Consider the following 57,671-nt stretch of genomic DNA (forward strand, 5'->3'; position numbering starts at 1 on the left):
GATGGTATTGGAAGTGCTATGGCAGGTGTATTAGGTACTTTCCCTAATACAACATTCAGTCAAAATGTAGGGCTTATACCTCTTACAAGAAATGCTAGTCGCTCGGTGGCAATAATGGCTGGTATACTATTAGTAGGCTTAGGATTCTTCCCTAAATTTGCAGCATTAATTAATATTATGCCTCAACCTGTATTAGGGGGAGTTGGTATAGTAATGTTTGGTACAATAGCAGCTGCTGGTATAAGAACATTAAGCACAGTTGAAATAAATAATAGAAATTTATTAATTATTGCTACATCAATTGGATTAGGATTGGGTGTAACATTCCGTCCTGATTTTATAGCTAATTTACCAGAAGGATTAAGAATGATATTTGCATCAGGAATATCTACTGGAACAATAGTAGCACTTGTTTTAAATAAGGTATTAAAAGAGGATAAAAAAGTTATAGAGGAGAATATAGAAGATGGAGAAGTTGCATAATAAGATTTTATCAGAAGGTAGAGCTTTAAATGAAAGTGTACTAAAGGTTGATTCATTTTTAAATCATGGAGTTGACGCTAAATTAATGTACGAAATAGGTACATGCTTTAGAGAATATTTTAATAGCAAAGGAATTACAAAGATATTTACTATTGAAAGCTCTGGAATTGCACCAGCAGTTATGACTGCATTGCAAATGAATTTACCAATGGTAACCCTAAAAAAACAAACATCTAAAATATTAAATGGAGAAGTTTATCAAACAACAGTACATTCATTTACAAAGGGGAGTGACTATGAGTTAACTCTTTCAAAGAAGTACATAAGTGAAAATGATAATGTCCTTATAATAGATGATTTTTTGGCTAATGGTGAGGCAGCTTTAGGGGCTATAAGATTAGTAGAGGAAGCGGGAGCTAAAGTTGGTGGAATTGGTATTGTAATAGAAAAGTCTTTCCAACCAGGAAGAAAAATGCTTGATGATAAAGGGTATGATGTGTATTCTTTAGCTAGAATCAAGAAATTAGGAAAAGACTTAATAGAATTCTTATAGGGTAGAAAAAGATAATAAATATAAGATAGAAGCTCTGCTAATTGATAGAGCTTCTTTTTTGTAATCAAGATTATAAATATAAATAGGAGGCAAGGTGTATCACCTAACTATATTATCAATTATATGTAAATTACTTTTGTTACCATAATCTTGTTGTACATAATATAAATTAAGAGATATAATAAAAGTGAATATTTTGGAAATCTTATAGGGAGGTAATATAGGTGAATATTAAAGTATTAAAGGACAGATATGCTATATGCAGATTAGAATCTGAGGATATGGTTCCTTTATGGGTAGACACAAAGAATTTTATTTCTATTACAAGAACAGAGGATGAGCTTAGTATTGTATGTATAGATAAGAATATTCCAAATGAGATAAAGAGTGAAAAAGGGTGGAGGGTGTTAAAAGTAGAAGGACCTTTAGATTTTTCACTAATAGGTATACTATCAGAGATAAGTGGTATATTAGCTAAAGAAAAAATAAGTATATTTGTGGTATCTACATTTGATACAGATTATATACTAGTAAAAGAAGAAAACTTTGAAAAGAGTATAAAAGTTTTATCGGATAATAATATAAATATTATTTAAATGAAGATCACAGAAATGTGATTTTTATTTTTGAGGATATGTTTATAGATAATTAAAATAATAATTATTGTAAATAATTAAGAAAATAACTATAATATTATATGAATTAAAATTCAGAAAAAGAGGGATATGTATGAAGAAAACAAATGATTTAGGAAAAGGTAATATTGGTAAGCTGCTAATATCCTTAGCTGCTCCAGCTATAGTTGCCCAATTAGTTAATGTTCTATATAACATTGTAGATAGAATATTCATTGGTAGAATGGATAATGGAGAATTAGCTATGGCAGGTGTAGGGGTAGCATTTCCAATTCTTATGCTTATTTCAGCATTTAGTGCTTTAATTGGGATGGGAGGAGCACCACTTTGTGCTATAAAAATGGGAGAAAAAAATAATGACGAAGCAGAAAAGATTATGAGTAATAGTTTTTCTATGCTTCTTATCATAGCAGTTATATTGACTACAGGATTCCTTATATTTAAAGAACCTATTTTATGGGCATTTGGTGCAAGCGAAGCCACTATAGGATATGCATTAGATTACTTATCTATTTATGTTCTTGGAACAATTTTTGTACAAATTGCTTTAGGTATGAACTCATATATTAATACACAAGGATTTGCTAAAATTGGTATGATGACTGTAGTAATAGGTGCAGTAATAAATATTGTTCTTGATCCTATATTCATATTTGTATTTGATCTTGGAGTTAAGGGGGCTGAATTAGCAACCGTTGCAGGGCAAATGGTATCTGCTTTATGGGTATTAAAGTTCCTGTTTGGAAAGCAAAGTATATTAAAAATAAGAAAAAAGTACATGGTTCCAGATTTAAAAGTTGTAGGAGCTACTATGGCATTAGGAGTATCTCCATTTATAATGCAATCAACTGAAAGTTTAGTGCTTATATCGTTAAATACAAGGCTATCTATGTTTGGTGGAGACCTTGCAGTAGGTGCAATGACTATTATGAGTAGTATAATGCAAATAGTTGTTATGCCACTTCAAGGGTTAGCTCAAGGGGCTCAACCAATAATAAGTTACAATTATGGAGCTAAGCAGATGGATAGGGTTAAGAAAACTTTTAAATTAACACTAATAAGTTGTTTAAGTTTTACAGTAATTATGTGTTCATTATTAATGTTATTCCCTAACCTTTTTGTATCTATATTTAACAATGAGCCAGAGCTTGTAGCAATTACTACATGGGCAATAAGAATTTATTTCTTGGGAATATTTGTATTTGGTGCACAAATAGCTTGTCAACAAACATTCTTAGCCTTAGGGCAAGCAAAGATATCTTTATTCTTAGCTTTATTAAGAAAGGTAGTTTTATTAGTTCCTTTAATATATATACTACCAAACTTATTCCAAGATAAGTTAATGGGAGTACTTGTTGCGGAACCTATAGCGGATATAATAGCAACATTAACTACAGTTACTTGTTTTATGGTATTTTATAAAAAGAAATTTAAAGACGTTGATAAAACAGAATAAGAAATTTATAAAAAATATTTAATAAAAAAAGAGCAGAGAAATATATTTCCTGCTCTTTTTGCTATCCTTAAAAAAGGGGTGATACGTATAACATAATATCATTAATAAAGTTTAATTGCAATGTTTAAGTAGGTATGTATAATAATGTAATAATTAAAGAAAAGAGTAGAATTAACACTAATAAACTCAGATTGTATTCAAGTAAAATTTACACTGTAATTACTTTATGCAATAATATGAAAATGTGATTTCTGAGAAAAAATTATTTTAGTGAGGTAAGGTATGAAAATAGGATTTGATCATGTAAAATATTTAGAAGAACAATCAAAGTATATTTTAGAGAGAGTTAATAATTATGATAAGCTTTATTTAGAGTTTGGTGGAAAACTTATGTTTGATAAACATGCTGCAAGAGTTTTACCAGGCTTTGATGAAAATGCAAAAATAAAGTTATTACATAAATTAAGAGAAAAAGTTGAAGTTGTAATATGTGTATATGCTGGAGATATTGAAAGAAATAAGATAAGAGGGGACTTTGGTATAACATATGACATGGATGTTCTTAGACTTATTGATGACTTAAGAGCATATGATTTAGATGTAAATAGTGTTGTTATTACTAGATTTAATGACCAACCTGCAACTACAGTATTTATAAACAAGCTTGAAAGAAGAGGAATTAAGGTTTATAAACATAGAGCAACTAAAGGGTATCCAACAGATGTAGATACTATAGTAAGTGATGAAGGATATGGTAAGAATCCATATATTGAAACTACAAAACCAATAGTTGTAGTAACAGCACCAGGACCAGGAAGTGGAAAACTTGCTACATGTTTAAGTCAGCTATATCACGAGTTTAAAAGAGGCAATACAGCAGGATACTCTAAATTTGAAACATTCCCAGTATGGAATGTTCCTTTAAAACATCCTTTAAATATAGCATATGAAGCTGCTACAGTTGATTTAAAAGACGTAAATATGATTGATTCATTCCACATGGATGCATATGGTGAAGTAGCTGTTAACTATAATAGAGATATAGAAACATTCCCAGTATTAAAGAGAATAATTGAAAAGATAACAGGTAAAGAGTCGATTTATAAATCACCAACAGATATGGGTGTTAATAGAGTTGGATTTGGTATTATTGATGATGAAGTAGTTAAAGAAGCTTCAAATCAAGAAATTATAAGCAGATACTTTAAAACTGGCTGTGAATATAAGAAAGGTTATGTTGATAAGGAAACTTACGATAGAGCTAAACTTATAATGGAAGAAGTTAATCTTAAGGAAACTGATAGAAGAGTTGTTGTTCCTGCAAGAGAAAAGTCAGCTAAATTGAAGCTTATGGCTGGAGAAAATGAGATTTGCCCAGCAGTAGCTTTAGAATTACACGATGGAACTATAGTAACAGGTAAGAGTTCATCATTGATGGATGCAGCAGCAGCAGCAACTATAAATGCTATTAAACATTTAGCTAAGATTGCTGATGATATATTCTTAATTTCACCAGTTATATTAGAGCCTATTAAAAATTTAAAGGGAAATACTTTGAAGGAAAGAAATGTTGCGTTAAGTTGCCAAGAGGTACTTATGGCGTTAAGTATATCAGCAGCAACAAATCCTACAGCACAAGTTGCAATGAGTAAGCTTAGTGAATTAAGAGGGTGTCAAGCTCACTCTACAACAATACTTTCAAGAAGTGATGACCAAACATTTGGTAAGTTAGGTATAGATGTTACATGTGATGCTGAATATCCAAGTGCAAATTTATTTGATAATAACTAAGAAGCTGCCAATGGCAGCTTCTATTATTATAAATACATAAATATAAATTTTTATATTTATATATTTATATATTTATATGTTTATATATTTTGGAATTAAATATTGTGAATAGAAGAGGGCCTGTATTACAAATAATATCATTGAGTAAAGTTGTTAAGAATAATAGAGGAGAGTGATATTATGGCTAAGGCAGGTATGAGAAGACCAGACGTTAATGAGCCTCATGGAACAGAAAGTAATCATAAACAAAGATACGGTAAAGGAGATCCTGTTGTTCCAGAGATACAAGGAAAAGCTAAGACAGGAAATAAAAAAGCAGGACCTATTTAATAATTAGAAAATACCAGGTTATAAACCTGGTATTTGAATTTTGTAAGTATTTTTTCTATCTTCTAATTTAAATTCATAAGTTAAAACTAAATCATTAATATTAGTAACTGGAAAGAAAATTATATCAGAGGTATAGGGACCATTAGTATAATTTTCTTTAGTGAAGTAAGAAAAAAATAATTCATCTGTTCCAGGTGCTATTGAAAATGCGGAATTACATTCTGCTATTATCTTTAAGTTAGAATTATTTATTATTTTTCTTTTAATATTAGAGGTATCTACAGCTTTAGAATTATTCAATGAAATTTGATATTTATCAAATTTTATAGGATTATGAATCCAAAGGTAGGAGAAAAATATATTATATTTTTCTTGGCTCACCATCTCTTTAGATATTACTAAAACTATATCTCTATCTTCTTGTGAAGCTTCAACTATATTTTTGTTTTTAATTTTATAATTATAATATTTTGTTTCTATATTTTTATTATTAGTATTTTCAGATACATAATTAAGATAGTTTATGTTCCAATCATGGAATGAAATATTATAAAATGGTTTAGATTTAAAAAATATAAATACTAAAATGAAAATAATAGGAATTAATAAAATAAAATATTTTCTTTTATTCTTAGGCTCAATAATAATTGATTTATTATAATCTTTTTTCATGTAATTCTCCCAAATAAAATATGTTAATTAGATTTTAACAGAAAAGCCATAATATAAAAAGTCTTATGTATTTTGATTGTCAAACAAAAATGATATAATGTTATTATATTACTTTTTGGGAGGTTACATATGAAATACAAAGTTTTAAAGAAACAAAATGTAGGAAAAATGTGTTTTGTTTGTGGAACAGAGAATAATTTAGGATTAAAAACAGACTTTTATGAATTAGAGAATGGAGAATTAGTAGGTATATGTAAATTTAAAGAGGGGCACCAAAGCTTCCCGGGAAGAGGACATGGAGGTGTGTCAGCTGCTTTATTAGATGAAACTATAGGAAGGGCAGCTGCAATTAATAATCCTGATTTATGGGGAGTAACAATAGAACTATCAACAAAGTATAGAAAACCAGTACCGTTAGAAGGAGAAATAAAGATAGTTGGAAGAATAACCAAAGAAACTAATAGAATGTTTGAAGGAACAGGAGAAATTATATTACCTAATGGAGATGTTGCAGTAACTGCAAAGGGAAGGTATATAAAAATGCCTATTGAAAAAATAGCTAATTTTGATACAAACGAGGAGACTAGTGAAGAATGGTTTCCTAATTTAAAAGATAACGATCCAACTGAAATTGAATTATAAATTAAAGAGAGGGTAATACCTCTCTTCCTTACCTTAAGTGTAAATATCCACCACTTTTTTATTCAAATTTATATAACCCAATAGAGTCTAGAAAACTTTTATCTATTATTGGAGTATCATCCATTTGATGATCTTCCTTATATTTTCTGACTGATAATTCTAAAGGATATCCATAAATACCATCTACAGTACCAGAATAATAATTCAAATATTTTAAAGTCCTTTGAACATAGTAAACATCAGTACCTTTATCATTTGGTTTTATATCTCTAGCATAAGGTGAAAATAGCCAACTAGGACCGCTATAAATAATAACAGGTGTGTCATAGTTAACTGCATAGAAAACCTCCTTTATATTTTCATTAAACATTCTTATGCAGCCATTAGATGCTAAGCTACCAATTGATCCTGGATTGCTAGTGCCATGTATTCCAAAAGTATCCCAAGGAGCATTTAGGCCTAACCAGTATCCACCAAAGGGACCATCCTTTAAAGCTTTACTAGTTATTCTCCAATTACCTATTGGAGATGGAGTTTCTTTTTTTCCTATAGCAACTGGATATTTTTTTACTAATATCTTTGTTTCTTTATCAAGTAGTGAAAGTGATAACTCATTAATGTCTATAAAGATTATATAGTCTTTATTTTCTAGAGTAGTATCGTAGGCATAAATGTAAGATGGCATAAATAAAGTTATAAAAATAATTACTAAACAACAAAATATTTTAAATTTCATATAATCACCTTTTTATATTTATATATATATAAGATTAGAAAAAATGTAAAAAAATATACAGTGGAAAATAATTGTTAACGTAAACATATTGTGTTATTCTAAAAGAGAGATATAACTAAGGAGGATTAGCCGTTGCAAAAAATAGCTTTAGTAACTGATAGCAGTTGTGATTTAGGGGAAAAGACAAGAAGAGATAATAATGTAGAAATGCTACCTTTTAGAATTATTTACAAAGATAAAGAGTTTTTGGATCAAGTAAATATTACACATGATGAGTTATATAAGTCATTAAGTGAGGAAATTCCAACAACTTCTCTACCTGATTTAGAATATACGGAAAACTTAGTATGCAGGTTAAAAGAAGAGGGGTATACAGATGTTATAGTAATTACAGTCTCAAGCAGGTTATCTGGTACTCTAAATAGTATAAAGTTATTGGTGGAAGATCACAAAGAATTAAACTTTCATTTTTATGACAGTAAGACCTTAGGGTTCCCGGTTGGAGCATTGGTGTTAGAAGCATCCTTGATGATAAGAGCAGGACTAACTCCTAAAGAAATAATAGACAAGCTACATGAAGTAAAAACAAAACTACATGCATATGTTACTTTAAACACTTTAGAATTTTTAAGAAAAGGTGGAAGAATAGGTAGAGTAGCAGGAGCAGTAGGTGAAATATTACATTTAAAGCCAATAATTTCCGCAAATGAAGAAGGGGAATTATATTCATGGGGTAAGTGTAGAGGTAGAAAACAAGCAATATCCAAGTTAAGATCAATTATCCATGAGCGTTTAGAGAATGCTAGATGCAAGGTTTGGATATTAAGTGGTGCTTCACACGATGAAGCTGTGGCCTTATATGAAAGTGTAAAAAGTCATACAAATATATCTCATATATCATTAGAGATGATAGGAGCCACTATGGGAGTACATACTGGACCAGGAGCGCTGGGAGTTTGCATATTAGAAGAATAAATTATAAGAAGGAAAGATTGCTTTGCAATTTTCCTTCTTTTTTCTTACCTTAAGTACGAAGGGAATAAATACCTACCCTGCCTTTTAATTATCTAGAAAAGTATGAAATTTAATGATAATTATATTGAAGTTTTGATAGTGTTGTTATATATTATATATAACAGATAAGTGGAGGGGTAATTATGTTAGAGATAAATAATTTTTCTAAAATATACAAAGGTAATAAAAGAGCAGTAGATACTATTTCATTAGAGGTTAAAGAGGGAGAAATATTTGGCTTTATTGGACACAATGGGGCAGGTAAAACTACAACTATAAAATCAATTGTTGGAATAAACGAATTTGATGAGGGTGATATATTAATAAATGGAATGTCTATAAAGGATAATCCAATTGAATGTAAAAAGATTATGGCATATATACCTGATAATCCAGATTTATATGAATCATTAACAGCAATACAGTATTTAAATTTTGTGGCAGATGTTTATGGAGTGTCAGAAACTCAAAGAGAAGAGTTGATAAAAAAGTATGGAGATGCCTTTGAGATAACTAATAATTTGGGAAGTTTAATATCATCATACTCACATGGTATGAAGCAAAAGTTAGCAATAATATCTGCATTAATTCATAAGCCTAAATTATTAGTACTTGATGAACCTTTTGTTGGGTTAGACCCAAAGGCTTCTCATACTTTAAAAGGAATAATGAAGGAGATATGTGAAGAGGGAGCATCTATATTTTTCTCAAGTCATGTATTAGAGGTGGTGGAAAAACTATGTAGTAGAATAGCCATTATAAAGGATGGGAAGATAGCTGCATATGGTACTGTTGATGAAGTTAAGGGTACAAGTTCCTTAGAAGATGTGTTTATGGAGTTGATTGATAATGAATAGTTTGTTTAGATTATTAAAAATAAATTATATAAATAACTTTGGATTAAATGCAGTAATTAATAAAAAAATAGCAAAAGAAGATAAAAGCAAAAGTATTAAGAGTTTTGGAATGATGCTAGTTATAGCTATATCAGTAATAATCATGGCAACAGTTTATGCAGAAATAATAGGAGAGGCTTTAGCTCAAATTAACTTAGTACATTTATTACCAATGATAGCTTCCCTAATAACTGTATTGATTATATTTATGCTTTCAATATTCAAAGCGGATGGCACAATCTTTGGCAGTAAGGACCTAGATTTTTTATTATCATTACCATTAAGCTCAAGGACTATTTTAGCAAGTAAGCTAATAGAATTACTATCATTGAATATTGGTATAAGTGCATTGGTTATGATACCTTCTACAATTGTTTATTATATAAAAAGTACAGCTAGTATAAGTTGCTTCTTATATATGATAGTAGGAATAGTCATTTTGCCTCTAATACCTATAATACTAGCGTCTATAGTAGCTTTTATTCTTAATATTATGTCTTCAAAGTTTAGATTTAGCAAGATTATATATAGCGTAGGTATGATTGGTGTAATAATAGTAATCTTTATAGGTTCATTGAAGGCTCAAGATTTTATGTCTTATTTAATGATGAATGCAAGTAGTATAGAAAATATTTTTGAAAAGGCATATATTCCATCTGCTTGGTTTGCATCTTCATTAATTAATGGAGATGTAGGTAATTTATTAAAGTTTATAGCTATTTCTATAGTTCCATTTATTTTATTTGTATTTATATTTAGTAGAAGCTTTAAGAAAATAAATTCTAACCTAGGAGAAAGTTATCAAAAATCTAATTATAAGATATCAAAATTAAAGCAAAAAGGTATGTATCAGACTTTACTAAATAAAGAGTTTAAGAGATACTTTGCTTCAACTTCATATGTTTTTAATACTTTGGGAATAACAGCTATGCTAGTAATAATGAGTGTAGTATCAGTATTTTCAGGGGATGAAGTATTAGGCATGATATCTAAGGGCGCTGGAAGAGTAATAGTTCTAGCGGTAGCAGCAATGTTTGGTGCAATGTCTGGAATGGCATCTACAACTCCATCCTCTATATCAATAGAAGGTAAAAATCTTTGGATATTAAAAAGTTTACCTATAGATATAAAGGATATATTTAAAGCAAAGGTATCAATGAGCTTAATATTAAGCATACCTGCTATAGTAATAAGCACTCTAATTATTTCATTTGGATTGAGTTTATCAATTATAGATACTATTTTTATAATTGTATTTGCAAGTGTTTATAATGCATTTATAGCTATTTCAGGGCTTTTCATAAACATTCTTTATCCAAAGTTTGATTGGAAACAAGAAATACAAGCAGTTAAAAATACTATTAGTGTAACTATAACATTATTTTTATCAATCATCCCTGTAGGAATAGGATTTGGAGTATATAAGTTATTACCATCAGTTAATATCATGATGTTTATGATAATATCATTAGTAATAGAGAGTATATTGGTAGCATTAGCAGTACGTATTTTAAATACTAAAGGACAGGAATATTTTAAAAAGTTATAAGATAAAGTGTAAGGAATAAATTTATTGAAATTTATTCCTTTTCTTTATAAGCTGGTGTACAATTTAGTAAATGGGAATAAATACAACATTAAGAGGTGGGGAATATGGGATGTATAAAGTTTTCACTAAGGATGCTTTTTAAAAGTATTAAACAATGTATTTTTTATATTGTTTCAATGGTATTTGCAATTATGGTGATTTTTAATATTTTTAACTTGTTGTATAACAGCGATTTTGTTAGTAAAGATCATTATGGAACATTTTCTTTGTTAACAGTAATAATTTTATTGGTATCTCTATTTTTGATAGCCTTTGCTAATATGTATTTTATATCAGGAAAAGCTAAGGAACTGTCAATAACAATACTTAGTGGTAGGTCTGTTTACAACGTTGGATTCATATTAACTATACAAAATATGATTATATGCATTATAGGTATAATACTTGGATTACTAGCTGGAGTAGGCATAATGCCTCTTATAAACACAATTGTTTATAAGAGTGCTGGGTTAGAGGTAAATCCATATGCATTTAGTAGTTTGGGTTTTCTTTTAACATCACTAATAATTATTATTCAATTTGTATTTATGATACTAGTAGATATGGGGTATGCCTATAGGAAAGAAATAATAGATTTAATTAAAGAAGAGTCAAATACAATAGATATTCCAATAACAAGAACAAAGGATTTAGAAGAAAGCATTAAGCTTGCAGGCGGTTTTTCTGGTTGGTATGGATTTCCTAAGAAAAAGGATAATGAGAAGAGAAAAAGAAGAAAAAATTATATCGTTACTTTTATCTATATATTACCTATGTTAGCACTTTTATTACCAATAAATATTGATAATAAATCACAAATTGTAATAACAACATCATTCTTATCTATAATTGGAATATTATATATACTCAAAGATTTTATTCCAGAAAAGGTTAGAAACATAAAAGAGGAAAAATATTTATATAAAGAGATTCAACTACAATCATTAAGCAACTTACTGTATTCCTTAAGAAAAGTGAAATTTTTAATTATTGTATCTATAATTTCAAGTGTTATTTTAATTAATTTCATGGCTGATAAAGATTTAATGGAATATGAAAAAATTATTACTTTAATTACATTTGTTATAACAGTATCCATAATGGCCTTAGCTACTAATTATAAGGTTTTTATTGAGGGGGTAAATAGGAAAAGGATATTTAAGCAATTGTTTTTAATTGGGTATACAGGAGATAAAATAAAAAGGATAGTAGATGAAGAAGTAATATTTTTGTATGGACTATTATTAATAATTCCTATACCACAAATATTAGGGGTACTAATATGTAATATGTTAAGTGGCGGAATAGGAGTGTTCTTTGGAATACTTATTATTCTCATTTACTTCGGAGTTTTTGTTTTAAGTGGATTAATTTCTATTTGGGGATATAAAAATATTATCTTTAAAGCTATTAGGGAGGTATAAATATGTTAGTATCTGAGATTATAGAGGTAAAAAATTTAGTTAAGGTATATGGCAGTAAAGGGCAAATAAAAGCATTGGATGGAGTAAGTTTAAGTGTAAAGGAAGGAGATTTTGTTGGTATAATGGGACCATCAGGCTCTGGAAAATCAACGCTGTTAAATATGATAGGAACAGTAGATACTCCAAGTAAAGGAGCGGTTTACTTGGATGGAGAGAATATAAGAGAATTAAGAGAAGGAAAGATAGCAGAATATAGATATAAAAATATAGGATTCATATTTCAAGAATTTAATTTACTTGATAATTTAACCTTAAGAGAAAATATATCTGTTCCATTAGTTTTAGATGGAATATCTAAAGAGGTAATTAAAGATAAAGTAGACAAGATATCCAAGAAGTTAGGTATTGAAGATCAGATGGATAAATATCCTCAAGAATGTTCTGGAGGGCAAAGACAAAGAGCAGCAGCTTCAAGGGCATTGGTTACAGAACCTAAAGTTATTATTGCAGATGAACCTACTGGAAATCTAGATACTAAAACATCCCATGAATTATTACAATTTTTAAAGGACCTAAATGAAACAGAAGGAAAGACAATTGTAATGGTAACACATGATGCTATGATTGCAAGCTATACAAAGAAATTGGTGTTTTTGAGAGATGGTAAAATAGAAGAAATAATAGAAAAAGGTAACAAAAGTCAGATGGATTTTTTCTATGATATAGTTGAAGTAACAACTAAAGAAAATAAGAATTTATTTATGGGAATGGGTAGAAAGTGATATTAAGCCTCATTTATTCAAAAGTTTACAATAGCAATTAAAGGAATAATACTTAATTGTTATTGAAATACTAAGGATAAATGAGGTGTTTTTTATGGAATTGAAAGATACTAAAACAAAAGAAATGAGCTAATAAAATGGATGTGTACAAATTGTGGTTATATATATGAAGGTAAAGAATATCATCTAATATGTCTCGTTTGTTCATATCTTCAAGAATATTATATGGATTTTAGTACAAAAGAATATGAGTAATTATGATAGGAGGATAAAAATGGGAGAATCATATTGGATAGATTCATCTGAAGGAAGAACTTATGGACCATTATCAGGCAGTGAAGACTGTCAGTGTGGCATTATAGGAGGAGGAATTGTTGGGTTAACTACAGCTTATTTATTAACTAAAAAAGGTAAGACAGTAGTTTTGGTTGATGCAAATAAGGTTGCACAAGGATGTACAGGAAGAAATACAGGTAAGGTAACAACACAACATAATATTATATATTCTAAAATTAAGAAAAAATACGATTTAGAAAGAGCAAAAAGTTATTATGAGGGGAATAAAGAAGCTATAGAATTTGTAGAAAAAATAGTGAAAGAAAATAATATAGAATGTGAGTTTGAGAAGGGAACCTCCTATGTTTTTGCAGAAACAGATGAAGGGCTAAAGGAACTGAAAGAAGAGTATGAAGTTTGTAAGGAACTTGGGATAGATTGTGATTTTGTAGATGAGCTACCTATTCCAATAGAAAGTAAAGGGGCAGTTGCCTTTAATAACGTTGCAAGTATAAATCCAAAAATGTATTGCGATAGATTAGGAGATTTAGTAGTAAAGCAAGGTGGAAAAATATATGAAAATAGCCCTGTTACTCAAGTAGAAAGTGGAGAAAAGTGTTCTTTCCAAACTAGAGAAGGAAAATGGGTACAGTGTGAACAATTGGTTTTAGCATCACATTTCCCTTTTTATGATGGAGAAGGCTTCTTTTTTTCTAGGTTAGAGCCTAAGAAAACATATGCTGTAGCTGGAGATGTTCCAGAAGGATTTGTTGAAGGAATGTATGTAAATGTAGAAGACCCTAGTAGAAGTTTACATTATATGAATAAGGAAAACGAACATTTATTACTTATTGTTGGTGATACTCATAAAATGGGAGATGATAAAAATATTAATCATTATGAAGTATTAAAGGAGTATGGTAGAGAGAAGTTTGGAATAAAAAATTATAGATATGAGTGGTCCGCAGAGGATTATTTTACACCAGATTATATACCTTATATAGGACATTTAAATAGCAAAAATGAAAATATATATGTAGCAACTGGCTTCAGAAAGTGGGGAAATACAAATGGAACTCTTGCTGGAATTATTATATCAGACTTAATAGTTTCAAGTGAGTCTAAGTATAAAGACACATTTAATCCTTCAAGAGGAAAAGCTTTTTTATCAAAGGATTTTGTAAAGTTTAATATGGAAGTTGCCTATAATTATGTAAAAGGAAAGCTGAAAATAGGTGATATGGAAATTCATCTAGAAGAGGGAGAAGGTAAGATAATAAATTTAAATGGAAGAAGATATGGTGCATATAAAGAAGGTAAACATAACGTCTACATAGTTGATATTACATGTACTCATTTAGGTTGTGAATTAACATGGAATAATACTGATAAAACTTGGGATTGTCCTTGCCATGGATCAAGATTTAATTATAAAGGGGAAGTGTTAGAAGGACCTGCAACAGAAGCTTTAAAACCATATAAATGTGGAGAAAATAAAATTAATCCTAAGATAAAATAGATTTATTTGCCATAAGAGGATATAATATTAGAATAAATATGTAAAGGGGCGTTAAATATGGTTACTTTAGAAAATGAAAAACTAGAGGGATTTTTTAATGATGAAAATAATCCTATAAAAGATATTAGTGAAGAAACTATTATTAATATGATAAAAGATAGAAATGTTGATTTTGAAAAAGCATATTATTCTTTAAGTTGTGAAAGCTGTGGTGGTGAAAAAGTTGAAAATGAAAGAGCTTATAAGTTCTTAGAATATCATTTTTACATATATACTAAAGATGGCAAATATGTAACCAATAGTTTAGCTGTTGAGGAAGAAGGAAAATCTTTTAATAGACTTGAAAGAGAAGGTTTAGTAGATAATAGTTACATAGTAAGTATTATTGTATGTGCAGGATGTGGAGCTTTTAATATTGAAATAGAAGAGTTTGAAATATAGGAGAATAACTATGAGAAAGAGTAGATTAGGGAAAGTATTAATAATATTAATGACAATATCATTTATGTTAGTTGGTTGCGGTGTAAAAGAATGGGGAGAAGAGGTAGCAGCTCCGAAGGACTTGCCAATAGCAACAATTAAAGTGAAAGATTATGGTACTATAGTAGCTGAATTATATCCTCAATATGCTCCTAATACAGTAAATAATTTTATTTCTCTTGCAAACAATGGATTTTATGATGGTATTACCTTTCATAGGATAGTTAAAGATTTTGTTATACAAGGTGGAGATCCTGATGGCAATGGTACTGGAGGTCCAGGTTATTCAATAAGAGGAGAGTTTAAGGGAAATGGATATAAGTATAATACACTTGAACACGATGAGGGTGTATTATCTATGGCTAGAGCAAAAGATAAGGATAGTGGAGGAAGTCAGTTCTTTATAGTTACTAAAAAGGCTAGTAATTTAGATGGAAGTTATGCAGGTTTTGGTAAGGTTATAGAAGGATTAGACATAGTTCACAAAATAGAAGGTGCTGAAGTATCAGGTGAAACTCCTAAAAAAGAAATAGTTATAGAAGAAATAAGAGTTGATACTAAAGGGGCTAATTATCCAGAGCCAGAAAAGTTATAATATTCACCTCATAAATTTTATGGATATTTGAAATAATATTTATGAGGAGTGTGATATTTATGAAGGCTGATAAGAGAACAAATAATGGTCCACAAAAAGGACAAAGAAGACAAAAGCTACATGAAAATCAAAACAATGTAGGAAATGAAAATGAACCATCATTTTTTGAAAATCATAATGGTGAACAATTGAAATAATTTATAAAGAAGCTGTTGTAAAGTAAATAACTATTTTACAATAGCTTCTTTGTTTTAGATAATTTTACTTATAGCTAAAACCATAAGTATTACCCCTGAAAGCCAGGATAAATTGATATTTGATTTTTCAACTAATTTTTTACCAATAAAACTACCTACTATAACAGCAAGAAAACCTATTAAGAAACATAATAAAATGGTTTGTATATATGCACTACCTGCTAAACTACTACCGAATCCAACAGCTAAGCTATCAAATGAAAGGGCAATAGCAAGATAAAGGGATTCTTTAACTGATAGTTCTTTTGATTTATCAAGGTCAGCCTTTGTTTCATCAGCATAAACTTGTAATATAAAATTAAAATCAAATAATCTAAAAGAAAAGGATTTTTCTTTATTTAAGTGTTTTTGAATATAGGTTTTAAATAAGCTTTCGAATAATCTATATATACCTAAAACCATTAGTATAGAGAAGCTTAAGGTTATAGGAAGTGTTCCTGGTAAAAAGTCTTTTATTAATCCACCAATAAATAATGATATTCCTAAAATTACAGAGCCAACAATACTAATGACTATAGAGGAAATGATAGGGATTTTTATTTTATTGCTTCCATATGCCATGCTAGCCACAAAAGCATCTATACAAATTGAAGAAACTAATAATAATGATTCTATCATAGATATACCTCGACAAATTTCTAGTTATTAGTATATATATGATTAAAATATTACTTTAGTTACAAGAAGAACTCCCTAATTTTTAGGGAGTTCTGTAGTTGATGTATATGGAGTTATGTTATTTTGCTTAATCCAATCGCTCCAAGTTGTTTTGAAATTATCATTATTTTCTTTGGTATATTTATAGAAGTTTCTTAGGAATAAAACTCTTTTATTTTCATCTCCTGGTTTAAATAAGTTAAAACCACCTAATAGAAACTGTCTTTTTATAATATCATCTAAACTTACATTTTTAGAATTTTTCATCATATCAAAGAGTGACATAAAAGTTGTTGTTCTACCAATGCCTTCTTTACAATGAAAGTGAAGCCAGTAATTATTAGGTAAATGCGTAACGAACTTTACAAATTGATCTACTGATTCATCAGTAGGTCTATCACCGTCAGTTACCGCTATTCTTAAATATTTTACATTATTTGATGAAACTAGTTTACTTTCATTTTCAACAACTGTTGGTATTAATGTATGCTTTCCATTGTCCAAAGTAATAGATTTACCAAAAGGAATTTCTGACAATTGCTTAGCTTCCTTAGCGATAACTTCTTTATAATTAAGACCAGCATTAGCTTTATCCCCAGGACCATACCAGCTTACAGCATTACCATTAATAAACCCATGTGATTCTTGTCTTAAATCTATATCCCAAAATTCATTTTTTGTATTGATATTCTTTTTTAAATTTAAGAATGAGAGTGAAGTGAATTGATAACTACCTGATATATTTAGGTTTTCAAGTCCTGTAGTGTTTCCACCACCTTTTATAACATTAGATAAATCAGCAGTTTTCCTAAAATTATGTGGAAGTGAGTCTGTATTTTCATAATCAAGTGATAAATAGACTTGTTCTACTTCCTTAGCAGAAATAGATAATGGTGATAATAAAGAAAATATTAGAATTGAAGATATAATCTTTAAATATTTTTTCATATAATTACCTACTTTCTCTTTATAAAATCTATAGTTAGTATTCCATAACATGTGAAAAATTATGATATAATTACATAGAATGTTAAGCTTAATGAATAAACGGAGGATGGAAATTGATGTACAAGATTATAGCATTAGATATGGATGGAACTTTATTAAATGATGATAAGATTATTACAGAGGTGACTAAAAAAGCACTTCAATCAGTAAGGAAAAAAGGGGTAAAGGTTGTACTAGCTTCTGGAAGACCTATAGATGGATTAAGAAGATATTTAGATGAATTAGGATTAGTAGATGATAATGAATATGTATTAAGCTACAATGGGTGTTTAGTTCAAGAAACTAAGAGTGAAAAAATAATTTCGGAAAAAGGACTAAAGGGAAGTGATCTTCACTATATTTATAATTTTGCAAGGGAGTTTGGAGTTAATATACATGCTTTTTCTCCAACAAGAGGGCTAATAACTCCTAAAAATAGTAAGTATACTGAAGTAGAAGCTGAGATTAATAAAATAGATATAAATATATGTGACTTTAATGAAATATCAGAAGATGAAAGCATTATAAAAATAATGCTTATAGATGAACCAGATGTATTAGATAAGGCAATAGAGAAACTTCCAAAGGAAGTTGGAGAAAAATATAATTTAGCAAAGAGCACTCCATATTTCTTTGAAATAATAAATAAAGAGTCTAATAAAGGGTTAGGCTTAAAAGCATTAGCAGATTATTTAAATGTTGATAAAGATGAAATAATAGCTGTAGGGGATGCTGGAAATGATTTAGATATGATTGAGTTCGCAGGACTTGGAGTGGCTATGGAAAATGGGCATAGTAATGTAAAGGAAGCAGCAAACTATATAACAAAGAGCAATAACGAAGACGGTGTTGCTGAAGTTGTTAAAAAATTTATTCTAAAATAGAATAGTAAGAGGTGAGAAGGTGCCTAATAAATATGGTAATCTACAAAAGATTTATAATGGGAAAAGAAAATATGGTATAACACCACATATTCCTGGAGGATTTATTCTGCCTGAAACTTTAGAGAAAATAGCAAGGGTTGTTAAAAAATACAACGGAGTAATAAAGATAACATCAGGTCAAAGAATATTAATAACAAACCTTGAAGAAAAAGATTTAGAAAATATATGGAATGAACTAGAAATGGAGCCAGCAGTTAAGGAACAGAATTCTGTTAAAAATGTAGAGATATGTCCAGCTGGATTCTGTAAAAGATCTAAGTTTAATACTATAGGAACTGGAATGAAGCTATTAAATAAATATCAATGGATGAGTATGCCTTGTAGAAGTAAGATAGGTGTAGCAGGTTGTAGAAATGCCTGCGGAAGTGTCTATAGTAAAGATGTAGGGGTAATAGCTGATAAGGATGGATTCATAGTTACAGCAGGAGGTTCGGCAGGTTATAATCCTAGGATAGCGGATATAATAGTAGATAAAGTTGATGAGAAGATGGCTTTAGAAATAATAGACAATATCTTTAACTATTATATAGAAAATGCAGAAATGGGAGAGAAGTTAGGCTTTTTTATTGATAGAATAGGAATAGAAGAATTTAAGAAAAGTGTTTTGAAATAGAGTTGGAGAGAAATATGATTAAGAAAATTAATTTAAAGAGGAAAGATGGTAAGATAATACAAGGAATATTAAAGAAGCTTGATGAATCATATATTAATAGGATTATGAGGTTTCAAGATGAAATTGTTGAAGGACTTGAGAATAAAGAGTTATATTTTCCAAGTAAGGAGGAAGAATTCTTACAATTTATATCTAATAAAGGAAATATAATTGGATGTGTTACTGAAGATGACGATCTTATAGCTATAGGTGTATATTGCAAATTAGGCTATGATGAAGATAACTACGGCTATGATATTGGAATTAATGGAGAGGAACTATTAAAGGTAGGACAAATTGAATCAACATTAGTAAAAGAAAGCTTTAGAGGCAACAAGCTACAAAAGATAATATGTGAGTTATTAGAAGATATTGCAAAAGAAAATGGCACCTTAATTATGAGTGCCACTGCTTCACCGTATAATCCTTATAGTGTAAATACATTTTTAGATTTAGGCTATGAAATAGCTAAAGATAAAATTAAGTATGGTGGATTAAGAAGGTATGTATTGGTGAAGAGATTTAGTTAGATGGAGATGATAAAGTGAGTAATATGAAAGATCCAAAATTTAAATCTAATTTGTTATTAGCTACCTATGTAGTTGTACTAGCCTTTATATTCATAAATATTAAATCTGTAGGAAACATATTTGGTTCTACAATGGGAATGTTAAAGCCATTTTTAATAGCTATATGTATAGCTTTTGTACTTAATATACCAATGAAATTTTATGAAGAGAAGGTTTTAGATAAGGTTATAAAGCAACCTAAAAAGCGTAGACCTTTGGCAATAATATTAACTATTATTACAATAATAGCAATTGTTGTTGGGCTAGTACTATTTATAATTCCTCAACTTGTAGAAAGTGGATCAACTTTGGTAAAGAACATACCTGATTACGTTAAAACACTAGAAATGTTTATGGCAGAACATTTCAGTAAAACTGAAGTTTTTGATGAACTTTGGAATCAGGTTTTATCTATGGGAGAAAATATAATAAAAGTTGTTGGACAGGTTACAGGAAGTCTTGTTAGCCAAGTAGTAGATATAACTGTTGGGGTTACATCAACAATAATTAATTTCTTTATGGGAATATTAATAGCTATATATATTCTTTTAAGTAAAGAGAAGTTAGGAATACAAGCAAAGAAAATTCTTTATGCATTTTTTGATAGAATTAAAGCAAATAAGGTTATGGAAGTAGCTAGAATATCACATGATAAGTTTTCTAAGTTTATAACAGGTCAATGTATTGAAGCTGTTATATTGGGTGGATTATGTTTTATTGGTATGACTATCTTTAGTATGCCATATGCCTTACTTGTAAGTACAATAATAGGTGTAACAGCATTAGTGCCTATATTTGGGGCATTAATAGGTACAATACCTGCTGCATTTATAATTTTCATGGTTGAACCAATGACAGCAGTATGGTTTGTAATTCTTATAGTTGTAATTCAACAGATAGAAGGAAACTTAATTTATCCTATGGTTGTTGGAAATTCTATTGGATTATCTGCAATTTGGGTATTACTTGCTATTACAGTAGGTGGAAGTACATTTGGTATTTTAGGTATATTAATAGGAATTCCTTTATTTGGAGTGTTGTATACTTTACTTTCAACTATAACTAATAGTAAGTTAAAGGAAAAAAACATAAAGGTGGAAGACATAGATTAGGTAAAAGTTACTAGTTATGAGGTACGAGGTAAGAATGGAAATAAAGAGACTCTGCAGTTTTTGTAGAGTTTCTTTTTGAATAAGAAAGGATAAGCGTTTTACTTTCTTGGAGCGTAGCTATGTAACAAGCAAAATAAATATCCACTCCACTTTTTTCTTAATTAATTATTTATTTCTGGAAACAATAGTATTGAAGTGTTTTTAGGAGTGATGTTATGAAAAAAGACAGGTATATGTTTAAGTTTATATTAGCACTAATAGTTGCATCTTTAATATTATATTTAATTAATTATGCTATTTTTAAAGATTTACACCATATAGGAATGTTTTTTACAGAGGATTTGGCTTTTATTCCAATTGAAGTATTAGTAACTGTATTAATTATTGAAAGAGCATTAGAAAAAAGAGAAAAGAAGCATAAATTACAAAAGATAAACCTTTTAATTGAGATTTTTTTCGAAGAGGTTGGTAATCAACTGTTAAGGACAATTGCAAAAAGAGACAATGGTTGTGATGAATTGTGCTCTGTTATACCTAAAATAGGGGATAGTATTATAAAGGATTTTAATGAGATAAAGGAAAGAATTGAAAGATATAGTTGTAAATTAAATTTTAATAAAGAAGATATAGAGGATATTTATACTAATCTAAATGAGAATAAAGAGACATTATTTAGATTTATAGAGAATCCATACTTAGATGAACATGATATTTTTACAGATTTATTACAAGCAGCAGTACACTTACATAGTGAGATAAAGCTTAGAAAAAGCAAGGTGGATTTAACAAGTGAAGATATATCTCATTTAAACAGCGATATTTTAAGGTTATATAAATATTTAACTAAGGAATGGATAGTTTATATGAAATATATTGAAAAAGAATATCCATTCCTATATAGTTTTGCTTTAAAGAATATTCCCTTTAAGCAATGTTAGTTAAATAATTCTTTAATTTTATCAAGATTTTCTATAGCCATTTTATAGCCGTTATTATAACCCTCTCTTAATTTGTTAACATCTTTTTCGAAGCTTTCAATAGATTGTTCTAAAGTGGGTCTTATAATTACGGCTTTTCCTTGAGCTTCTAATTCCTCACAAAAACGAATAGTTTCATTATAATGATTATGTCTAGTTAATAAAGGTTCTTTTAAATTTGGATATTTCTTTCTAAATAGCTTTGAAACTATAATATTTCCTTTGCTAAGTTTTTTTCTGTATTCTTTTGGTCTTGTAAGCACTATTAAATGTTTTTCATTACCATCATCAATAGCTTTCTTTATTGGAACAGGGTCACATATCCCCCCATCATAGTAATAACTATTATTAATTTTAATTGCAGGAAAGAATAGTGGAATAGCACAAGTAGCTCTTAAAATTGAACATTTATCATCTAATTCTTTTCCATCAAAGTATTCAGTCTTACCAGTTATAGCATTGGTAACGCCAACTAATACTTTTCCTTCATATTTTTGATAAGTTTCCATATCAAAAGGAGATAGTTTACTTGGAATTTCTCCATAAACAAAATCTAATCCAAAAAGGCTTTTACATTTTAGAAAATTTCTTAGTCCCAAATATCGTTTATCATTTCTATATGTTATAAGTATATCAAGGTTTCTTTTCCTTTGTTTTGATATATATGATACCCCATTTGTAATACCAGCAGAAACTCCTATACAATAAGGAAACATAATATTATTATCTAATAAAGCATCCATTACTCCGGCACTAAATATAGGTCTAAAGGTACCACCTTCCAAAATTAAACTTGGCATAACTCCTCCTTAAGTGTAAAAAAAATTCAATACAGGAATTATATACTTTTTTTAACAGTAAATCAATGCACGAACAAAATAAAAGCTATCTAGGTAAACTAGATAGCTTTAAAATTATTCAAAAACTATTTCCTTAAAGAATTGAGGTACATGGAATGCAGGTTCTGGAACTGTGATATCTGCCCATGTTCCAAAGTGAGGAGTAGTTGTTTTGTCTCCACACTTAGTAAAGTTTCCTTTTATAATTTTACCTGATTTAGCTTCAAAACTTGGGAAAAAGGCCTTTATAAAGTCAAAAGGTATTTTATATTCTATAGTCCAAGGTTTAAAGTTATCAAAGTCGTTAATATTTTTATCATTAACATCTGCTTTTATTTCAAAATAATTAGGGGTTATATAATCCATACAATGTCTTACTGGCGGTTTGTCATCTAATTGAAGTAAAAGGTTCCCCCTAGCAGTTATTTCAAAGTTAAAATATCTTTTATCTTTTTCAGGTTCAGGTAAGAAAAAGAATTCTACACAGCTATCATACCATGAAGGTCCATTAAATTCTTTAACTTCAATTCTAACTTTTTCTTCACAAGAGGTAAATTTAACTCTTATTTCTTCATTTGTGTAGCAAAGTTGAACTTTGGTTTTAGGCATATATCCAGTAGTGTCCCATGGATAGTTATTAATATTGATAGCTTCAATATTATCCCAAGTGCTTGAATCAAAATTTTCTGAATTAACCTTTTTTATAACGTACATAAAAACAATCCCCCTAAAATCACCAAAATAAAATTGTATTATAAGGAAATTATACCAATAAAATAAATATAATAATAGTGTTTATGTAAAGGTAAGTCAATTAATTGGTTAATAGTGAAAAGTTGAATGGATATTTAGTAACAAGATATTGAAACCCTTATAACAATTCACTATTAACACAAATCTTATTCTGCTGTATCTATAAAATTAAATTTCTTAACATCAAATATTCCTCTATCAGTAATCTTTATATCTGGAATTACAGGTAAAGATAAAAATGAAAGAGTTAAGAATGGGTTAAAGTTTATTGTTGGAGCAATCTTTTTTATAGAATTATGAAGTCTTTCTAAATCATTCATTATTGAATCAATAGAGCGGTTAGTAATTAACCCGCCAATTTCTAGCTTTATAGAAGAAAGTACTTTACCATCTTCAACAACAATAATTCCTCCACCAATTTCTTTTAGTTTTTCAATTGCAAATAGCATGTCTGAATTATTTGTTCCAACTACTATTAGATTATGGGAATCATGAGCTATAGTAGTTGCAATAGCTCCGCTTTTTAATTTCATTCCATTAATAACTCCAAGCCCTATATTTCCAGTTCCTTTATGACGCTCTATAACAGCAACTTTAAGTAGATCTTTTTCTATATCAGGAATAAATTTATCACTTAGAGAAGAAATAGGTTCTCTTAAATGTATTGTTTCTAGCTTGTTTGGAATTACTTTAATTACATTAATAATGGATTTGTTACATAGTGTAATATCTAGCTTATCCTTTGAAAGAACCTTTATATTTAAACTATTTGTTGTTTCAATTTTAGGGGTAGGTATATTATTTTCAACAAGGATACCATTATCCACAACAAGTTGTCCATCTTTGTAAACTGATTGAATCTGGAAGTTTTCTAAATTATTTAGAATAATAAAATCTGCTCTATAGCCAGGAGCAATAGCGCCTAAGTCATTCAGTTTATAACATTCAGCAGAATTTAGTGATGCCATTTGAATAGCTGTTTCTGGATTTAAACCTGTCTTTATTGCATATCTAATAGAACTATCAATAGAACCATTTAATATTAAGTCATCTATGTGTCTATCATCAGTACAGAAGCAAAGTCTTCGGCTATTTTTTATTGAAGCAATCTTTATTAATTCCTTCAAATTTTTAGCTACAGTACCTTCACGAATTAGTACATACATTCCACGTCTAATTCTATCAGTTACTTCCTTTTCCAGATGACATTCATGGTCAGTTCTTATATTTGCAGTACAATAAGCATTAAGAGTTTCTATATTTAATCCAGCACCGTGTCCATCTATTCTAAGATTAAGAATTTTAGCATCATATAATTTATTAATCATATCTTCTTCACAATTAACTACAGAAGGGAAGTCCATAACTTCTGCTAACCCTAATACTCCATCACTAGAATAGAGTTTAGATAGATCTTTACTTGTTAAAATTGCACCTGAATTCTCAAAAGAAGTTGCAGGTACGCAAGAAGGAAGCATAAAGAAAAAGTTAAAGGGTAGTCCTTCACTTAGTTTTAGCATAAGTTTTATACCATCTAATCCAAGAACGTTTGCTATTTCATGGGGATCGGCAATTAATGAAGTTACACCATGAAGAAGGGCAGCTTTGCAATATTCAACTGGAGTGGTTAGGGAAGATTCAATATGAGCATGAGCATCTATTAAACCAGGGCATATATACTTGCCAGTACCATCGATAATTTCATTTCCATGGTATTTTCCAATTCCAACAATATACCCATTTTTAATCCCTACATCTGAAATGAAGGTTTCTTGTCCAAAGACATCAATTATAGATATGTTTTTTATTACTAAATCACAAGGGATACTTTTATTTGCCCCTTTTATTTGTTCAATAAAATTAAATTTGTTCATATAATCCACCTCTATTAATTTTATTCAACCCATGAGGCATATATACTTAATTAGCCTAGTAATACTATTTACGGTAGTATTGTAGATACGCTCAAACCATATTATTGAGCTTATAGGTTGATATTGTTTCTGATTATAACTACAGAGATGGATTATGTCAAAGGTAAAATTATACTTATATTAATTTAATGCAAACAGGGGATGGGACCTCTATACTTCCAACATGATTAATTAATCTACCAGTGTCTTCAGAAATTTCGAAAATAACCAAAGAGGAGGAATCTTGATTAGTAATAAGTATATATTTGCCGTCCTCGCTTATAGCAAAATCTCTAGGGCATGATCCAAAGGTAGGCTTATGCTCTACTAATGATAAGGATCCAGTTGCATTATCTATTTTAAAGCAAGCTATTGAGTTATTTCCTCTATCTGAAGTATAAATAAATTTGCCATTTGGATGAATATGTATAGCAGCTCCAGATTTTACCCCAGTATATTTGTTTGGCAGTGTTGAAAGTATATTTATTAGCTTTAAATACCCCTTATTATATTGAAATGAGGCTATTTCAGAAGATAATTCAGTTAAAACATAGATAAATTTACCATTTGGGTGAAATGCTAAATGTCTAGGTCCACAACCTTTACTAAATTTTACTCTTAAATCTTCTCTTTCAATAAAATCATTTTCTTTAATCTCATAGAGATTAATATAATCTTGTCCTAGGTCTACTGTTAAAAGAAAGTTTTCATCTAGGTCAAGGTTGGCATAATGAATATGAGGGGTATTATTGGTGTGGGTTAATGTCTTTATGGGTTTACCTATTCTGTGATCATCTTCAATAGGATAGACATTAATTTTATTATGGTGATAGTTTGCAGTAAAAATTAAGCCCTGTTTATTAGAAAAATTAATATAGCAAGGTGGATTTTCTGTTTCAAGAACAGAATTTATTTTTTCAAGAGATAGGTTTTCTTTTATTTTGAAAGAAGTTACTCCTCCTAAATCATTATCTTTAGAAACTGAATATAAAATATTATTTTCCTTATCTACAGCTAGATAAGATGGTTTTTCGATTTCATAAGCTAAAGCATGTGTTTTAAAAACTTTGTTTTCACAATCAAATTCAAAATTATAGATTCCTCTACTGTCCGTATTTGTATAAGTTCCAATAAAACCTTTTAAAATAGTTTTATTCATGCAATCACCTCCAAATATTTCCATATAATTATATCATAAAAGGAAATGATTTGTATAACCACTTCTTGGAAGATATAATAGTTTTATTATGGTAGTAATTATATCAAAGAAATAAAAAGGGGGATGACATTATGCCATTAAAAATTAATAGGGAGTTACCAGCATACAAAGTATTAAGTGGGGAAAATATATTTGTAATGAATGATGAAAGGGCAGAAACACAAGATATAAGACCATTAAAAATAGCAATTTTAAATTTAATGCCTAAGAAAATTCAAGCTGAGAATCAATTATTAAGATATTTGTCCAATACTCCATTGCAAGTGGAAATTAAGTTACTACAAACTAAAAGTTATACATCTCACAACACGCCATTAGAGCATTTAAATAAGTTTTATAGCTATTTTGATGAGGTTGTAAATGAGAAGTTTGATGGATTAATAATTACAGGTGCACCTGTTGAGCAGATGGAATTTCAAGATGTTGCATATTGGAATGAATTAAAGGAAATAATGGAGTGGAGTAAAAGCAACGTTTATTCAACTTTACACATATGTTGGGGAGCTCAAGCAGGGTTATATTACCATTATGGAGTGCCAAAGTATCCATTAGAAAATAAGATGTTTGGGGTTTTTGCTCATAGGGTGTTAAAGGAAAATGTTGAATTAACAAGGGGGCTTGATGATACCTTTTTTGCACCACATTCAAGACATACAGAAATAAAGAGTAAGGATATAGAAAAGGTTAAGGAATTAGAAATACTTTCAGAATCTGATGATGCGGGAGTATTTATTGTTTCTACAAGTGACTATAGAAAGGTATTTATTACAGGACATTTAGAGTATGATAGAGAAACCCTAAAAGATGAATATTTTAGGGATAAAGAAAAGGGATTGGAAATTTGTATTCCTGAAAATTATTTTCCAAATGATGATACAACTTTAGAGCCAGCGATGTCTTGGAGGGGCAGTGCCCATATAGTATTTGCAAATTGGTTAAATTATTGTGTATATCAAAATACACCATTTAATATTAATGATATTAGAAATGATTAAAGAGGAATAATTATGAAGTATTTTGAAGAAGCAAAGTGCATACGATTAGCTAATAATAAATTGAAAATAACATGGGAGGAACCTAAAAATTCCCTTGTAAAAATATATTTAGAAAATGATGATGAGGAACTATTAATAGAAAGAATTGAGAATAGTAATGAGGTTATATTTACAGATCCAGATAATAAAAGAAGATTATTATTTCTTTTAAAATCTGAGGGGTACAATTCTGAATTAGTTGGAGAAAAAATACTTCCCTTTGTAGGAGTACATCATTTTAGGGATATAGGTGGATATAGAACTATAGATGGCAGAAGAGTTAAATGGAACACATTTTATAGGTCAGATAAATTATCAGATTTAACAGAAGAAGATATTGAATATTTTAAAGCTTTAGGTATAAAAACAATCTTGGATTTAAGGTCTAAGGGCGAGGTGTTATCTTCACCTGATCCTTATATTGAAGGGCTTAAATATATAAATATTTCTGGTATGTCCGAGTTAGATAATAATAATGGAAACTTTGATATGATATCTATTTTTAATCAAAATTATTTAGAGCATTTTGATGGAAAGAAGTTTCTTATGAATGGATATAGAAGTGCTGTTTTTAATAATCTTGCTTATAAAGAATTAATAGATTGTATGGAAAATGAAGAAAGAATGCCTATTTTATTTCATTGTACTGCTGGAAAGGATAGAACTGGGTTTGCTTCTGCACTTATCTTATTAATTCTTGGAGTTCCAGAAGAAACTGTAATTAAGGATTATTTATTAAGTAATGAATATAGAAAGAGTAAAAATGAAGAAATAGTTAAATCCATAAAAAAGTTATCTAATAATCCTAAACATTTTGAGCTATTAAATATGATGCTAGAAGTAAGAAGAGAATATATAGAAGCGTCATTTAAAGAAATACGGGATAAATATGAAAACATAGATAAGTACTTAGAGGTAGAGTATGGATTAAGTAAGACAAAGAGAAGAGAATTAAAGAAAAGATATCTTTATTAGAATATTGTTACAATAAAGAATAAAATTTGACAAAATTAAATAAAAATATTATAATTACTCCAATTTTTAATATATAATTTGAATTATACTAAAGAAAATGGAGTGGATTACGTGGAACAGAAGAGAGAAAAATTTTCATCTAGTCTTACTGTGTTTTTTGCTACCTTAAGTTCAGCTGTAGGTTTAGGTAATATATGGATGTTTCCGTATGTTGTAGGTCAAAATGGAGGAGCAGCTTTTATAATTGTTTACTTAGGGTGTGTATTATTGATTGGTTTACCAACATTAATAAGCGAATTTATAGTAGGTAGAGGAACAAGAAAAAATGTATGTGGAGCTATATCAAAAGTTACAGATAAGAGAAGGTTTAAATCAATAGGATATATAGCGGTATTATCAACATTTTGTATGCTATTTTTTTATACAGTAGTTGCAGGATGGGTGTATTCATATGTTTTTAAAGCCTTATTTGGTGTACTTAAAGGAGTTACAGCAGAAGAGGCTGCACAAATTTTTAACAGTACAAGCTTAGGACCTATTTCGCCGATTATATGGCAGGTTATAGTTTTAGTAGTTGCAGGCTCTATATTAGGTATGGGAGTTAAAAGTGGTATAGAAAAGTTAACCAAAGTACTTATGCCAATATTAATGGGACTATTAATACTATGCGTATTAAGAAGTTTAACTCTTCCAGGTGCATATAGTGGTATAGAATTTTTATTAAAGCCAGATTTTTCTAAGGTAACAGTAAGTGTAATTTTATCAGCCTTAGGATTAGCTTTCTTTAAGTTGTCTGTAGGAACAGGTACTATGGTAACATACGGCAGTTATTTTACTGAAGATAATAATTTAATCGGAACAGCAGGAAAGGTTGCTATAGCTGATACTGGGGTATCATTGCTTGCAGGACTTGCTATTTTTCCAGCAGTTTTTTCTTTTGGACTAGCTCCAACTGAAGGACCAGGATTATTATTTAATACCGTGCCATTAATATTTGCAAAAATGCCAGGAGGAAGTATTTTATCAATAATCTTCTTTGGATTAGCCGCTATGGCAGCAACTATGGCAACTATATCTTTATTAGAGGTTCTTATAGCTTTATTTACTGAAGAACTGAAAATTTCAAGAAAAAAATCTATAATAATAAATATTTTAATTATTGTTTTAATTGGTTCACTAGCTGCATTATCAGCTAATCCAGATGGAGTTTTAGCAAATATAAAGATTTTTGGGTTTACAATATTTGATTCATTAGACAAGTTTGTTTCTAACATATTATTGCCTATTAATGGGTTGCTAGTGATACTTCTTTTAGGATATGGGGTATCAAAAGATTTTATAATAGAGCAATTAACTAATAAAGGAAGATTAAAAAATCAAAAAGTAGTTAGTTTGTTGACGTTTGTAATAAAGTATGTTACACCTATTCTAATATTAATAGTATTTGTTAAAAGTTTCGTTTAACAAATGTGTAAGATATTGTATAATAAAGAAAAGTCCATAGTAGGACTTTTCTTTATTTATGCTTTATCGTGGAAGTAGGGGAGATAAAATGGATTATAAGATATTAATTTGTGATGACGAAAAAGAAATATTAGAGTTAATAGAGCTATACTTAGGAAAAGAAGGGTATAGTGTGGTAAAAGCAAGTGATGGACAAGAAGCCATTGAAAAAGTAAAAAACGATACTAATTTTGATTTGGCAATTGTAGATATAATGATGCCTCGTGTAGATGGGTATAAGGTGATTAAAGAGATAAGAAAACTATACAATATACCAATAATAATGCTATCAGCCAAGAATCAAGATTCTGATAAAATATTGGGCCTAGATTTAGGTGCAGATGATTATATTACAAAACCATTTAATCCTTTAGAATTAGTAGCTAGAGTTAATGCTCAGATAAGAAGGGTATATAAATTAAGCGCTAAACAGAATGCTTCTCCTAAGATAGTTATAGGAGATATAGAATTAGATACATATAATGTAAAACTTATAGTTAGAGGAAAAGAAGTAGAAGTAACATCTATAGAGTATGGAATATTAAAGTACTTGATGGAGAACGCAGGTAGAATATTAACAAAGAATCAAATTTTTGAAGCAGTGTGGAATGAAGCGTTCTTAAGTGGTGACAATACTATAATGGTGCATATTAGTAGACTTAGGGATAAGATAGAGGAGGACTCTAGAAATCCTGTATATTTAAAGACTGTTAGGGGTCTTGGATATAAGTTCGAAAAAAGGTAGAGTACTATGAGAAAAAGAAATGATAAACTCTTAATCTCTTTATTTAAAAATTATATTACATTTGTAATAATATTAGCTAGTATATTTTTCTTAGCATACACCTATTTAGGATATAAAATGTCCAAGTCTATGGAGGACAGAGGGGCGCCAGTATTAGATTTGCTTCATGGTAAATATGATGATTACTCTAAGTTAAATGAAGATGTATTAATAAAACTTGAAGGTTTTATTGAAGTTTTAGATAGTAAAAGAAATGTTATTCATAGGATGGGGAAAGTACCCAAATATGAATTGTTAAAGGATTCTTACTCTGAATTTGAGTTGTTGCAGGCAATTAGTATGAGTGATGAAGATGAAAGATATTTTGTGTTAGTTGACACAGTAGAAGAGGATAATGATTTTAAAACTATATTGATTAGAGTACCAGAAGATAAAGTTTCTTTAGCTATTAATATATTTTCTGTACCCTATAGTTTAGGAAAGCCATTATTTAAACTTTATATAAAGGTTATAAGTATAGCACTAGTATTTTTTATAATTAGTATTGTAGCCTACAGTATTTGGACGGCTAAGAAGTTTAAGAAGCCATTAAGTAAAATAGATAATGCATTAGGAAAAGTTATAGAAGGTGATTATGAAGAAAAGTTAGTTTTAGATGGGGAGAAAGAGTTTATAGTAATAAGTGATACAATTAATTATTTAATTGATAAGCTTAAAGCAAGTAGAGAAGAAAACAAAAAACTTGAAGAAAGCAAAACAAGAATGTTAATAGACTTATCTCATGATATTAAAACACCTATTACTACAATAAGAGGATTTTCAGCAGCATTATATGAAAATCTTATAGAAGAAGAGGAACAAAGAAAGAGATACTATAAAACTATATACAACAAATCAGAAAAGGTTGGGGAATTAGTAGATGACCTTTTTGAGTTTGTAAAGTTAGAGAGTGTTCAGTATAAGCTAAAATTAGAAGTTGTAGATATTTGTGAGTTTTTAAGGCAGTTAATTGCTGAATACTTTGATGAAATAAGTGAAAGAGAATTTGATCTGGTAGTAAATATTCCAGAAATAGTAATAGAGTTAAAGATAGATAAGAGATTGTTTAAGAGAGTTATTAGTAATCTAATAGATAATTCTTTAAAGTATAATCCATCAGGAACTAGGTTAAAAATAGAGCTTAGGGATTTGGGGAGATCTATTGTTATAGAAGTTTCAGATAATGGAGTAGGAATACCGGATGATATAAAAGATACACTTTTTGATCCTTTTGTAAGAGGAGATTCTAGCAGAAAAAGCGATGGTGGTTCTGGATTAGGATTATCTATTGCTAAGAAAATAGTAGAAAACCATAATGGTGAAATTTCTATAGTAAAAAGAAAAAATGATGACAAAACTATATTTTATATTAGAATGAATAAATACTAAAAAGGTCCTGGGTACAGGACCTTTTTAACGTTTAGACCAGTATAAAATTTTAATTTCATTACCTTAAGTATAGAGGAAATAAATATCTCCTACCTTTTTTATTTTTATCCTCCTAAGGTTACATCCTGTTCATTGTACCAATTTAAAGCTTCCTCCAAGTGTTCTGGTTTAAAGTCTGGCCAAAAGTCATCAACTACATAAAAATCAGAGTACACAGATTGAACAGGAAGGAACCCACTCAATCTTCTCCTACCGCCCCAACGTATAATTAAATCAATTCTAGAAATATCATTTGAGTGAATATTATTATATATATTCTTCTTTTTTTCATCAGCAGATTTTAATTCGTTTAGGTCCCATTCCCAGCCATAATTAATTAAGAAGTTTACCTTCATACCACCTTTTCCGAAGGTTCTACGTTTAGTAAAAGGGATAAGGCCTTTAGGGAATGAAGTAGATTTTGTATTTCCCATTACTAATATTTCACAGTCTTCTTTAGTTAAAAGTTGTACTGAATTTATACATGCTTCTGTAAATGCTAACTTTTGTTCATTAGGTCTCTTTGTATTATCAACAGTGAATCCATAGAATGTTATTTCTTCTATACCATATTTTTTACACTGTTTAAATAGAATAAGACCTGGGTTTATGCCTAGAGCGTACCCCTTATCTTTAGTCATCCCATTTTTTACTGCCCATCTTCGATTACCATCTGGAATAATACCTATATGTTTTGGAATTCTCATTATATATCACCTCAACAAATTTATAATCATATTATTTCCATTAGTTAAAAAAATATCCTATATAACTAGTTGCTTATAACATATATAAGGTATTATTATTGGAACTATTATGAAAAATCTACTAAAATATTGTTATATATTTATCAAGGGGGATAGATGGTATGGCAGTAAATCAAAAAAGACAAAAAGAATTAAAAGCATTGGGATTTTTATTACAAAATGATAAAGAACATTTTGCTGTAAGGTTTTTAAGTAGAGCGGGGAATTTTACTACTGAAGAATTAGCAAATATAAATTATATAGCAGATAAATATGGAAAAGGATATAGTGGTGTTACAACTAGACTTCAAATTGAAGTTCCATGGATTAAAAATGAAGATGTTGAAAATGTAATTGAAGAATCTCAAAAACTGAGATTGAGACATGGTGGTACTGGAATGAAGGTTAGACCACTTGTTTCTTGTAAGGGCACTGTATGCTTACATGGAAATATTGATACCCAAGGAATTTGTAGGGAACTAGAAGAAAAATATTTTGGAACTGATACTCACGCAAAATGTAAAATTGGTATTGTGGGATGTGCCAATAACTGTGCAAAAGCGAGTTTAAATGACATTGGAATAATGGGAAGAACTGTGCCAGAATATGTAGAGGAAAATTGTGTCGGATGCTCACTTTGTGTAAAAGCATGTAGACAAAAGGCTTTAGAATTAGTGGATAAAAAAATTGTCTTCAATGAGGAATTATGTGTGAAATGTGGTGGATGTGTAAGAGCTTGTAGAACAGGTGGATTTATTGCTAGGGAAAAAGGAGCAGAAATTTTTGTTGGTGGAAGATTTGGAAGAGGAATGAGTCTTGGAACATCTTTAGGAAGAATTTTTAGCGAAGATGATATTGTTGGCGTAGTTGATAATATTATGGATTATTATAAAGAAAATGGTGTGGCTGGAGAAAGAATCTGTAAGACTATGGATAGAATAGGACAAGAAAAATTTATTAATGACATTTTACATAGTATATAAAATGTGCATTAATATATAAAATAGGATAATAGAGATGAAAAAACAAGAGGTCATCTTTATTATCTTTTATTTTTATATCATTTTAAATAGCTGTATGTTAATATACAATAAAGAAAATAGGATAAAATAATAATATTATTTGAAAAATTTTGGAGTGAAATCATGATTAGTTTAATGGGAATAAGGCGAGATATACCAATTCAAATTAGAGAAGCCTTTACTATAAAAAAGAAGAGAAAAAATGAAATATTAAATGAATTAATGAAATATTTTGATGAAGTAATAATATTAACAACATGTAATAGAACAGAAATATATGTAGATAGTAAGCTAAATAAAGAAGAAGTGATAGACGTAATCTTTAAAACAATAGGGTGGAATGATGAATTAAAGCTCTTTATATTTTATGTGGAAGAGGAAAAAGCATATAGACATTTATTTAGGCTTGCTTGTGGCTATCATTCAAGAATAGTAGGTGAGGATCAAATTTTAGGGCAAATTAAAAATGTCTATATTGAATCCTTAGAAGAAGGTACATGTAGTGGAGAGTTAGGAAGATTATTTCAAGAAGGAATAACCTGTGGTAAAAAGTTTAGAACAGAAGCAAAATTGTTTGAGATACCAGTTTCATCTATTTCAGTTGCAATTTCTATTATGTTAAAAGAAAAATGTAAAAAAGTTATGGTTATTGGTTATGGAGAAATAGGAAGACTTGCTGTTAAATATCTTTTATCACATAAGGTGGAAAATATATATTTAGTAGTTAGAGAGCCGGGAAAAATTAAGGATTTACATGAGGAAAATGTAAAAATTATAAATTTCAAAGAAAAAAATCAATTTATTCAAGAAGTAGATTCTATAATATCCTGCACTAATGCTCCACATGCTGTTGTTTTAAAAGATGATATTGTAGAAAGAAGAGAGACATTATCTATATTTGATATGGCGGTACCAAGAGATGTTGAAGTAGAAGTTGGATTATTAAATAAAGTAAAAGTATATAATATTGATGAAATAAGTGAAGTTGATGACGAAAATAAAGCATTAAGAGTTCAAAGAATGTCAGAATATAAGTATATTTATGAAGAATATTTAAAGGAATATATGGAATGGAAGGCTCTTCGAGAGATTTCGCCAATTATAAAAGAATTAAAGATGAAAGGCGAAGAGGTATACTCAAAAAGATTAAATACTTATCAAAATAAAAGTAGGGATCTAAAAGATGAAGGGCTTGTAAAAATGTTATTAAAAAGTACCTCAGATGCTTATATTAATAGAGCTATTGAAGTCATAAAAAATGAGACCCTTGAAGGAAGTGAAGAAGAATGTTTAAGAATAGTGAGGAAGATATTCTTAACAGAGGAATAGAGTTTTCTTTAATATCAGTATTTTCAAAAAAACTAAGAGTAGGCATTATTGGAGCAGGACGAGGTGGCTTTATTAAAGCAAAGCATTTTTTTAATCAAGGATGCTTAGTGGAGGTCTTAGCAAAAGAAATAGGGGAAGAATTTAAACAGTTTAAGGGAGAAAATATACAAATATATAAAAAAGAATATGATAAAAACTTTATAAAAAATAAGCATTTGGTTATTATAGCTATAGATGATAAGAATAAAAAAGAAGAAATAAAGAGAGATTGCGAAGAAGAAAGTAGGATATACATAGATTCAACAGAATTTATGGAAGGAATGGGGTCAATACCAATGCAAAAAGATTTGAAAAATATTGTTGTTGGTGTTAATACAAGAAGAGGAAATCCTAAAGGAAGTAGATTTATAGCGCAAAAGGTAGAAGAAGAACTATTAAAATATGATGATTTTATTGGTTATACTACTATATTAAGAAATAGGTGTAAAGATAGTAGTATTAAAAAAGTTTTAACAGATTTTATTTCTACAGAAGATTTCTTTTTCTTTTATAAAATAAAAAAATCTAATATAATATTAAAAATGTTTTTTAAGGAAAAGGATTTTAATAATGAGTAAAAAATTAAGTGATTTAGAATTATTCTCTGGATTAAAGCAAGAAACAATAGATTCTCTTACTTCCTTATGTATAGAAAAGCAGTATAAAAAAGGTGAACATATATTTTTTGATAAAGATAAGGTAACCACAATATTTATTGTCTTAAAAGGAAAGGTTACATTATATAAGATAGGTGAAAAAGCCCATAAAAGAATTATTTTTATACTAGGAGAAGGAAAAATAATAAATGATGTTGTATTAGATGATTTACCAGCATCGATAAGTTGTGAGGCTTTTGAATATAGTGAAATCTTATGTTTTGATAGAGATGAATTTGTAAAAATTATGTCAAAGGACTTTGAACTAACTACTGTAGTAATTAATTCATTATCTAAAAAAGTAAGAAGATTATATAGACAGATAAAAAATGCTACTCCTATTAAGATTGAAAAGAGAGTTGCTGCAAAGCTATGGAAACTTGCTAAAGACCATGGAGTGGAGGTTGAAGATGGAGTTTAGATAGGGCTTAATATAAGTATTACTTATCTTGCAGATATGTTTGGAACTCCAAGAGAAACTATTTCTAGAGCGTTAAAAGTATTGCAAAAAGAAGAACTTATAGTATTAAATGGTAAAAAAATCATTGTAAAAGATAAAAATAAACTAGCTAAATATTTTAAAAATAATTAAACTTTGTGAGAATTATCACAGAGTTTTTTTTATATTGTTATTATAATAACGATATAAGAACAAAGACAAGTTTTCTGTAAGGAGATGTGGATATGGGATATAGATTAACTCTAGAAAATATGAATAAGCTTATAGTTCAATTACAAAAGAATAGTGAAGTATATGCTCCTAAAGTTTTTGAAGGAGAAGGGACTTTTTCAGATACAGATAGAATTAGATATGGAAAGATAAATAAAATAGAAGAAATAGAATTTGATAAAAAATCAGATTTTTCATATAAGGAAGTACTTTTACCAATAACACAAGTTTTATTCTTCTTTACAGAAGATAAGGTGAAAGAAGCAGAGGTAGAAGAAAGGAATTTAGTAGTATTCTTAAGAAGCTGTGATTTACATGGAGTTAAAAGAATAGATGATATCTACCTTAGAAATGGATTTGTTGACCCTTATTATAAAAAGATGAGAGAAAAGGCAAAGTTTATAGTGTTTGGATGCGAAAAAAGCTTTGAAAATTGTTTTTGTGTAGATATGGGAACTAATAAAACTGATGAATATGATTGTTATATAAAAGTAGATGGAAATGAAGTTTTATTAGATGTTAAAGATAAAGAAATTGAAGAATTAGTAAAAATATTTGCTAAAGAAGATATTGCTGTTATACCTGAATTTGTAGAAAAAAATGAAGTAAAGGTTAATATCCCTGAAAACTTGGATTTATCAGTAATGGATTCTAAGATGTGGGATGAATATTCTCAAAGATGTATAGCTTGTGGAAGATGTAACTTTGTATGTCCAACATGTACGTGCTTTACAATGCAAGATGTTATTTATAGAGATAATGGCAAGGCAGGAGAAAGAAGAAGAGTATGGGCATCATGTCAAGTTGACGGGTATACAGATATGGCAGGTGGCCACAGCTTTAGAAGAGCTAAGGGTGAAAGAATGAGATATAAAGTTCTTCACAAAGTATATGATTATAAGAAGAAATGGGGATATCACATGTGTGTTGGATGTGGTAGATGTGATGATATCTGTCCAGAATATATATCATTCTCAAATTGTATTAATAAGTTAGAAAAAGCTATGGATGAGGTGAAGTAATATGCATAATGAATATTTGCCATTTGTTTCAGAAGTTTTAGATGTTATTAAGCATACAGATATAGAATACACTTTTAGAATGTCATTTAAAGGTGATGTAAAGCCTGGACAATTTTTTGAAGTTTCTATTCCTAAGTTTGGAGAAGCTCCAATATCAGTTAGTGGAATAGGAGAGGATTATGTTGACTTAACTATTAGAAAAGTAGGTAAGGTGACAAATGAAGTTTTCACTAAATATAAGGGAGATAAGCTATTTTTAAGAGGACCTTATGGAAATGGATTTGATGTAGAAAACTATAAAGGAAGAGAAGTTGTTATAGTTGCTGGTGGTACAGGACTTTCACCAGTTAAGGGAATAGTAGATTACTTCTCAAATAATCCTCAAGATGCAACAAGTACAAGAGTTATTGCAGGATTTAAGTCTCCTAAGGATATATTATTTAAAGAAGATATGAAAGAATGGGAAAAGAATATAAACTTCATTTTAACAGTAGATTCTGCTGAAGAAGGATACCAAGGAAATGTTGGATTAGTTACAAAGTATGTTCCAGAACTTAAGTTTGAAGATATGGATACTGCACAAGTTATTGTAGTTGGACCTCCAATGATGATGAAATTTACTGTTGCTGAGTTCTTAAAGCTTGGAATGAAGGAAGAAAACATTTGGATATCACATGAAAGAAAGATGTGTTGTGGACTTGGAAAATGCGGACACTGTAGAATAGATGATACATATGTATGTCTAGATGGACCAGTATTTAATTATTCCAAAGGCAAACTTTTAAGAGATTAGGGGTGTAGTTAATATGGATATAAATACTAAAAAGTTAAAAAAGAACGCTTTTAGAATAACAAAAACTAGAGGAATTACTGCTTCAAGAGTAAGAGTTCCAGGTGGACACTTAAAAGCAGAGTATCTTGGATTAATTCAAGAAATAGCTGATACTTATGGAAATGGTACTGTTCATTTAACAACTAGACAAGGGTTTGAAATACCAGGAATTAAGTTTTCAGATATAGACAAGGTTAATGAATTATTACAACCTATTATAGAGGGATTAGATATAAATCAAGAAATCCCAGGTAAGGGATATACAGCAGCAGGAACAAGAAATGTATCTGCATGTATAGGAAATAATGTTTGTCCATATGCAAACTATAATACTACTAATTTTGCTAAGAGAATTGAAAAAGAAATTTTCCCTAATGATCTTCATTTTAAGATAGCATTAACAGGATGTCCAAATGATTGTATTAAAGCTAGAATGCATGATTTTGGTATTATAGGTATGACAATGCCACAATATGACTCAGAAAAGTGTGTATCTTGTGGTGCTTGTGTAAGAGCTTGTAAGAAGAAGTCTACAGAAGCTTTACATGCAGAAAACTATAGGGTTATTAGAGATCACAGAAGATGTATCGGATGTGGGGAATGTGTAATTAATTGTCCTACAGGTGCTTGGACTAGAAGCAAGAAGAAATATTATAGACTTACTATCATGGGAAGGACAGGTAAGAAAAATCCAAGACTTGGAGAAGATTTTATTATATGGGCTGATGAAGATAGTATAGTTAAGATTATAAACAATTGTTACAAATATGTTGAACAATATATAGATAGAAATGCTCCAGGTGGAAAAGAGCATGTAGGTTATATTGTTGATAGAACTGGATTTATGGAATTTAAGAAATGGGTTCTTGAAGGAGTAGAATTACCGGAGGATGCTATAGTAAAAGACAATGTTTATTGGAGCGGAGTTAAATATAGAGAGTAGTTTTAAAGAGAGGGATTGCTATGCAGTCCCTCTCTTTGATAAAAGTTTATTTATTGTTTTCTACAGGGAATAGCTTCATTCCATCCCCTTCTAGTTTATAGTAGTTACTTACAATAGTAATGGATTCCCCTCCTATTACTGTATAGTTATAATATTTTAATTCAGGAGATTTAGTATCATATTCTTTCACTTTAAATGCTTTAATGTCAAATTCAACATCTCTCATTTTATCTAGTAAGCCTTCATAATATTGAGTGTATCTAACTTTAGCAGGTTTATTATTTTTTACATTATCTAAGAAGTTTTTAAGAGGAGTACTATCTACATATTTTTCTTCTTTAGCGTCATAAACTAAATCATTATTTTTTATAGATTGTTCTTTGGTATATGGGGTAGCAATGTTAGATTCTATTAGGTTTTCTTCAGGTTGTTCTTGTAATCCACTGGTAACTTCTTCTTTTGGAGAAGGATTAGATTGAATAACTTCATTTTTTGAGGTATTACAGGATATTAACGCAATTGGTAAAGCTAACAAAAGACAAAAAGATATAAATTTATTCTTCATAAAGTTTTCTCACCCTTTTTATTTATTTTCTATAATTTAAGAGTAGCAGTTTACATAAGGATAGTGTTTACAAATAAATTACAAGAAATGTATTTAAAACTACATATAATTAAACGCCTTTTGAAAAGATAAAAAATACCTATTGGACTTGGTAAATGATAGAATATAATATAGAAATATGAGGCAATATAAATTAATGAGGTGAAATAAATGAGTTTAATTATAGCAACAAGAAAAAGTAAGCTTGCTCAGGTTCAAACTGAGAGAGTTATGGAGTTATTAAAAGAACAACAAAATATAGATTCTGAAAAGTTATTAGTTGTTACAGAAGGTGATAAAAGATTAGATGTAACTTTAGATAAGATAGGTGGAAAAGGACTTTTTACAAAGGAAATAGAAATAGCATTAATAGAAGGAAAAGCAGATGGTGCAGTACATAGCATGAAAGATGTTCCTTTTCAATTAGCTGAAGAATTTGAACTTGTTGCAATGCCTGAAAGGGAAGATGTTAGAGATGCATTTATTTCACGAAAAGGTATTAATTTTAGTGAATTAAGGCAAGGTGCAAAGATAGGAACAAGTAGTAATAGAAGAGCTGCACTTTTAAAAGAGATAAGAAGTGACTTAGAGATTGTACCTATTAGAGGTAATGTTCAAACTAGGCTTAAAAAGATGGAAGAACAAGAGTTAGATGGTATAATTTTAGCCTCTGCAGGATTAAAAAGATTAGGGATGGAGGAAATAATAACAGACTATTTTGACCCTAATATATTCATCCCAGCAATAGGTCAAGGTGCTCTTGGAATAGAGTGTTTAAAAAATAGTAAAAATAAAGAGTATTTTAAGGCTTTAGATAATAAGATGGTACGTTTAGAAGTAGAAGCAGAAAGAAGCTTCATGAAAGCTCTAAATGGAGATTGTCATAGCCTTATAGGAGCTTATTCAATTATAGAGGGAAGTAAAATATATATGATTGGAACTTATATGGTGAATGGAAAAATAATAAAGAAAGATATAGATGGTTCCATAGAAGAAAACATAGAGCTAGGAAAAAGATTAGCAGAAAAAGTATTAAGTTGTGGAAGGTAGTAAAATGAGTAAGGCGTATATAATAGGAACAGGTCCTGGAGATGAGGAATTATTAACTTTAAAGGCTATAAAGGCATTAGGAGAATGTACTGCAGTTCTTTATGACAGATTAGTATCCAATAATGTTTTAAATTATTTAAGTGAGGACTGTGAAGTTTATTATTGTGGTAAAGAACCTGGTGCTCATTATAAAACTCAAGACGAAATAAATGAAATGATAGTAAAGCTTGCTAATGAAGGTCATTTAGTAGGAAGAGTTAAAGGGGGAGACCCTTATGTATTTGGTAGAGGTGGCGAAGAGGTTCTAGCTTTAGAAAAAGAGGGAATAGACTTTGAGGTTATTCCTGGAGTTACTTCACCTATAGCTGTATTAAACTATGCGGGTATTCCTATAACTCATAGAGGTATTGCACAAAGTTTTCATATAGTAACGGGAATGACAGCTGTTGAAGAAAAAATAAACTTTGAAGCTTTAGCAAATGAAACTGGAACCCTTGTATTTATGATGGGCCTTAGTAATTTAGAAAAAATAGTAGAAAATTTAACGAAGTATGGAAAGAATATTAATACCCCTGCAGCTGTAGTAATGAGGGGAACATCATCCAAGCAAAAAAAGGTTGTTGGAACTTTGGATAATATTGTAGATAAAGTTAAAGAAGCAGGACTACAATCACCTTGCATTATTGTAGTGGGAGATGTGGTTAATTTAAGCAATAAGCTATCTTGGTATGAAAAAAAGCCCCTATTTGGGTGGAATATTTGTGTAACACGCTCTAGAGAGCAAGCATCAAGCTTAAAGGATAAGCTAACTAAGTTAGGTGCAGAGGTTACAAGTATAAGTTCTATTAAGATTGAGAAAACCTTAGAAAACCTAGATGAATATGTAGAAAAGTTAGATAAATACCATCACATAATTTTTACTTCAGTAAATGGGGTTAATATTTTCTTTGACTATTTAATAGAAAAAAATTACGATATAAGAAGGTTAAAAGCTAAATTTTCTGTAGTTGGAAAGGCTACTAAGAAAGCTTTAGCACAAAGAGGAATACAAGCTTATAAAATGGCTAGAGAATTTGTTGGTGAGGGGCTTTTTGAAGCTATTAAGGAAGATTTAAAACCTGGAGAAAAGGTGTTAATTCCATGTTCATCAAAGAGTAGAACTTTCTTAAAGGATGAAATTGAAGCTTTAGCATTAGAAGTGGATAGAGTTCATACCTATAATACAGTTCCAGGGAAGGTTCAAAATAAAAGAAGTTTTGATGAAGTAGATATAGTATTATTTACTAGCCCAAGTACAGTGAATAATATGGTAGATATGGTTGGAATTGAAGAAGTTAAGAAAAAGAAATGTATTGCAATAGGTCCTATTACTTTCAAGGCTTTAAAGGAACGTGGAATAGATGGGCTTATGTGTAAGCAACATTCAGAGGATGGATTTTTAAGGGAAATTGTTGAGATTGTGAATAAGGAAGTGTAGTAAATGATTAATAGAGGAAGAAGACTTAGAAGAGATGAAAATATTAGAGCATTAGTTAGGGAAACAACTCTTTCACCAGATGATTTTATTTTACCTATTTTTGTTGTTGAAGGTGAAAATATAAAAAGGGAAATAAGCTCTTTACCAGGATGTTATCATTATTCATTAGATAGACTTCATGAAATCATTGAAGAAGTAAGAGATGCTAAAGTAAGAGGAGTTATTCTTTTTGGTATACCTAAAACTAAAGATTGTTGTGGTTCAGAGGGCTTTGCTAAGGATGGAATAGTGCAAAAAGCTGTTAGAAAAATTAAGGAAATTGATTCTAATATATTTGTAATTACAGATGTTTGTATGTGCGAGTATACAGATCATGGACATTGTGGTATCTTAGATGGGGAATATGTAGATAATGATAAAACATTAAAATATTTGTGTAAAATTGCAGTATCTCATGCAGAAGCAGGAGCAGATATGGTAGCACCATCTGACATGATGGATGGTAGAGTAGGTTATATAAGAGAAGCCTTAGATGATAATGGGTACAAAAACGTATCAATAATGAGTTATTCAGCTAAGTATTGTTCTGCATTCTATGGCCCATTTAGGGAAGCAGCGGATTCTGCACCTAAGTTTGGTGATAGAAAGACTTATCAAATGGACCCAGCTAATAGAAGAGAAGCTTTAAAAGAAGTAGAGATGGACCTTGAAGAGGGAGCAGATATAGTTATGGTAAAGCCAGCTCTTTCTTATTTAGATATAATAAGAGAAGTTAAGGATAATACCATAGTTCCAGTTGCAGCTTATAGCGTAAGTGGTGAGTATGCAATGGTAAAGGCAGCAGCTAAAGCAGGGCTAATTGATGAGGAAAGAATAGTTATGGAAATGCTTACTTCCATAAAGAGGGCTGGAGCTGATATAATAATAACCTATTATGCAATTTATGCAGCAAAGAAGATAAGAGGTTAATGCTAACCTTTTACTCTTCATTTTTGTTAGGAAAGGAAAGTAATTTATATGAGTAATGAAAGCATTTTTAATGAAAGTAAGAAATATATGCCTGGTGGAGTAAATAGTCCAGTTAGAGCTTATAGAAATATGGGGATGAATCCTCCTGTAATTAAGAAGGGAAAAGGTGTAATTATAACTGATGAGGATGGAAAGGAATATATAGATTTCGTTTTAGCTTGGGGACCTTTAATATTAGGCCACTGCAATGATGGAGTTATAAAAGCTATTAAAGAAACATCAGAAAATGCATTAGCCTTTGGAGCACCTACTAAGTTAGAACTAGAAATGGCTCAGTTCCTTTGTGAAACTATGCCTAATGTAGAGATGGTAAGAATGGTTAACTCAGGTACAGAAGCTACTATGAGCGCTATAAAGCTTGCAAGAGGATATACAAAAAGAGATAAAATAATTAAATTTGCTGGATGTTATCATGGACATTTTGATGGATTTTTAGTAGAAGCAGGCTCAGGGGTTTTAACTGAAGGAATCCCGGGATCTCTTGGAGTACCAGAAGAAAGTGTTAAGAACACATTAATTGGTGTTTATAATGATGAAAATCAAGTTAGAGAATTATTCAAAAATTATGGTAAAGAAATAGCAGCAGTAATTATAGAGCCTGTAGCAGGTAATATGGGTGTTGTTAAGGCGCAAGAAAAGTTTATTAAAAAGCTAAGGATGTATTGTGATAGATTTGGAGCCTTACTTATATTTGATGAAGTTATGTCAGGATTTAGAGTATCATTTACAGGAGCTCAAAGTCTTTTTGATGTAAAACCAGACTTAGTAACATATGCAAAAATAATGGGAGGAGGACTTCCATGTGGTGCATATGGTGGTAGAAAAGAGATTATGGAACATCTTTCACCATTAGGTGGAGTATATCAAGCTGGAACAATGTCAGGAAATCCAATAGTAATGGCAGCAGGGCTTGCAACATTAAGACAACTATACGATCATCCAGAATACTATAATCACATTGAAAATGTAGGAAAGAAGCTTGAGGATGGTATTAATAAGATTAAAGAAAAGTATAGTTTCCCAGTTACTATAAATAGAGCAGGTGGAATGTTTACTATATTCTTCAAAGATGGGGAAGTAACATCTTATGACCAAGTTAAGGAATGTGATGAAGAAAGATTTAAGAGATACTTTACTCATATGATAAACAGTGGCTTTAATATAGCACCATCACAATATGAGGCATCATTCCTATCAACAACACATAATATTACACATGTTTTTAAATTCTTAAAAGCATTTGAAGAATTTATTAAAAAGGAAGTAGAGTAAAATGAAAAAGGTCATATTATTAACCTCTTTTGGAACATCTGAAAGAAAAGGGATAGAAAATAGTATTGACCCAATAGAAAGAGATATAAATAAAGCTTTTCCAGATTATAGAGTAATTAAAGTCTTTACTTCTAGACATATAAGAGAAAAGTTACTTTTAAAGCATGATATACAAGTTCATAGTTTAGAGGGAGCTTTAAAAAGAATATATAAAGAGGGTGTGGAGGAAGTAATAATACTTCCTCTTCATCTTATTAGAGGTAAGGAACAAGATAATATTGAAGAGATTGCTGAGAGCTATAAAGATAAATTTAAATCTATGACCATAGCAGAGCCATTGCTATCCTTAGAGGAGCATGGTGGTCTTAGTAAAATGGATGATATTATTGAAAAAGTTATATCTATAAAGCCGAAGGATGAACCTATACTTTTTATTGGGCATGGTATTAAAAATACTTGTGACGTACCATTTATATTAGTTAGAAAGGAACTTAAAAAGAGAAATATAAAAGGAATATACTTTGCAACTTTAGCAGGAAATCCAACTTTTGATGAAATAGTAGAAGAGCTTAAAAAAGACAATGTAAACTCCTTAACAGTAACCTCTTTTTTAATAGTGTCAGGGTACCATGCTAAGGTGGATATATTTGGAGAGAATAAAGAGTCTTGGTGTTCGAAATTAGAATTAAATGGATTTAAAGTAAATAAGCAGGATACCTCTTTAGGAGAAAGATATGAATTTAGAGAAATATACCTAAAAAGCCTAATTAAGATACTTGATAAATAGCTTGTCTTATTATAAAATTTTTAAGGATATTTTAAGGGAATTATTTTTACTAAGGAGTGTACGTATGTATATCAATGAACTAAAGACAATATCGCATTCTGCGAGAAAGAAAATGGATATGTTAGAAGATAGCTTTGCAAAATATGGTTTATCTTCAATGCTTGGTGGATTATATGTTTGTTTTGGTACAATGTTGGCCTATGTTATAGGTGGACTTTTAGGTACTGCAGATTCACCATGGACAAAAATAGTAATGGGATTATCATTTGGTATTGCATTATGTTTAATAGTTTTTGCTGGAGCTGATTTATTTACAAGTAATACAATGACAATGGTAATTGGTGCAAACCAAAAAGAAACTAAGTGGATTGATGTAGCTAAGATATGTGGATTTAGCTGGCTTGGAAATTTCTTAGGTTCAATTATTGCAGCAGTTTTATTTGTAGAAGGTGGATTAATAAATGAATCTACTGCTTACTATATGGTTAAAACTGTTGAGAGCAAGATATCTCTTACTGCACCTGAGATGATTATCAGAGGAATATTCTGTAACATTCTTGTTTGCTTAGCTTCTTGGATGTTTTATAAGATGAAGAGTGAATCAGGAAAGATAATGATGATTCTTTGGTGTGTATTTGCATTTATGACAGCTGGATATGAACACAGTATTGCTAATATGGGATTGTTTGCAATAGTTAAATTAATTCCAGCAGGAAGTGGACTAGCTTTAAGTGCTATGGCTAAGAATCTTATATTTGTTACCATTGGTAACTTTATAGGTGGAGCTGGAGTAATAGCTGGATCATATATTTTCTTAACAGGAAAGAAGAAATAATTTTTAGAGAGAAGAGGAACTGAGTGAAGTTCTTCTTTTTTTATTTCCTTAACTTTAATATCAACCCAACTTTTATATTAAAAATAAAAATAATATTATTAATATAAATAATAAATTTTAGAGAAATTCTTTTAAAATAAAAATTCTTATAAATATAACAATATATAAATATAAAAACATAACAATATATAAATATATTAGAGGTGTAAGGGGGAAGAAGTCTTTATTCCTTACAGCCTTTGGTTGATGATATAAAAAAACAACTTTATAATGAAGGTGTTGGAGAATTTTGTGAAGAGGGTTGATTGGTAAATGAATTTTTTTGATTTAGTTAGTAAAAGACAAAGCGATAGAGGATATTTAGATAAAAAGGTTGATAGGGAATTAATAGAAAAAATAATTGAAGGGGCAAGGCTTGCTCCATCTGCATGTAATGCTCAACCTTGGAAATTCATAGTTGTTGATGATGAGAATAAAAAACAAAGTCTAGTTAAGGGATTGTATGATCCATTAGTAGGACTAAATAAATTTGCCATTGAAGCACCTGTTTTTATTGTGGTGGTAGGAGAGAAGAGAAATTTAGTATCGGGAATTGGACAAAAGATTAAGGGGATGGATTATACCTCTTTAGATATAGGTATAGCTTGTGAACATATTTGTTTAGGAGCTGCTGAGCTTGGTCTTGGAACTTGTATGATGGGATGGTTTAAGGAAAAGTTAATAAAGGAACTTTTAAGTATTCCTAAAAACAGAGAAATTAAGTTAGTTATATCCTTAGGATATCCATCAAGTGATGTTACAAGAAGGAAAGTTAGAAAAAATGTAAAGGATATAATTAATTATAATGAATATTGATTTATAACTTGTTGACAGATAAATAAATATGATATGATTATATTTATACAAAAGTATGGGAGGGTTTATAATGGACGAAACAACATCGTTAATGGGATTAATGGCAGTAGTAAATATGTTATTTGGAGTTGTAAATTATGTTTTATCATCCTTAGCAATTTATAAGATAGCAAAGGTAGAAAAAGTAAAATGTCCATGGCTTGCTTGGATACCTTTTGCAAATTCATATATGGTAATTAAAGTGGCTGGCGGTAATATGATAATGATAGTACTAGCTATCGTAAGTTTTATTACAGGTGCGGTATCAACTGCTATAGTGGATAATATAGCATTTACTATAATTGGTGCAATTGTTTCTGTAGCTTGGTCTATTTATGCAATTACACTATATAATAAACTTTGTGACAGATATAATGTGAACGTAGTGCTTTTTATAGCTTCGTTTTTAGCTCCAGTAGCATTATATATTAGAGTTCTTTCAACATTCTACATTCCATTATTATTAATAGGATTCTATGCACATTATAAGTTATATAAGAATGCAGCAAAGGGACCTTCTACAAAGGTAAAGGTTCAAAGTAGAATGGTATTATCTAACAAAAAGAAAAAGAAAAAATAGTTATTTATATGGACTGTTACAAAAGGTTAACTCCTTTGTAACAGTCTTTTAATTTTTGTGAAGTAATAATAAATATTACTTATCTATTGAACATATACTTGAAATAATGATATAATGCCAAAAGAATATTGAAAGTTTAAATAATGATGAAAGGAAGTACAAAATGAAAAGATTGTTTAAATTATTAAGTTTATCAATTTGTATGGTTATAATGGGTACCTTCTTTATAGGATGTAATAAAGATTCTTCAAAGGAAATTAATTTTCTTAACTATGGAGAAAATATAGATGAAGAAACTATAAAAGAATTCCAAGATAAGTTCGGTATCAAGGTCAACATAACTACTTTTGATGATATGGAAACAATGTATCAAAAAATTAAAGATGGAGGAGTAAAATACGATGTTATTTTAGTATCTGACGCTTTAATGCCAAGAATGATTAAAGAAAATCTTGTTCAAGAGTTAAATAAGGATAATATTCCTAATATTTCTCAAATGGATGAGGCATATTTAAATCTTGATATTGATCAAGGTAACAAGTACTCAGTTCCTTATATGTTTGGAACAGTAGGGTTAATTTATAATAAGGATGTAGTAACAGAACCTGTTGACAGTTGGGATATACTTTGGAATGAAAAGTACAAAGGAAAAATCTTTATGTTTGATACATATAGAGATACAATGGGAGCTGCTTTAAAGAAGTTAAATTACTCTTTAAATACAACCAATCCAAAAGAAATTGAAGAGGCAAAACAATTATTACTAGATCAAAGAAAGTTAGTTAGCCCATTATATGGGGTTGATAATGGAACAACAATGATTCCAGCAGGTGAATCTGATATAAATATGATTTGGTCTGGAGAAGGATTAAATTTACAAGATGAGTATCCAAACTTAGTATATGTTGTGCCTAAGGAAGGAGCAAATTTCTGGATTGATAGCTTATGCATACCTCATAATGCATCAAATGTTGAAGGGGCTGAAAAGTTCATAAACTTTGTAAGTGATAAGGAAAGTGCTTTAAGAATTGCTGATGAAATTGGATATACAACACCAAATAGAGAAGCAAGACTAGAACAACCAGAAGAGGTTAGAAATAACCCTAATGCATATATGCCTAAAGAAATAATGGATAGATGCGAAATATATACAGACTTCCCAAGCGATGTTAAGAAAATATATGATGATGCTTGGACAGAAATAAAATCTGTTAATTAATGATTTATAAGGGGAAAGCTAATTATAGCTTTTCCTTACTTTTTTATTAACATTGTAGTTAAATGTAATCTTTTATTATATAATATACAAAAAGGAGTGATATTATGGACGATAGAATCATTGATTTTAACGAGCTTAAGAATAGGGCAAAAGAAAAAGACGAAGATAAGCTTGTAGATAAACTTGAAAATTATATGTACTCTTTATATTATGATATGGCACAAGGTAAAATCACAATGGCTGACTTTACTAAAAATATATATAAATACATGGAAGAAAATAATATAACTCAAGAGCAATTCTTTAATATACAAAAGAAGCTTATGGAGAGATATGGTTTTGATTCATCAATGATAGATGAACAATTAAAGTCAGCAGGAATAAATGTATCAGAGATTAGTAGTGATTATGAAAAGGTAAGAAAAAATATGAGTTTTAACGAAAAGTATAATTCTCAAATAGAAACTAAAGCTATATCAAGATACAGAATAAATAATGATAAAAATAGTGTAACTATAATCTTAGATGAAGAAAAAGTTCTTATTTATAGCGAAGGAAAAATAGACTTAGCTGATTTAGAACTTAGTGACTTCCTGTGTTCATATAAGAAATTAAGAGATAATGGAATATTAGAAATTAAACTTTGTGAAAATACAAAAGACTACCAATATTAATAAATGATTGAAAAGAGAAATTGCAATAGCAACTTCTCTTTTTTAATTTAGTATATTTTTATAAGTGGTAATATATATGTAAATAGTAGAGAGTTATTGGAGGTATATGATGAAAGTTTTTAAGAATGAAGAAGGAGAAGTTCGCTCTGGATGGAAAATACTTATCTTATTTTTGGTTGAGTATCTTTTATTATTTATAATGGCAAATATAATAGGTAGTCTGGTAATGATTTCTAGATCTATAAGAGAAAATATATATTTTATACTTATGTTTTCCCAGGAAATTGTTTTGATTCTTACCCCGATATTGTCATGGAAGGTTTTATTTAAGAAGGATTTATCTCTTATTGGGTTGAAGGTTTTAAACAAAAAAGAAGTAAAAAATCTAATACTAGGCTTAGTTATGGGGATAATAGCTATTACATTAGCTTTTATTCTGATATTAATTAGTAAAAGTGGAGTTTTAGTAAACAGCTTATTAGAACCTAGATTTTCACTAAGTTTAGTTCTTTATTTAATCTTATTTATATTTGTTGGTTTTGCTGAAGAATTGCTTTCAAGAGGATATATAATTGGGGCAATGGAAGTAAGCAATAATAATAAGTGGTTTGCCATAATGGTTTCAGCAGTTATATTTTCATTAATGCATTATGGTAATAATGGATTTTCACTTATTCCTTTTTTAAATATATTTTTAGTAGGAATTTTATTTGGAGTTATGTATGTTAAAACAAAGAGTATTTGGCTTAGCACAGGATTTCATATAACTTGGAACTTCTTTCAAGGGTGCATATATGGAATGCCTGTAAGTGGTATAACTACACCTAAGCTTTATGAAATGACTTTTGTAGGTAATTCTATTTTAAATGGAAGGACTTTTGGACCAGAAGGTGGACTAATTGTTACAATGGTTATAATTTTAATGTTAGTATCACTAGTATTTCTTATAAAAAATAAAAAAATACACTAAAATATATGGATTTTCCAGTTTATTTTATAGAAAAATCATTTATAATATAAAAAGCAAGTAAGATAAGATTATTGGAGGAACATATGAGTATTTTAACAGTTAAGAATATGAATCATGGCTTTGGTGACAGGGCAATTTTTGAAGATGTTTCATTTAGATTATTAAAAGGTGAACACGTTGGATTTGTTGGAGCTAATGGTGAAGGTAAATCTACATTTATGAATATAATAACAAATAAATTAATGCCAGATGAGGGACAAGTGATCTGGTCAAATAATGTTAGAGTTGGATACATGGACCAACATGCAGCTTTAGTAAAAGGACAGTCTATAAGAGATGCGTTAAGAGATGCTTTTAAATATCTTTTCGATTTAGAAGAAGAAATGAATACTCTATATGGAAAGATGGGGGATTGTACACCAGAAGAGCTTGAGAAGATGCTTGAAAGAACAGCTGTAATCCAAGATTTATTAGATAATAATGGGTTCTATGTTATTGATGCAAAGGTTGAAGAAGTAGCAAAGGGGCTTGGACTTTTAGACTTAGGATTAGATAGAGATGTAGATGATTTATCAGGTGGACAAAGAACTAAGATTCTTTTAGGAAAGTTATTATTACAAAATCCAGATATTCTTTTACTTGATGAGCCTACTAACTACCTAGATGAAGAACATATTATATGGTTAAAGAGATACTTACAAAATTATGAAAATGCATTCATATTAATATCACATGATATTCCTTTCTTAAATGAAGTAGTTAATTTAATTTATCATGTTGAAGAAAGAAAGCTAACTAGATACGTTGGTGACTATTATGAATTTAAGAGAATATATGAAGAAAATAAGAAGAGATTAGAACAAGCCTATGAAAAGCAACAAAAGGAAATTGCAAGACTTGAAGACTTCGTTGCTAGAAATAAGGCTAACGTTGCTACATCTAACATGGCTAAATCAAGACAAAAGAAGCTTGATAAAATGGAAAGAATTGAGCTTTCAAAGGATAAGCCAAAGCCTGAATTTAACTTTAAGCCATCTAGAACTTCAGGAAAGGTTATATTTGAAACTAAGGATTTAGTAATAGGTTATGATAAGCCATTAACTAAGCCATTAAATCTTTATATGGAAAGAGGACAAAAGATAGCTTTAGTTGGGGCTAATGGTCTTGGAAAATCTACTTTACTTAAGAGTCTTTTAGGATTGATAAATCCATTAAGTGGGGAAGTAGAAAGAGGAGATTATCAAGAAATAGGATATTTTGAACAAGAAGATAGAAGTGGAAACACTAATACTTGTATTGAAGAAGTATGGTCAGAGTTCCCTTCATTTACTCAATATGAAATAAGAGCTGCCTTAGCTAAGTGTGGATTAACTACAAAGCAATTAGAATCTAAGATTATGGTTCTTTCAGGGGGAGAAGCTGCTAAGGTTAGATTATGTAAAATTATAAATAAAGAAACTAATATATTAATCCTTGACGAGCCTACTAACCACTTAGACCAAGATGCTAAGGATGAATTAGCTAGAGCTTTAAAGGAATATAAGGGATCAATTTTACTTGTATCTCACGAACCAGAATTCTATAGAGAAGTTGCTACTGAAATTTGGAATTGTGAAGAGTGGACATTGAAAATATGTGGTTCTACAAAATAATAAAAAGTTGATAAACACTGAGGGTATCTATTATCTAGAGACCTTCAGTATTGCATATGGATTACTTGTGAATATCCATAAGTAAGTATATATGTGATAAAAAATTTTAAACAAGCCAGTGAGATTATTGATTTAAAAAGGGTAAATTGATTTTTATCCTTTTTTCAATCAATAGTAGAATATTTTAAATTATAGTTTAATTTAGACTATAATATGTCCTTAAAAAATAATTCATGAACTAACTTTTCATAAGCTTTGTATCCGATACAATTTTTGTTATATATGTTTATGGGCATATTATTAATAGTAGCTTCTTTTAATGTAACATTAAGAGGTATTATAGTATCTAGTAGCATATCAGCCATAAATCTATTTTCTTCATTGTTTTTAATATAATCTATAAAATCCCTATCTAAAGCTAATCTTTTATCGTGCATAGTAACAACTAAACCAGCAATATTATTTTCAATTCCAAGTTTTTTACGTAAGTCATCCCAAATGGTATAAAATGAATAAATAGCGTTTAAGTCAGATGTATCTGCAGTAGCGAGTATGAGTATTTTATCGGAAATAACAAAAGCATTTTGATTTAAATAGTACATGGTTGAAGAATTAGTATCAATTAAAATATAATCATATTCGTCAAATTCTGATTTATTATGTAGCATGAAGTATTGTAACTTTAGTTCTCTTAATGGAACATAACACATTAAGAATTCTGTTCTTTGTAAGAGAGCGGTGGCTGGTAATAAATCAATAGAAGGTAAAGCAGGAATAGGAGATCTAATAATTATCTCTTTAAAATTAATTGACGAACTTTTACTAAATATTAAATCAATTCCTCGTAAATTTGGATTAGTTCTATCTACACCAAAGTTACTTGTTAAATTTCCTTGAATAGATAAATCAATACATAACACTTTGTAGTTAAATTCAGCTAATATAGCGGCTAAATTAAAAGTAGTCATTGTTTTTCCAACGCCACCTTTAAGGGTTCCTATTGATATTATCTTAGGCATTTTAATAACACTCCTTATATTGTTTATTAAATTTGTTGTAATTTATTTAATTTTTTTTATTATATCCAGTTTAAGTTACTATTATAATTTAGTATAGAATTAATTTTTAAATATAGTGCATTACATATCTATACTAATAATATGTGGTTCCACACAAAATAGATAAACAGCAAAAATGACTTAAAAATAATATACTAAGCCATATTTATTTAAAAATAAATATTATTGTATCAAAAACGATGGATATTGATGCATTTAAACATTAGGAATCTTAGTGTTGCTACTGGCTTTGATTTTTTTAAGAATATCTTTTAAGAAGTTTTTGTAAATTTAATCATCTACTTTAATTGTTCCTATTTTAATTTGCGGTTTATATTTTCTCCAATAAATAACTACTTATATAGAACATTAGTTGTTGTTAAATATAAATATATAAGACGTTATAGAACAAAAAGAAAAATTAGGATAAATCTTACATTTTTATAAAGATGAAATTTGTACTATTTAAAAATAAAGATAAAAAATTGAATAATGTGTTAAAATATGATAAAATGTATTTTGCTGTAACAAAATAGAAAATATAGGGGGATAATATTATGGCGAAAATGAAAAAGTGTAAAACATGTAATGCTGAAATTGCTTCATCTGCTAAAAGTTGTCCAAGTTGTGGAGCTAAAAACAAGAAACCAATATATAAAAGAGGGTGGTTCATAGTAATAGCGTTCTTTATAGTTATTGGAACAATTGGAGGAATGGGTGATGATAAGTCTGATTCGGCAGACGATCAAACAGCTGCGCAAGATCAGGAAATCACACAAAATTCAGATGTAGAACAAAATGTTCCAACACAGGACAAAGCAGAGGATAATGTGCCGACGGAATATAAGACTGCATTAAAGAAAGCAAAAATATATAGTGATACTATGAGTATGTCTAAAGCCGGGTTATATGACCAGTTAACATCAGAATATGGAGAAAAGTATACAGCGGAAGCAGCTCAATATGCTATAGATAATGTACAAGCAGACTGGAAGAAAAATGCATTAAAGAAAGCAAAAACATATAGTAGTACTATGAATATGTCTAAAGCTGGGGTATATGATCAGTTAATATCAGAGTATGGAGAGAAATTTACAAAAGAAGAAGCAAAATACGCTATAGATAATGTAGAAGCAGATTGGAAGAAAAATGCATTAGAGAAAGCAAAAACATATCAAGAAAGTATGGCAATGTCTCCAAGTGCAATCTATGATCAATTAATATCAGAATATGGAGAGAAGTTTACAGCGGAAGAAGCAAAATATGCTATAGATAATCTACAGTAATATATTATATTTGTAAATTTAATTCTTATGAATCAAAGGCTAGAAGTACCAAGGTGTATTTCAGCCTTTTTTATTAAGTAAAATTGGGATAATAACAGATAAAATAGTAGGGATGTACGATGAGAGAATTATTTGTTGCCGGAAATGGTTTTGATATTGCTTATAAACTGATGATTAAATATTCTAATTTTCAATATTATTTAAATGAAAATTATCTTTCTTATTTCATAGGTCAGTCCATATTTACGAGTAATATCTACCATAGCATATAAGCTAGGAAGTGCAAAATAATTTTAATTTTAATTTTTTGGAGAAAAGTTAGTTGTGGTATAATTTTAAATTATATGTTTAGAGATGATAGTGTATGATAGAATGCGAGTTGTGTGGAGAGAGCTTCAACGAAGAAGAGATGAGAGAATGTCCAGAATGTTTAAAAGTAATGTGTGAAGAATGTTATGAAAGACATATGTCTGTTTGTTTTTATGTATCCCAAGAGGGGTATATGGATACCTATGATGAGTAGAGTATACTTCTTGAAATTATGAAACAGGATATTAAAAATAGGTTAATGTTGCAAATATTTAATTGACAAGGGTTCAGTATTAATATATTATTAAAATAAGTATTGATTATATAGGAGTTTATTAACATGATAGGTAGCATAAATGTAAGTGACAGTTTAAAATTAAATATCTATTTTGAGTTTAGCTATTTTAGTTAGGTCTGTATTTATGATAAAAATAATCATCATAGGTACAGACCATTGGTTTTGTATCTATGATGGCTAAGTTTAATATATTATGTAAGTAAACTTGTTATTTTAGCCACGTAGATTAAGTCTATGTGGCTTTTTTAAGTGCGCCCAGCATGGGCGTACACTAATCGGTGAAAGTCCGTAACGGGGGCTGATAGTGCCAACCGTATAGCTTAAGACAAGGGTGTCTATCGTGAGGTAGAATCTGAAGGAAGTCGGCGGCAAACCTTTGGTCTGAGGAACACGAATCACATGAGGCTTAATTTAGTGGGTAAGCTTGCTTAACAAAGCAAAGCCCAATAACTATCCGAAAACTGATTAAGTAGATGTGGCAGATAGATGAAGGGAAAGTGTACGTTCTTACCTGGGGAGGTCTGATAATACATCAATAAGTAGATGAAATTTCGAAATTGATAACCTATATAGTGATATATAGCTGAATTATCAGAAGTCAGCAGACGTCATAGTACTTTCGCTAATCGCGATAGCGAAGGGAAGGACTGAACATTAGAAGGTTTACAACTTTGATAAATCTAAGAATTATGAAGAAAGCAGAAATTCCCATAAGGAATCTGACTGTGGAGGTAGAAATGGAAGTTCGAGATAAACAGAAGGTGCAGAGTAAAATCGTAGATTTATTAAATAGAGAAAGCGTAAACGATGAGTTATTTGATACTAGTAGGTTACTTGAAGATGTGCTTGAAAGAAATAATATGCTTGAAGCAATGTATAGAGTAATTAGAAATAAAGGTAGCTATGGAATTGATGGCATGAAAACCGATGAACTTCGAGAGCATGTCAAAAAGACTTGGGCTACAGTTAAAACTAAACTGCTAGGGGAAAATATAATCCATCTCCAGTAAGGAGAGTAGAAATTCCAAAGCCTGATGGAGGAGTAAGATCACTTGGAATACCAACAGTACAGGATAGAATGATTCAACAAGCCATTGCACAAGTACTTAGTAAATTATACGAGCCTACTTTCTCTGAAAGTAGTTTCGGATTCAGACCTAATAGAGGTGCAAAGAATGCTATTAAACAATCAGAAACATATATAAATCAAGGATATAAGTGGGTTATCGATATGGACTTAGAAAAATTCTTTGATAAAGTGAACCATAACATACTAATGGGGAAACTTGAAAAGAAAATTAAAGATAAAAGACTTCTGAAACTTATAAGAAAATATCTAGAAAGTGGAGTTCTTATAAATGGAATTAAAGTATCAAGTGAAGAAGGAACGCCACAAGGTGGGCCACTTAGCCCATTGTTAGCAAATATAATGCTAGACGATGTTGATAAGGAACTTGAGAAAAGAGGGCATAAGTTTTGTAGATATGCTGATGATTGCAACATATATGTCAAGAGTAAAAGAGCGGGTTTGAGGGTAATGGATTCTATAACAAGAATTATTGAAAATGAACTTAAATTAAAAGTAAATAAAGATAAGAGTGCAGTTGATATTGTAAGTAAAAGAAAGTTTTTAGGATTTTAATTTTATTTCGTTAAAGGCGTAGCCAAAATAAGAATACATGAGAAATCAATTAAAAGATTTAAAGAGAAGGTAAAGTCCATAACTAATAGAAACAGAGGAATATCTATGGATTTAAGATTACTTAAACTAAATGATTCTATTAAAGGATGGATTAATTATTTTGGAATAGCTAACGCTAAGCGGAAGCTGTTGGAACTAGATAAATGGATTAGAAGGAGACTACGTGCTTGCATATGGAAGCAATGGAAGAAGATTAGAACTAGATATAGAAATTTAGTGAAATTAGGAATCGATAATTGGA

General features: G+C 29.5%; 61 protein-coding genes, 1 pseudogene and 1 riboswitch (2 of these 63 running past the window's edge). Of the genes and pseudogenes, 51 read left to right on the top strand and 11 right to left on the bottom strand.

Features of this window, described 5'->3' with window-relative positions; all coding sequences use genetic code 11:
- From DR024_RS07295 to DR024_RS17665, 6 genes are all read left to right on the top strand, one after another.
- Positions 1-483: the 3' end of a uracil-xanthine permease family protein gene (locus DR024_RS07295; protein ID WP_027099300.1), read on the top strand. 867 nt of this gene lie to the left of the window's left edge; 483 of the gene's 1,350 nt are visible here — the last part of the coding sequence; the start codon falls outside the window, past its left edge; the stop codon is at positions 481-483.
- The gene (locus DR024_RS07300) at positions 467-1,036 is read left to right on the top strand and encodes a xanthine phosphoribosyltransferase (protein WP_027099301.1); all 570 of its coding nucleotides are present in this window, start codon (positions 467-469) and stop codon (positions 1,034-1,036) included. Before DR024_RS07295 ends, DR024_RS07300 begins: the two co-directional genes overlap by 17 nt.
- 224 nt (positions 1,037-1,260) lie before the next feature.
- Positions 1,261-1,632, top strand: coding sequence for an ACT domain-containing protein (locus DR024_RS07305; RefSeq protein WP_027099302.1), 372 nt, complete (start codon positions 1,261-1,263; stop codon positions 1,630-1,632).
- Positions 1,633-1,765: 133 nt separating this feature from the next.
- Positions 1,766-3,127, top strand: a complete 1,362-nt coding sequence (locus DR024_RS07310) for an MATE family efflux transporter (RefSeq protein WP_111918426.1) — start codon at positions 1,766-1,768, stop codon at positions 3,125-3,127.
- Between the two features lie 282 nt (positions 3,128-3,409).
- The gene (locus DR024_RS07315; protein WP_027099304.1) at positions 3,410-4,918 is read left to right on the top strand and encodes a DUF1846 domain-containing protein; all 1,509 of its coding nucleotides are present in this window, start codon (positions 3,410-3,412) and stop codon (positions 4,916-4,918) included.
- A gap of 180 nt (positions 4,919-5,098) precedes the next feature.
- Positions 5,099-5,248, top strand: a complete 150-nt coding sequence (locus DR024_RS17665; protein ID WP_165438814.1) for a hypothetical protein — start codon at positions 5,099-5,101, stop codon at positions 5,246-5,248.
- Positions 5,249-5,266: 18 nt separating this feature from the next.
- Here the strand turns inward: DR024_RS17665 and DR024_RS07320 are convergent, their stop codons facing one another.
- Complete coding sequence (locus DR024_RS07320) at positions 5,267-5,920, bottom strand: hypothetical protein (RefSeq protein ID WP_027099305.1); 654 nt, start codon at positions 5,918-5,920, stop codon at positions 5,267-5,269.
- Between the two features lie 129 nt (positions 5,921-6,049).
- On the opposite strand from DR024_RS07320, the gene DR024_RS07325 reads away from it, so the two are divergent.
- Positions 6,050-6,562, top strand: a complete 513-nt coding sequence (locus tag DR024_RS07325; protein WP_034866943.1) for a PaaI family thioesterase — start codon at positions 6,050-6,052, stop codon at positions 6,560-6,562.
- Positions 6,563-6,620: 58 nt separating this feature from the next.
- On the opposite strand, the gene DR024_RS07330 is transcribed toward DR024_RS07325, so the two are convergent.
- Positions 6,621-7,298, bottom strand: a complete 678-nt coding sequence (locus tag DR024_RS07330) for a L,D-transpeptidase family protein (RefSeq protein ID WP_027099306.1) — start codon at positions 7,296-7,298, stop codon at positions 6,621-6,623.
- Positions 7,299-7,430: 132 nt separating this feature from the next.
- On the opposite strand from DR024_RS07330, the gene DR024_RS07335 reads away from it, so the two are divergent.
- The 10 genes from DR024_RS07335 to DR024_RS17670 all read left to right on the top strand — a co-directional run bounded on the left by DR024_RS07335 (position 7,431) and on the right by DR024_RS17670 (position 16,069).
- Positions 7,431-8,273, top strand: coding sequence for a DegV family protein (locus tag DR024_RS07335; RefSeq protein WP_027099307.1), 843 nt, complete (start codon positions 7,431-7,433; stop codon positions 8,271-8,273).
- A gap of 182 nt (positions 8,274-8,455) precedes the next feature.
- Complete coding sequence (locus DR024_RS07340) at positions 8,456-9,169, top strand: ABC transporter ATP-binding protein (RefSeq protein WP_027099308.1); 714 nt, start codon at positions 8,456-8,458, stop codon at positions 9,167-9,169.
- Positions 9,162-10,757, top strand: coding sequence for a putative ABC transporter permease subunit (locus tag DR024_RS07345; RefSeq protein WP_027099309.1), 1,596 nt, complete (start codon positions 9,162-9,164; stop codon positions 10,755-10,757). Before DR024_RS07340 ends, DR024_RS07345 begins: the two co-directional genes overlap by 8 nt.
- 104 nt (positions 10,758-10,861) lie before the next feature.
- Entirely contained in the window at positions 10,862-12,220 is a 1,359-nt protein-coding gene (locus DR024_RS07350) for an FtsX-like permease family protein (protein ID WP_027099310.1), read from the top strand.
- Between the two features lie 2 nt (positions 12,221-12,222).
- Positions 12,223-13,002: an ABC transporter ATP-binding protein gene (locus DR024_RS07355; protein ID WP_027099311.1), complete on the top strand. Its 780-nt coding sequence runs from the start codon at positions 12,223-12,225 to the stop codon at positions 13,000-13,002.
- Between the two features lie 141 nt (positions 13,003-13,143).
- Positions 13,144-13,257, top strand: coding sequence for a rubredoxin-like domain-containing protein (locus DR024_RS18215; RefSeq protein WP_341349980.1), 114 nt, complete (start codon positions 13,144-13,146; stop codon positions 13,255-13,257).
- 19 nt (positions 13,258-13,276) lie between these two features.
- Positions 13,277-14,797, top strand: a complete 1,521-nt coding sequence (locus tag DR024_RS07360; RefSeq protein ID WP_027099312.1) for an FAD-dependent oxidoreductase — start codon at positions 13,277-13,279, stop codon at positions 14,795-14,797.
- A gap of 57 nt (positions 14,798-14,854) precedes the next feature.
- Positions 14,855-15,238 carry a DUF3785 family protein gene (locus DR024_RS07365; RefSeq protein ID WP_027099313.1) on the top strand — a complete coding sequence of 128 codons (384 nt, stop codon included), beginning with the start codon at positions 14,855-14,857 and terminating at the stop codon, positions 15,236-15,238.
- Between the two features lie 10 nt (positions 15,239-15,248).
- Positions 15,249-15,872 carry a peptidylprolyl isomerase gene (locus tag DR024_RS07370; protein WP_034866946.1) on the top strand — a complete coding sequence of 208 codons (624 nt, stop codon included), beginning with the start codon at positions 15,249-15,251 and terminating at the stop codon, positions 15,870-15,872.
- 59 nt (positions 15,873-15,931) lie between these two features.
- Positions 15,932-16,069, top strand: a complete 138-nt coding sequence (locus DR024_RS17670; protein WP_167539568.1) for a clostri-philic family protein — start codon at positions 15,932-15,934, stop codon at positions 16,067-16,069.
- A 54-nt stretch (positions 16,070-16,123) separates the two neighbouring features.
- On the opposite strand, the gene ytaF is transcribed toward DR024_RS17670, so the two are convergent.
- The gene (gene ytaF / locus DR024_RS07375) at positions 16,124-16,747 is read right to left on the bottom strand and encodes a sporulation membrane protein YtaF (protein ID WP_027099315.1); all 624 of its coding nucleotides are present in this window, start codon (positions 16,745-16,747) and stop codon (positions 16,124-16,126) included.
- 75 nt (positions 16,748-16,822) lie between these two features.
- On the bottom strand, positions 16,823-17,734 hold the full coding sequence (locus tag DR024_RS07380; protein WP_172458929.1) for a fused DSP-PTPase phosphatase/NAD kinase-like protein: 912 nt from the start codon (positions 17,732-17,734) through the stop codon (positions 16,823-16,825).
- 116 nt (positions 17,735-17,850) lie between these two features.
- Here DR024_RS07380 and yidA point away from each other — a divergent pair, with 116 nt between their 5' ends.
- The 5 genes from yidA to DR024_RS07405 all read left to right on the top strand — a co-directional run bounded on the left by yidA (position 17,851) and on the right by DR024_RS07405 (position 21,988).
- Positions 17,851-18,657, top strand: a complete 807-nt coding sequence (gene yidA / locus DR024_RS07385; protein WP_027099316.1) for a sugar-phosphatase — start codon at positions 17,851-17,853, stop codon at positions 18,655-18,657.
- Positions 18,658-18,676: 19 nt separating this feature from the next.
- The gene (locus tag DR024_RS07390) at positions 18,677-19,330 is read left to right on the top strand and encodes a nitrite/sulfite reductase domain-containing protein (RefSeq protein ID WP_051196043.1); all 654 of its coding nucleotides are present in this window, start codon (positions 18,677-18,679) and stop codon (positions 19,328-19,330) included.
- Between the two features lie 14 nt (positions 19,331-19,344).
- A complete protein-coding gene (locus DR024_RS07395; RefSeq protein ID WP_027099318.1) occupies positions 19,345-19,899 on the top strand; it encodes a GNAT family N-acetyltransferase in 555 nt (184 codons plus the stop codon).
- Positions 19,900-19,922: 23 nt separating this feature from the next.
- A complete protein-coding gene (locus tag DR024_RS07400) occupies positions 19,923-21,050 on the top strand; it encodes an AI-2E family transporter (protein ID WP_027099319.1) in 1,128 nt (375 codons plus the stop codon).
- Positions 21,051-21,265: 215 nt separating this feature from the next.
- A complete protein-coding gene (locus DR024_RS07405; protein ID WP_027099320.1) occupies positions 21,266-21,988 on the top strand; it encodes a hypothetical protein in 723 nt (240 codons plus the stop codon).
- On the opposite strand, the gene DR024_RS07410 is transcribed toward DR024_RS07405, so the two are convergent.
- From DR024_RS07410 to DR024_RS07425, 4 genes are all read right to left on the bottom strand, one after another.
- Entirely contained in the window at positions 21,985-22,827 is an 843-nt protein-coding gene (locus tag DR024_RS07410) for a patatin-like phospholipase family protein (protein WP_027099321.1), read from the bottom strand. The genes DR024_RS07405 and DR024_RS07410 overlap by 4 nt on opposite strands.
- A gap of 114 nt (positions 22,828-22,941) precedes the next feature.
- Complete coding sequence (locus DR024_RS07415) at positions 22,942-23,580, bottom strand: carbohydrate-binding family 9-like protein (RefSeq protein WP_111918430.1); 639 nt, start codon at positions 23,578-23,580, stop codon at positions 22,942-22,944.
- Positions 23,581-23,765: 185 nt separating this feature from the next.
- Complete coding sequence (gene ade, locus DR024_RS07420; protein ID WP_027099364.1) at positions 23,766-25,493, bottom strand: adenine deaminase; 1,728 nt, start codon at positions 25,491-25,493, stop codon at positions 23,766-23,768.
- A gap of 36 nt (positions 25,494-25,529) precedes the next feature.
- A riboswitch (purine riboswitch) is annotated at positions 25,530-25,631 on the bottom strand.
- 37 nt (positions 25,632-25,668) lie between these two features.
- Positions 25,669-26,691 carry a lactonase family protein gene (locus tag DR024_RS07425; protein ID WP_034866969.1) on the bottom strand — a complete coding sequence of 341 codons (1,023 nt, stop codon included), beginning with the start codon at positions 26,689-26,691 and terminating at the stop codon, positions 25,669-25,671.
- A 131-nt stretch (positions 26,692-26,822) separates the two neighbouring features.
- Here DR024_RS07425 and metA point away from each other — a divergent pair, with 131 nt between their 5' ends.
- The 5 genes from metA (at position 26,823) to DR024_RS07450 (ending at position 32,436) form a co-directional block, all read left to right on the top strand.
- On the top strand, positions 26,823-27,746 hold the full coding sequence (metA, locus tag DR024_RS07430; RefSeq protein ID WP_027099366.1) for a homoserine O-acetyltransferase MetA: 924 nt from the start codon (positions 26,823-26,825) through the stop codon (positions 27,744-27,746).
- Positions 27,747-27,758: 12 nt separating this feature from the next.
- Positions 27,759-28,760: a tyrosine-protein phosphatase gene (locus DR024_RS07435; protein ID WP_027099367.1), complete on the top strand. Its 1,002-nt coding sequence runs from the start codon at positions 27,759-27,761 to the stop codon at positions 28,758-28,760.
- Positions 28,761-28,871: 111 nt separating this feature from the next.
- Positions 28,872-30,224 carry a sodium-dependent transporter gene (locus DR024_RS07440; protein WP_027099368.1) on the top strand — a complete coding sequence of 451 codons (1,353 nt, stop codon included), beginning with the start codon at positions 28,872-28,874 and terminating at the stop codon, positions 30,222-30,224.
- Between the two features lie 88 nt (positions 30,225-30,312).
- Positions 30,313-31,008, top strand: a complete 696-nt coding sequence (locus tag DR024_RS07445; protein ID WP_027099369.1) for a response regulator transcription factor — start codon at positions 30,313-30,315, stop codon at positions 31,006-31,008.
- A gap of 6 nt (positions 31,009-31,014) precedes the next feature.
- The gene (locus tag DR024_RS07450; RefSeq protein WP_027099370.1) at positions 31,015-32,436 is read left to right on the top strand and encodes a HAMP domain-containing sensor histidine kinase; all 1,422 of its coding nucleotides are present in this window, start codon (positions 31,015-31,017) and stop codon (positions 32,434-32,436) included.
- A 104-nt stretch (positions 32,437-32,540) separates the two neighbouring features.
- On the opposite strand, the gene DR024_RS07455 is transcribed toward DR024_RS07450, so the two are convergent.
- Entirely contained in the window at positions 32,541-33,182 is a 642-nt protein-coding gene (locus DR024_RS07455) for an undecaprenyl diphosphate synthase family protein (RefSeq protein ID WP_049177073.1), read from the bottom strand.
- A 161-nt stretch (positions 33,183-33,343) separates the two neighbouring features.
- On the opposite strand from DR024_RS07455, the gene DR024_RS07460 reads away from it, so the two are divergent.
- From DR024_RS07460 to asrC, 7 genes and pseudogenes are all read left to right on the top strand, one after another.
- Positions 33,344-34,204, top strand: a complete 861-nt coding sequence (locus tag DR024_RS07460) for a 4Fe-4S binding protein (RefSeq protein ID WP_027099372.1) — start codon at positions 33,344-33,346, stop codon at positions 34,202-34,204.
- A gap of 162 nt (positions 34,205-34,366) precedes the next feature.
- A complete protein-coding gene (gene hemA / locus DR024_RS07465) occupies positions 34,367-35,572 on the top strand; it encodes a glutamyl-tRNA reductase (RefSeq protein ID WP_049177071.1) in 1,206 nt (401 codons plus the stop codon).
- Positions 35,530-36,189: an NAD(P)-dependent oxidoreductase gene (locus DR024_RS07470; protein WP_027099374.1), complete on the top strand. Its 660-nt coding sequence runs from the start codon at positions 35,530-35,532 to the stop codon at positions 36,187-36,189. Before hemA ends, DR024_RS07470 begins: the two co-directional genes overlap by 43 nt.
- Positions 36,182-36,859: pseudogene (locus DR024_RS07475) on the top strand (Crp/Fnr family transcriptional regulator). Before DR024_RS07470 ends, DR024_RS07475 begins: the two are co-directional and overlap by 8 nt.
- Before the next feature lie 92 nt (positions 36,860-36,951).
- On the top strand, positions 36,952-37,959 hold the full coding sequence (asrA, locus tag DR024_RS07480) for an anaerobic sulfite reductase subunit AsrA (RefSeq protein WP_111918432.1): 1,008 nt from the start codon (positions 36,952-36,954) through the stop codon (positions 37,957-37,959).
- 1 nt (position 37,960) lies between these two features.
- Positions 37,961-38,752, top strand: a complete 792-nt coding sequence (asrB, locus tag DR024_RS07485; protein WP_111918434.1) for an anaerobic sulfite reductase subunit AsrB — start codon at positions 37,961-37,963, stop codon at positions 38,750-38,752.
- A 13-nt stretch (positions 38,753-38,765) separates the two neighbouring features.
- On the top strand, positions 38,766-39,734 hold the full coding sequence (gene asrC, locus DR024_RS07490; protein ID WP_027099378.1) for a sulfite reductase subunit C: 969 nt from the start codon (positions 38,766-38,768) through the stop codon (positions 39,732-39,734).
- A 46-nt stretch (positions 39,735-39,780) separates the two neighbouring features.
- On the opposite strand, the gene DR024_RS07495 is transcribed toward asrC, so the two are convergent.
- Positions 39,781-40,299, bottom strand: a complete 519-nt coding sequence (locus tag DR024_RS07495; protein ID WP_049177070.1) for a hypothetical protein — start codon at positions 40,297-40,299, stop codon at positions 39,781-39,783.
- Between the two features lie 210 nt (positions 40,300-40,509).
- Here DR024_RS07495 and hemC point away from each other — a divergent pair, with 210 nt between their 5' ends.
- From hemC to DR024_RS07555, 12 genes are all read left to right on the top strand, one after another.
- Positions 40,510-41,388 carry a hydroxymethylbilane synthase gene (hemC, locus tag DR024_RS07500; protein WP_027099380.1) on the top strand — a complete coding sequence of 293 codons (879 nt, stop codon included), beginning with the start codon at positions 40,510-40,512 and terminating at the stop codon, positions 41,386-41,388.
- Between the two features lie 4 nt (positions 41,389-41,392).
- Positions 41,393-42,865 carry a uroporphyrinogen-III C-methyltransferase gene (cobA, locus tag DR024_RS07505; protein WP_049177069.1) on the top strand — a complete coding sequence of 491 codons (1,473 nt, stop codon included), beginning with the start codon at positions 41,393-41,395 and terminating at the stop codon, positions 42,863-42,865.
- A 3-nt stretch (positions 42,866-42,868) separates the two neighbouring features.
- Positions 42,869-43,834 carry a porphobilinogen synthase gene (gene hemB, locus DR024_RS07510; RefSeq protein ID WP_111918436.1) on the top strand — a complete coding sequence of 322 codons (966 nt, stop codon included), beginning with the start codon at positions 42,869-42,871 and terminating at the stop codon, positions 43,832-43,834.
- Positions 43,835-43,882: 48 nt separating this feature from the next.
- On the top strand, positions 43,883-45,166 hold the full coding sequence (gene hemL / locus DR024_RS07515) for a glutamate-1-semialdehyde 2,1-aminomutase (RefSeq protein WP_111918438.1): 1,284 nt from the start codon (positions 43,883-43,885) through the stop codon (positions 45,164-45,166).
- Position 45,167: 1 nt separating this feature from the next.
- Positions 45,168-45,953: a sirohydrochlorin cobaltochelatase gene (locus DR024_RS07520; protein ID WP_049177067.1), complete on the top strand. Its 786-nt coding sequence runs from the start codon at positions 45,168-45,170 to the stop codon at positions 45,951-45,953.
- Positions 45,954-46,017: 64 nt separating this feature from the next.
- Positions 46,018-46,788, top strand: coding sequence for a formate/nitrite transporter family protein (locus tag DR024_RS07525; protein WP_049177066.1), 771 nt, complete (start codon positions 46,018-46,020; stop codon positions 46,786-46,788).
- Positions 46,789-47,100: 312 nt separating this feature from the next.
- Positions 47,101-47,643: a nitroreductase family protein gene (locus tag DR024_RS07530; protein WP_049179541.1), complete on the top strand. Its 543-nt coding sequence runs from the start codon at positions 47,101-47,103 to the stop codon at positions 47,641-47,643.
- Positions 47,644-47,713: 70 nt separating this feature from the next.
- Positions 47,714-48,262 (top strand): hypothetical protein, encoded by a 549-nt coding sequence (locus DR024_RS07535; protein WP_049179540.1) that lies wholly within the window; start codon positions 47,714-47,716, stop codon positions 48,260-48,262.
- A 163-nt stretch (positions 48,263-48,425) separates the two neighbouring features.
- Positions 48,426-49,481 carry an ABC transporter substrate-binding protein gene (locus DR024_RS07540; protein ID WP_111918440.1) on the top strand — a complete coding sequence of 352 codons (1,056 nt, stop codon included), beginning with the start codon at positions 48,426-48,428 and terminating at the stop codon, positions 49,479-49,481.
- A gap of 104 nt (positions 49,482-49,585) precedes the next feature.
- Complete coding sequence (locus DR024_RS07545) at positions 49,586-50,155, top strand: DUF3867 domain-containing protein (RefSeq protein ID WP_049179538.1); 570 nt, start codon at positions 49,586-49,588, stop codon at positions 50,153-50,155.
- Between the two features lie 109 nt (positions 50,156-50,264).
- Positions 50,265-51,125 (top strand): CPBP family intramembrane glutamic endopeptidase, encoded by an 861-nt coding sequence (locus DR024_RS07550; protein ID WP_172458930.1) that lies wholly within the window; start codon positions 50,265-50,267, stop codon positions 51,123-51,125.
- A gap of 83 nt (positions 51,126-51,208) precedes the next feature.
- The gene (locus tag DR024_RS07555) at positions 51,209-52,777 is read left to right on the top strand and encodes an ABC-F family ATP-binding cassette domain-containing protein (protein ID WP_111918444.1); all 1,569 of its coding nucleotides are present in this window, start codon (positions 51,209-51,211) and stop codon (positions 52,775-52,777) included.
- A gap of 206 nt (positions 52,778-52,983) precedes the next feature.
- Here the strand turns inward: DR024_RS07555 and DR024_RS07560 are convergent, their stop codons facing one another.
- Positions 52,984-53,796 (bottom strand): ParA family protein, encoded by an 813-nt coding sequence (locus DR024_RS07560; protein ID WP_111918446.1) that lies wholly within the window; start codon positions 53,794-53,796, stop codon positions 52,984-52,986.
- Between the two features lie 596 nt (positions 53,797-54,392).
- Here DR024_RS07560 and DR024_RS07565 point away from each other — a divergent pair.
- The 5 genes from DR024_RS07565 to DR024_RS18230 all read left to right on the top strand — a co-directional run.
- Positions 54,393-55,121 carry an Ltp family lipoprotein gene (locus DR024_RS07565; protein ID WP_111918448.1) on the top strand — a complete coding sequence of 243 codons (729 nt, stop codon included), beginning with the start codon at positions 54,393-54,395 and terminating at the stop codon, positions 55,119-55,121.
- A 364-nt stretch (positions 55,122-55,485) separates the two neighbouring features.
- A complete protein-coding gene (locus DR024_RS17675; RefSeq protein WP_153246652.1) occupies positions 55,486-55,644 on the top strand; it encodes a hypothetical protein in 159 nt (52 codons plus the stop codon).
- Positions 55,645-56,417: 773 nt separating this feature from the next.
- Positions 56,418-56,738 carry a hypothetical protein gene (locus DR024_RS18220; RefSeq protein WP_341456875.1) on the top strand — a complete coding sequence of 107 codons (321 nt, stop codon included), beginning with the start codon at positions 56,418-56,420 and terminating at the stop codon, positions 56,736-56,738.
- An 11-nt stretch (positions 56,739-56,749) separates the two neighbouring features.
- Positions 56,750-57,370, top strand: a complete 621-nt coding sequence (locus DR024_RS18225; protein WP_341456885.1) for a reverse transcriptase domain-containing protein — start codon at positions 56,750-56,752, stop codon at positions 57,368-57,370.
- Between the two features lie 105 nt (positions 57,371-57,475).
- On the top strand, positions 57,476-57,671 hold the 5' portion of the coding sequence (locus DR024_RS18230; RefSeq protein ID WP_341456876.1) for a group II intron maturase-specific domain-containing protein. It continues 140 nt past the right edge of the window; the window shows 196 of its 336 coding nt (coding positions 1-196); its start codon is at positions 57,476-57,478; its stop codon lies off the right edge, out of view.

It is taken from the genome of Clostridium paraputrificum (assembly GCF_900447045.1).
GTDB classification, from domain to species: Bacteria; Bacillota; Clostridia; order Clostridiales; family Clostridiaceae; genus Clostridium; species Clostridium paraputrificum.

What these genes read in the sequence shown, in the direction of transcription:
- DR024_RS07350 (WP_027099310.1), top strand. Translation starts at nt 10,862, where the DNA reads ATGGGATGTATAAAGTTTTCACTAAGGATGCTTTTTAAAAGTATTAAA.
- DR024_RS07520 (WP_049177067.1), top strand. Translation starts at nt 45,168, where the DNA reads ATGAAAAAGGTCATATTATTAACCTCTTTTGGAACATCTGAAAGAAAA.
- DR024_RS18215 (WP_341349980.1), top strand. Translation starts at nt 13,144, where the DNA reads ATGTGTACAAATTGTGGTTATATATATGAAGGTAAAGAATATCATCTA.
- yidA (WP_027099316.1), top strand. Translation starts at nt 17,851, where the DNA reads ATGTACAAGATTATAGCATTAGATATGGATGGAACTTTATTAAATGAT.
- DR024_RS07550 (WP_172458930.1), top strand. Translation starts at nt 50,265, where the DNA reads ATGAAAGTTTTTAAGAATGAAGAAGGAGAAGTTCGCTCTGGATGGAAA.
- DR024_RS07555 (WP_111918444.1), top strand. Translation starts at nt 51,209, where the DNA reads ATGAGTATTTTAACAGTTAAGAATATGAATCATGGCTTTGGTGACAGG.
- hemB (WP_111918436.1), top strand. Translation starts at nt 42,869, where the DNA reads ATGATTAATAGAGGAAGAAGACTTAGAAGAGATGAAAATATTAGAGCA.
- hemL (WP_111918438.1), top strand. Translation starts at nt 43,883, where the DNA reads ATGAGTAATGAAAGCATTTTTAATGAAAGTAAGAAATATATGCCTGGT.
- cobA (WP_049177069.1), top strand. Translation starts at nt 41,393, where the DNA reads ATGAGTAAGGCGTATATAATAGGAACAGGTCCTGGAGATGAGGAATTA.
- DR024_RS07300 (WP_027099301.1), top strand. Translation starts at nt 467, where the DNA reads ATGGAGAAGTTGCATAATAAGATTTTATCAGAAGGTAGAGCTTTAAAT.
- DR024_RS07340 (WP_027099308.1), top strand. Translation starts at nt 8,456, where the DNA reads ATGTTAGAGATAAATAATTTTTCTAAAATATACAAAGGTAATAAAAGA.
- DR024_RS17665 (WP_165438814.1), top strand. Translation starts at nt 5,099, where the DNA reads ATGGCTAAGGCAGGTATGAGAAGACCAGACGTTAATGAGCCTCATGGA.
- DR024_RS07410 (WP_027099321.1), bottom strand. Translation starts at nt 22,827, where the DNA reads ATGCCAAGTTTAATTTTGGAAGGTGGTACCTTTAGACCTATATTTAGT.
- DR024_RS07330 (WP_027099306.1), bottom strand. Translation starts at nt 7,298, where the DNA reads ATGAAATTTAAAATATTTTGTTGTTTAGTAATTATTTTTATAACTTTA.
- DR024_RS07380 (WP_172458929.1), bottom strand. Translation starts at nt 17,734, where the DNA reads ATGAAAAAATATTTAAAGATTATATCTTCAATTCTAATATTTTCTTTA.
- DR024_RS07460 (WP_027099372.1), top strand. Translation starts at nt 33,344, where the DNA reads ATGGCAGTAAATCAAAAAAGACAAAAAGAATTAAAAGCATTGGGATTT.
- asrA (WP_111918432.1), top strand. Translation starts at nt 36,952, where the DNA reads ATGGGATATAGATTAACTCTAGAAAATATGAATAAGCTTATAGTTCAA.
- DR024_RS07400 (WP_027099319.1), top strand. Translation starts at nt 19,923, where the DNA reads ATGAAAGATCCAAAATTTAAATCTAATTTGTTATTAGCTACCTATGTA.
- hemA (WP_049177071.1), top strand. Translation starts at nt 34,367, where the DNA reads ATGATTAGTTTAATGGGAATAAGGCGAGATATACCAATTCAAATTAGA.
- DR024_RS07360 (WP_027099312.1), top strand. Translation starts at nt 13,277, where the DNA reads ATGGGAGAATCATATTGGATAGATTCATCTGAAGGAAGAACTTATGGA.
- DR024_RS07545 (WP_049179538.1), top strand. Translation starts at nt 49,586, where the DNA reads ATGGACGATAGAATCATTGATTTTAACGAGCTTAAGAATAGGGCAAAA.
- DR024_RS07540 (WP_111918440.1), top strand. Translation starts at nt 48,426, where the DNA reads ATGAAAAGATTGTTTAAATTATTAAGTTTATCAATTTGTATGGTTATA.
- DR024_RS07370 (WP_034866946.1), top strand. Translation starts at nt 15,249, where the DNA reads ATGAGAAAGAGTAGATTAGGGAAAGTATTAATAATATTAATGACAATA.
- DR024_RS07325 (WP_034866943.1), top strand. Translation starts at nt 6,050, where the DNA reads ATGAAATACAAAGTTTTAAAGAAACAAAATGTAGGAAAAATGTGTTTT.
- DR024_RS07365 (WP_027099313.1), top strand. Translation starts at nt 14,855, where the DNA reads ATGGTTACTTTAGAAAATGAAAAACTAGAGGGATTTTTTAATGATGAA.
- DR024_RS07315 (WP_027099304.1), top strand. Translation starts at nt 3,410, where the DNA reads ATGAAAATAGGATTTGATCATGTAAAATATTTAGAAGAACAATCAAAG.
- DR024_RS07525 (WP_049177066.1), top strand. Translation starts at nt 46,018, where the DNA reads ATGTATATCAATGAACTAAAGACAATATCGCATTCTGCGAGAAAGAAA.
- DR024_RS17675 (WP_153246652.1), top strand. Translation starts at nt 55,486, where the DNA reads ATGATAGAATGCGAGTTGTGTGGAGAGAGCTTCAACGAAGAAGAGATG.
- DR024_RS07450 (WP_027099370.1), top strand. Translation starts at nt 31,015, where the DNA reads ATGAGAAAAAGAAATGATAAACTCTTAATCTCTTTATTTAAAAATTAT.
- DR024_RS07560 (WP_111918446.1), bottom strand. Translation starts at nt 53,796, where the DNA reads ATGCCTAAGATAATATCAATAGGAACCCTTAAAGGTGGCGTTGGAAAA.
- DR024_RS07470 (WP_027099374.1), top strand. Translation starts at nt 35,530, where the DNA reads ATGTTTAAGAATAGTGAGGAAGATATTCTTAACAGAGGAATAGAGTTT.
- DR024_RS18220 (WP_341456875.1), top strand. Translation starts at nt 56,418, where the DNA reads ATGAAGAAAGCAGAAATTCCCATAAGGAATCTGACTGTGGAGGTAGAA.
- DR024_RS07405 (WP_027099320.1), top strand. Translation starts at nt 21,266, where the DNA reads ATGAAAAAAGACAGGTATATGTTTAAGTTTATATTAGCACTAATAGTT.
- hemC (WP_027099380.1), top strand. Translation starts at nt 40,510, where the DNA reads ATGAGTTTAATTATAGCAACAAGAAAAAGTAAGCTTGCTCAGGTTCAA.
- asrC (WP_027099378.1), top strand. Translation starts at nt 38,766, where the DNA reads ATGGATATAAATACTAAAAAGTTAAAAAAGAACGCTTTTAGAATAACA.
- DR024_RS07535 (WP_049179540.1), top strand. Translation starts at nt 47,714, where the DNA reads ATGGACGAAACAACATCGTTAATGGGATTAATGGCAGTAGTAAATATG.
- DR024_RS07495 (WP_049177070.1), bottom strand. Translation starts at nt 40,299, where the DNA reads ATGAAGAATAAATTTATATCTTTTTGTCTTTTGTTAGCTTTACCAATT.
- DR024_RS07415 (WP_111918430.1), bottom strand. Translation starts at nt 23,580, where the DNA reads ATGTACGTTATAAAAAAGGTTAATTCAGAAAATTTTGATTCAAGCACT.
- DR024_RS07395 (WP_027099318.1), top strand. Translation starts at nt 19,345, where the DNA reads ATGATTAAGAAAATTAATTTAAAGAGGAAAGATGGTAAGATAATACAA.
- DR024_RS07425 (WP_034866969.1), bottom strand. Translation starts at nt 26,691, where the DNA reads ATGAATAAAACTATTTTAAAAGGTTTTATTGGAACTTATACAAATACG.
- DR024_RS17670 (WP_167539568.1), top strand. Translation starts at nt 15,932, where the DNA reads ATGAAGGCTGATAAGAGAACAAATAATGGTCCACAAAAAGGACAAAGA.
- DR024_RS07445 (WP_027099369.1), top strand. Translation starts at nt 30,313, where the DNA reads ATGGATTATAAGATATTAATTTGTGATGACGAAAAAGAAATATTAGAG.
- metA (WP_027099366.1), top strand. Translation starts at nt 26,823, where the DNA reads ATGCCATTAAAAATTAATAGGGAGTTACCAGCATACAAAGTATTAAGT.
- asrB (WP_111918434.1), top strand. Translation starts at nt 37,961, where the DNA reads ATGCATAATGAATATTTGCCATTTGTTTCAGAAGTTTTAGATGTTATT.
- DR024_RS07565 (WP_111918448.1), top strand. Translation starts at nt 54,393, where the DNA reads ATGGCGAAAATGAAAAAGTGTAAAACATGTAATGCTGAAATTGCTTCA.
- DR024_RS07455 (WP_049177073.1), bottom strand. Translation starts at nt 33,182, where the DNA reads ATGAGAATTCCAAAACATATAGGTATTATTCCAGATGGTAATCGAAGA.
- ytaF (WP_027099315.1), bottom strand. Translation starts at nt 16,747, where the DNA reads ATGATAGAATCATTATTATTAGTTTCTTCAATTTGTATAGATGCTTTT.
- DR024_RS07435 (WP_027099367.1), top strand. Translation starts at nt 27,759, where the DNA reads ATGAAGTATTTTGAAGAAGCAAAGTGCATACGATTAGCTAATAATAAA.
- DR024_RS07345 (WP_027099309.1), top strand. Translation starts at nt 9,162, where the DNA reads ATGAATAGTTTGTTTAGATTATTAAAAATAAATTATATAAATAACTTT.
- DR024_RS07355 (WP_027099311.1), top strand. Translation starts at nt 12,223, where the DNA reads ATGTTAGTATCTGAGATTATAGAGGTAAAAAATTTAGTTAAGGTATAT.
- DR024_RS07320 (WP_027099305.1), bottom strand. Translation starts at nt 5,920, where the DNA reads ATGAAAAAAGATTATAATAAATCAATTATTATTGAGCCTAAGAATAAA.
- ade (WP_027099364.1), bottom strand. Translation starts at nt 25,493, where the DNA reads ATGAACAAATTTAATTTTATTGAACAAATAAAAGGGGCAAATAAAAGT.
- DR024_RS07530 (WP_049179541.1), top strand. Translation starts at nt 47,101, where the DNA reads ATGAATTTTTTTGATTTAGTTAGTAAAAGACAAAGCGATAGAGGATAT.
- DR024_RS07310 (WP_111918426.1), top strand. Translation starts at nt 1,766, where the DNA reads ATGAAGAAAACAAATGATTTAGGAAAAGGTAATATTGGTAAGCTGCTA.